Origin of the sequence: Paenibacillus xylanexedens (assembly GCF_017874615.1) — a bacterium.
GTDB lineage: Bacteria > Bacillota > Bacilli > Paenibacillales > Paenibacillaceae > Paenibacillus > Paenibacillus xylanexedens.
Window position 1 is genome coordinate 173,015 of record NZ_JAGIKV010000005.1, and the last position, 57,671, is coordinate 230,685.

Consider the following 57,671-nt stretch of genomic DNA (forward strand, 5'->3'; position numbering starts at 1 on the left):
TCTCTGCCGTAGACGTACCGGATGCATTCGAACTCGCATTATCCCCGTTAGCCGAACCTGTTGTACTACTGCTAGACCCACAAGCACTCAGAAACAGAACCAACATCAACAATGGTAAAAATAAAGCAGACTTCTTCAAACGAACACCCTCCAAAGAGTTTCTATTTTTCAGTACTTATCTACTATAGTTGCCAAATATTAGCGCGATGTGAAACGGAATTTGGAGTTTTGTAAAGTTTCCTGTCAGGCTGTCAGCAGGACTTGTATCTGTTAGAATAGGCTCATTATGGTTGAAGATATAGGAAGAACATCGGAGATAACGGCATATACTTCGGTTCTTCAACCTATTCTGTCTTCTCCGCTTTATGGTAATTCCATATATCTGAACTTATATATTAGAGGAGATTGTAAAATGACATCCACAAACCATACGGCAAGCTTCGACATTCTGTTCACCAGTGATCTGCACGGGGCGATCCGTCCCATTCATTACAATACTAATGCCTACCGCCCGGCTGGGCTTGCCCTGCTGGCTTCCCTGATTCGTAAGGAACGTGAACGTTCACCTGAACTCATGCTGGTGGATAACGGGGATCTGCTGCAAGGATCACCCTTGGCCTCTTATGCAGCTTCACAAGTTTCCAAAAACGAAGTGCATCCATTCATTACAGTACTTAATGAACTCGGTTATGATGCAGCGGTGATGGGCAATCACGAATTCAACTATGGTCAGAATCTCTTGCGCGGAGCAGTTGAAGCTTCGAACTTTCCTTGGCTGTCTGCCAATATTGTAAAAAATGAGCAACCAGACGTACCTGCCTTCGGTCATCCGTATCTAATCAAAACCTTGTCTACGGGTGTTAAAATTGCCCTCTTGGGCGCAACTACGCACTACATACCGAACTGGGAGCACCCGAAAAATATTGAGGGTTTACAGTTCCTTGATGCCTTAGAGACCATTCGTAAATGGGTTAGCTATATCCATGAGCATGAACAACCAGATGTAATGGTTGTCAGTTATCACGGGGGATTTGAGAGTGATCTGGAGACAGGCGAGCCCACCGAACGGTTAACTGGGGAAAATCAAGGCTATGCCATCTGTCGGGACATCGAAGGCATCGATGTGTTGCTTACCGGACATCAGCATCGTCAGCTTACCGCTAATATTCACGGCGTAACTGTCATTCAGCCAGGATTCAGTGGAAATGGTGCCGGGCATGTATCCGTTCAGTTGGAACAATCATCGGTCGGGAAGTGGCAGATTACAGATAAACAGGCTCGGTTGTTACTTCTGGATGAACATAGTGAAGTTGAGCCAGATGCTACGGTCTTGAAACTTACGGATGAGGTAGAAATCGAGGCACAAGCATGGCTTGATCAACCCATTGGCGAGGTGGCCGGGGATTTATCTATCACCAATGCTACGTCCCTGCGGCTCAAGGCACATCCATTCATTGCTTTTGTACATCAAGTGCAGATGGAAGCGACCGGGGCCGAGCTGTCCAATACCGCCATGCTGAGTGAAGAAGCTCTTGGATTTGGGCGCCATATCACCGTTCGGGACGTGTTATCCAACTTCATCTATCCTAATACACTGACAGTACTAGAGCTGAGTGGTCAGGATATCCGGGAGGCACTGGAACAAACGGCACGTTACTTTGAAGTGAATGCTTCTGGTGAGGTGGCAGTCAATCCGGCTTATATGGAGCCCAAACCCCAACATTATAATTACGATATGTGGGCTGGCATGGAATACGAGCTGGATATCTCCCAACCTGTAGGCAGCCGAGTTGTGAAGTTGGAATATGAAGGCAAGCCAATGGACATGAATGGCTTGTACTCTGTGGTGATGAACAGTTACCGCGCTGCTGGCGGTGGAGATTATGCGATGTATCCGGGCAAAAAGGTACTGCACGAAGGTGCCACGGACATGGCCGCACTGGTGGAGGATTATATTCGCAGACACCAACCGTTAATGGTGGAGCAGGCGGACAACTGGAAAGTTATTGGAAGTTAAGTGAGAAAGAGCAGGTCCTGTGATCAGGATCTGCTCTTTTGTTTTCAACCTATTGCTTACTTGTTCTTATTGAAATATCCAGTCCCATCCCGTTATCCGACATATTGAAGAATTAACTGATATAAGGCTATGGAAAACCCTAGAATACTTGCTTTCATTTTAGATGGATGATTTCTTTCGCTGCGAATCAAATAAAAGAAAACCACTATAAATCCTGCAGGGATCCATAGCTCAAAGACACCTTTTGTTGTACTTTGAGAATAAATTGGCGTAATGAACGTACTAATCAAAAAGTAAAAGAAAACCGTAAAACGTCTTGTTTCTAATTGCTTGCTCCACCTTACTAGAATGAAAATAATAATGATTGCAATAATCGTAATGTGTAAAGGGGGAAGAAGAAGAGCAGCATTCCCTAATTTGAATTCCATTCCGCATTGCCCTCCTCTCTTTTAATGCATCACATGACTGACTACAGGCATACGTGTAAAAATTCATTCTCATGCTTCAAAACCGCTGGCAACCTTCCAAAAACGGATCTATTCCAATATATCCTTATTTTAACATACAATCACAGTTCCATTTCCCACGTTTATTCAATAAAATATGCAAAAAGAGCAGAATTGAGGAGCATCGTGCCCTCATCCCTGCTCTTTTTGCATACCTACAAGTTTTCTAATACATGTCACATATTATCCAAAATGACTATTGCGCCTTTTTACGCAGCTGACTGTAATACAGCTCGCTGTAGAAACCGCCTTGTTCCAGCAACTCATCATGCGAGCCTTGCTCCAGTAAATGCCCATCCTTCAGCACCAGAATCCGGTCGGCCTGACGGATCGTGTTCAGCCTGTGGGCAATGACAAAGCTGGTTCGTCCCTGCATCAGACGTTGCAACCCTTCCTGGATTTTAATCTCCGTAACAGTATCAATACTGCTCGTCGCTTCGTCCAGTACGAGTATGGATGGATCTGCCAAGATTGCCCGGGCAATGGCGAGTAATTGCTTCTGCCCCTGACTAATGCCGCTCCCGTCGGCCTGGAGCACTTTGTCGTACCCGTCCTTCATACGCACAATGAAGGAATGGGCATTCGCCAGCCGGGAGGCTGCTTCCACCTCTTCATCCGTCGCGTCCAGACGGCCAAATCTTATATTTTCCCGGATCGTACCCTGAAACAGGAATGAATCTTGCAGTACAAATGCCATATGTGACCGCAGATTCTCACGCCGAATGGTGGTCATATCGCGACCATCTACCGTTAATGTGCCACCTGTCGGATCATAGAAACGGGATAATAGCTGAATCAATGTCGTTTTCCCCGCTCCGGTCGGACCCACAAGAGCAATCATCTCACCCGGTTTGGCTTCAAAGCTGATGTCATGCAAAATGTTACGTCCTTCATCGTATCCAAAGGATACTTTGTCGAAGCGAACGGCTCCCTCTACCTTGTCCAGAGATACCGCTGCCCCTTCATCCTTCGCTTCCTCATCTTCGTCCAGCACCTCGAATACGCGCTCAGCCCCAGCAATCGCGGACAATAACGTATTCCACTGGTTCGCCAGATCATTCAGCGGACGGGTGAATTGACGGGCATATTCCACAAAGATAATAATCACCCCAACCGTAACGGAACCCTGAATCGCCAGAATACCACCGATGCCCGCCACAATCGCAAAGCTCAGGTTGTTCAATCCATTCATCAGTTTCGGGATAAAACCAGAGATCGTCTGTGCCCAGAAACCGGAAATCCGGATGCGGGTATTTCGTTCCTCAAAACCTCGAATCACACGCTCCTCTTGCGAGAATGCCTTAATGATCCGCTGCCCGGATAACGTCTCTTCGATGTAACCGTTAAGTTCACCGAGATTACGCTGCCGCTCCTTGAAGAGCGGTCCCGTTCTGCGCGTTATCCAACGCATGCCGATGGCCATCAGAGGCACAACGATAAAGGTAAGCAGGGTCAGTAGCGGACTGAGCCAGAGCATAACCCCAAACGTTCCGAGCAGTGTTAATACACTCGAAAAGATCTGGATGGCCGAGCTGTTCAACGTACCACTGACATTCTCGATATCATTGGTCACCCGACTCATAATCTCACCCTGCTGGCGTTTACCGAAGAATGGAATCGGCAGCTTGTGCAGATGGGAGAACAGGTCATACCGCATGCGGAACACAGTTTCCTGTGCAATTTCGATCATCCATATATTTTGTAACCAGGATGTAAGAGAGAACAAGACATACACTGCGGTTAATCCAATCAGAAACCGAGTCCAGCTTGAGCCGGCTTCGCCCGCGATGAAATCATCCACGGCCACCCCCACCATGTAGGGGCCAAGCAAAGCGAGTGCGGAACTGGCAAACACCATCAACAGTACCATGGACAGCTTAACCTTGCGACGTGCCAGATAGGTCCAGATACGACCTAGCGTACCTGACCAGTTCTTCGCCCGTGCCTTGGGTTTGCGACCACCACCTGATCGTAACGTCTCCGGATCAATCGGCGGTGGCGGCTGACGGAAAGGCTCAATGAATGCTTTGAACATGCTGTGCACCCTCCCCGTATTGTGATTCATGAATTCGACGATACAGCTCTGACGATTCCATCAAGTCTTCATGTTTTCCCTGTCCAATGAGTTGTCCATCATCAAGTAGCAGAATCAGATCCGCCGAAGTGGTCGAACTAATCTTCTGGGTGATGATAAACGTGGTACACGACAATTCTTCCAATGCATCCAACAATCTGCCTTCTGTGGCCACATCCAGCGCACTTGTGCTATCGTCCAGAATCAGAATTCTTGGTCTACGTACCAGTGCTCGTGCAATGGAAAGTCGCTGCTTCTGTCCACCGGAGAGATTAACTCCCCGTTGACCCAGCAATGTATCATAACCGTTTGGTAAATTCTCAATTGTTTCATGGATCTGCGCGCGCTTTGCAGCTTCCACGATCTCCTCCAAGGTAGCATCTTCCTGGCCCCAGGCAATATTCTCCCGGATGGAACCGGTAAACAGGACAACCTCCTGAGGCACATAACCTATCGCACCACGCAGCATGGACAGATCCAGCTCTGATGCATCAGCACCATCAATCCGTACCTTTCCTTGATCCTCTGTGTATAACCGCGGAATAAGCTGCACCAGTGAAGATTTGCCTGAGCCAGTTGCTCCCATAATGGCAATGCGCTCCCCCGCTTTTGCAGTGAATGTGATGTTATCCAGTACTGTAATTTCACTATTCGGATAACTGAAGCCTACACTGCGGAATTCAACCGCTCCCTGTACAGCGCGCTGTTTCTTCGCTGGGTATACAGATTGCGGAAAATGCGAAGATTTCACAGATCCAGCAGATGGTGCAGACGTTGATAACGACTTCGTCTGTTCAGTCTCCGACGTGTCCTCCGTATTAAATACTTCATTCAACCGTTGCGCCGAAGCGCTTGCTCTGGAGAAGGTTACCAGAATCCATGACAACGCAGACATGGCACCAATTGTGCGAAGCAGGTAGTTAATGACGGCGACCACTTCACCCACGGTTGCATTACCGGAGGCAATATCTACTCGTCCAAACCATAACACGGCGATAATACAAACGTTCATCATCAGCAGCATGAACGGCATCGTGGTCTCCGTCAGGCGCAGCGCGGAGATTGTGCCTTTCATCAGCTTGCCGCTGAATCCGGCAAAGCGTTCGATCTCATGGCCCATCCGTACGAAAACACGGATCAGCCGAATGCCTGTCAGATTCTCCTGGATGACTCCATTGACGGCATCCAGTCTGCGCTGCACATTGCGGAACAGCAGCGCTGCCTTTTTGATCATCCACACCACAACAATGAGCAGTACAGGCACCATAACAACCAGCAGCAGACCCAACCTTGGGTTCACGATTACTGCCATAATCATGCTCCCAATGACCACCAGCGGCACACGCGTCATGAAGCGCAGACTCATGAAGACGGTGTCCTGAACCTGGGTCACATCCCCCGTTAATCGGGTAATCAGGGACGACGTCGCGAACCGGTTAAAGACGGCATAAGAGAACGTTTGCACTTTCTCATACAGCTTCTCCCGCAGATCGTATCCGAACCCCAGACTTGCATGGGATGCAAAGAACGAACTGGCAATTCCGGCAGCAAAAGCCACAACAGCACTACCAACCAGCACGCCACCCCATAGCCAGACGACAGAAAGGTCTCCCTGCTGAATCCCGTTATCGATGATCTTGGAGATCAGATAAGGCTGAGCCAGCTCCACCGCAAGCTCAATTAACATCATGACCAGGGCTGCAATCGCGGCAACTCGGTACTTCTTCAAGTAGTACAACAGCTTGATCATAAGCATTCCTCCGGCTCGGAGCACCCTAAACCGATAACACGTTCCAGCTCAGAGCCTCCATTAGACATGTTGTTTTCTCCACAGCGTCCAATATGTAATCATTTCTATGTACACATATGGTTATTATAGCGTATTTTACAATGCCGCTTCTATTCTTATTACCCTACTTTTCCCAATACAATAAACTTCTCTTCATTTTGGCAGTAAAAAAAGGAAGGTCTCCCTTCCCCACGCTAGTTAAAACTTAAAGTTCGCCCGCTCTACCAGGCATATCTTAGATCGAAAAGAAATGCATGCCTTAAATTCAGTTCATCTGCCTAACTTCACAGAAATATAGTTATCTGTGTACATACTAAGCAAGATTTTCACTACCATCTTCTACGTCCACGCTCACCCCGATAGTCATCATTCAACTCGCCCAGGCGATCGTACGTCTCCTTATATATCCGAATCACGGCCTGAACTTTGATAAAATCAGCATCTTCCGGTCCAAGTCCCTCCATAAACATTCTCTGAATAATCTGTTGGAAGAACTGCACTCTGGCCTCAATCTGTTCTTGCTCAAGCTGTAATATGTCTTCGAAACTGTGGTTCCCTATGTAATCCATCAACTCATCATCAGGACTGGAATAATCTGCGTTTCTTCGATCTGCAACCCATTCATCCGTCTCATTGGACTGGAGGTTAACACTGGTGCGCAATTGGGATAAGATGATTTTCTCTTTAGCCAACATGACATGAAAATCTTTGTTACGGAGCAGCTCAGATACAATCAGACTGCACATTTCACGGTTTTGGATCAGTATGCCGTCAAATGGATGCAGCGTCCACTCCCCGTTTGCATAATACAGGTTAAAGTTAAAGAACTCACTGCCATATTTGTATTGAATATTAATCTTGGTCTCATCAATAATCTCGAATGAAAAGTCCAGCATGTTCAGCAAGCTCCTTTGCACAACCCCAGATTTTAACTTCATTCTATCAAATAAATGAAACAAAGAGACGCACTCAGCGTCCCTCGTAGAAAATAAATACATGTAGTGATGTCCATGCCATATGCAGCGAATCCCTACTCTATTACCTAATCCAGGAAAGACCCTAGTGCGCTGGAATCCGGTTTGTTTTTCTCCGGAATGGCAGCAGCTTTCGGCCCTTCCAGACCCAGTCGATCACTCATTTTGGCGTTAAGTGTTGTCATCTTGTTGGTATAGTCATTACAGCTCTCGATGATCCGGCGATTGGACTGCTCGGACAGATCCAGCGCAGACATCAGATCACCCATCGCCTGATTGACTGCTTCAAGGGACATGGCCGGTTTGGACAACAGTTCATTCGTTTTCTCTGTTGTTGTCTTCAACAATCTGGCGTTCTCCTTGAATTGATCTTCAATCGTCTTATTCGTAGCTTCCACAGCAGAAATGACCTTCTCCTGATCATTAAGTGCCATCGCAATCATGGCCGAAACGGTGATCAGATTCGCTGTTTTATCAATGGCATTATTAACGGAATCAATCAGCTTGTCATTGTTATCATTAATGATGTCGGTAGCTGCGATCGCCTGATTGTACAGCATGATCATCTCTGTCATGGATTGGGTACGTGTAACCACTTTGCGCAACCCACGCTCCAGATGTGCTTTACGATTCTCATTCTCGGGCTTGGCGATCTCGGTTTCAAACAATGCTTTCAATTGATTACCAAAAGAGATTTTGGTCTGCAGATTGTAGATCTCCTGAATGGAAGAACGTTTCAACTGACGCATATTCACGATGCTTTCTTCCAGGTTGTCCTTGCCGTCCCGCAACCCGTTAATGATGGCATCAATGTTCGTTCGAACGGATTGATAACGGTATACATAGTTTTTCAGCGGGCTTTTACGTAACAACTTCCCGACAAAACTCACATTTTTACTCTGCTGCAAACTTTCACATTCATCACGAAGCTTCAGGATCATGTTTGATACCTCTGCCCGATTCCCCGACATCAGTTCATTGACTGGGCGATCAAGCAGCTTGAGGGTCTGACCTGCTCTCTCTTGTGTTTTCACGCCCAACTTACCGATATCATCCATTAAGGTATCCAGGTGAGCCGGGTCACTTTGGGACACTTTCTGAATAAGCTGCGTTGCTTCCTGGTTAATCCGTTGCTCATCTTCCTGCTTCAACTGAGCCCATTCCGTTGCCATGCCAATCCCTCCTATAATTCAGAGCTGTTATACCGTTGATGTATTAGTTCCGCTTTGTTCTGGAGCTCCATTAAGTCTTTATGTTCAATCGTTGATACAATATCCGATATCTTGGAATCTACGTCTCGAAGACCATTCAGCAGCATACGCCGATTATTGCGTTTCGCTTCTCCACTTAAACGTAGAAATGGATTAATAAAACCGTTCAAATCTTTCAAAATCAGTCTGCGCACCGTATGGTTAATATCCCCATTGTTTAGCTCCTGAAGGGAAGGAATCACACGCTGCAGACGGGCAAACAACGCCAGTGATTTCTCCACGATCTCATTATCCAGCTCGTTCTTCTGACCTTCGGAGATAATCATATCCTCCAGAACTTCCAGGTATTCAATCACCGGATCAAATACAGGATCTGGTTCAGTCCGGGAAGGCTTCGCTTGTTCTGTGCCCGCATGTTGTGCGGGAGCGGAACTCGAATGGGGCTGTCCCGTAGAAGTCTCATTAACCCCTGTTGGCACTGCGCTCGGTGCTTGTCCCCCGTTCAAGCGGGATGGTTCATTCCCGATATCTGTGATGGGTACAGGGGCTGATGACGAACCCTCCACCTGTGTGCGTGGCGTGGAACGTGAAGGAATCAATCCCCCGACCACAGTTGCCAGTGCCGGAATTGCCCACGTGATGACATCCGGTAGAAAGGGACTCGAGATTGCCGCGAGACCATAACCAACCAATGCGCCTATACCTATCTTCGTTTTCCGTAACATTACTTGTCCTCCTGCCTTAACAACACATACAGTGCATATTCAAAAAGTCTGATTTTCAGTACCGAGAAGATGGAATGAAGATAGAAATGGAGTAGCGGAACGTAGGAAAACTACGTGAGCAACCACAATGTTTCCAAAGGAAACATACTTCGTAAGCCTCCCGCTTATTTCGGCTGAATTTCATATTCGATGCTGATGATGCCGTAAGGCATTATTCGTAATCAAAAGTGGACTTTTTGAATAACCTCTTATCCGTATTGTAAAAAAACCATCCAGAAGGTGTCAATGTTGAGGAAAATTCTCAGCTAGACGTGGTGTACTCCGCTTACCTTCTGAACGTCGATTATAAATGGCTGTTCGATATGACTTCCCAGTATGCCAAACTTCGGATGAAGTGGTCCAATATCATGGCCAAGTGCAGACTTGACCGCCAGATACGGGAAGTTCACGCCCGACAGACAAGACATGTGCAACCCTCCCGACATACGCGGATTGATCTCAAGCAGCTTCGGTGTATCCTTGCGATATTTCATCTGAATATTAAAATTATAAGGAATCCGATATACCTCTGCCACATTGCGGGCAATCGCCAGCAATTCCTCGTTTTCTTCGAGCAAACGCAAACGTCCTCTTTCTTTTCTACGCGGAATAGCCGTTAATAGTTTCCCATTGCGGTCCGAAAGACAATCAATGCTGTATTCATATCCTTCCAGTACCTCCATCACCATGACGTTGGGAAAGGACGGAGCAGAAGAGAAAGCGCGCAGGGCATCTTCATACGAAATGGAGTTAAGCGCATATCCGAACAACTCCTGCAACGGGTCACTCTCATTGTTGATCACCCGGAATCCCATGCCGCCCTCACCATTACATGGTTTGAAGCATACATCATGTCCACGTGCACGCAGCGCCTCATAGGCTTGCTGGAATTGGGCAGCATTACTGACCGTGAAATAATCCGGAATCTCCATAATGCCTTTCTCACGCACCGATTCATAGAAGCGGTCTTTTTCCATTAATTGTTCCAGCAATTCCGTGTCCGAGCATACGATAACCCGTGTACCGATCTCTTCGAACAGGGAGATATGTCTGCTGATGTCCAGCATGTTCCAGCGTGGAATAAACACATCAATCTGATGACGACGGCAAAAGTCGAGGCAAAAATCTACATATTCCCGACCTGTTACACGCGGTTCAACTTCTGCAACATCACAGCCCTGTAATGCCATGTGTCCCGGATCAGGATGAGTACCGTAGATCTCAAATTCCATACCGTCCTCATTGTCCCGAATCGCATTCATATAATGATACGTTACAGAGAACCAACGGTTGAAGTAAATCTTCATTTTTTTCATTTATACGGTCTCCCTTATCTCGGCATGGTCTATCTGGGTCTGTTGATCGTTATGAATACGGTGAACGTAATCGAGAATCTCATCTGCTGCAAAAGCACCGAATTGTTTCGTAAATTGATACGGTACCTGCTCAGGTACACGCTGTCTCTCCACATGTAACTCTCCGTGGGACGGAGCAATGGCATGCTGCGCAAAGTCCAGCAAACAACGATCCAGCAACGAGTCACCTGAAGCAATCACAGGCACATCACCGATGCGTTGCCTAATATGCTCCACTGCAGCTCGTTTGTTCACGGCCGAAGGCACCAGATAGAGCTTCCGACCCTGAATCGAACTCTCCCATCCCAGCGTCTCTAACACCCGAATCTTGTCCGCAATGCGTTCCATTGGAAGCTTGTCACGTTCAATTAACAGTGCATAGAACAGCTCATCACACAATCGCTGATTAATTACCCACTCCGGGCTCAGCACATCGTCAAATAAATCCAGGATCTCTTCAGGAGCAGCTGCCTGCTGACGAAGCAATGAACGGATGTGCAGATTCCATTCATCATCCACCTGACCGTCAACAATGATGTTACCACCATTACTTGTCACCGCATATTTCGGAATACATTCGGTCTGAAAAATGTGAATGCGCCGATACTGCTCCACGGTACGTGTAGTCACAGGCATAAATACAATGTCTTGTGGCAAAGACTGCAACCGCTCCAGTGCATATGCTGACATAAAAGCGGACAACTTGCCGTTAATCCACTCTGCGGGAACAAGTCCCGGTGTATCTTCGGGAATACGGAGCGCACGACGGGAGTACACCAGCGTCTGGTCCAGATCACTTGCGTAGATCATCATTCTCCTCCACCTCCCAGGGATTGAATAATGCCGCAACAAGAATAGGTTAATCCGGGATATACCTCAACCGGCACATTTCTGTCTCTGGCGAGCATCATGATATGTTGCAAATCCGGATTATCCAGTCGATCCACAAGAATTTTCCAGGGGACCCGGCGCAATAACACTCGGGTTGTTTCTCCGATTCCAGGTTTGATCAGATTGATGTTGGCAATGCCAAAGGATTGCTGGATGGCCTCGATATCCTGCCAGCCTTTCCAGGTGATTTCCGAAGTATCAGTAGCATTGTCGTCCGAGCGAATCTCCACTTGGTCCATCATCTGCGGAAAATGCTGAGCAATAGTATCCACGTATTCGGTCGACACATCCGCAGAGGACCATTCACGATACCATTTGGCCCCGTGAAAATCTGCCGGCCCAATCAGATCATCCCGAAGTACTGTACGGCTCACGAGTCCCGAGACGGTGGAATTCAGACAAGCACTAGGAATAAGATAATCTTCCCTTGTCCCAAAAGTTCCTGAACATTGCCCCGGATCAGCCAACACAGCAAGATCATCATCAAGACTTACGCCATAAGTCCGTTCCATTTGGTCACAGGACTCTTTCAGCACTTTGCGAATAGCCCCTTTGCCTGTCCAACCATCTACAAACTGAATGGCTGTTTCCAGACCATGCTGCTGTAAAATATATAAAATTGCGTTCTCGTCCATACCCTTGCCACGGATAATAGAAATGCTATAATGCGGAATCGTCACTTTGTATTTCAATTCAATATAACGTTTGATCAGGATGCCCACAGGTGTTCCGGCTCGAGCCAGAGATACTAGTACCAGATTCAGTCCCCTGCGCTCTACAATCTTCTCAGCCACAATAGCGGTATGACGCGCGATTCTTGCAGCGGATTGTTCCAGCGTCTGATGAAACAGCTCGATGTATTCTGCTGTGGGCTGATATTCCACGGGCAGCATCTCCGAATAATGAACCCCGGATTGGATCGCCTGCTCCCGCTCACCCGTTCCCTTTTCCAGATCAACATGGCTGATATCCTTCAGTAGGAAAACAACGTCCGATGCAGCATAACTGCCCATCTGTTCGGGAGACGGAATCTCACGTTGTCTGATTAGCTCCAGTGTAGTTATGTTCATTGCTCGTTGTCCCCTGTCTTCTCTGGCAAGCCGCAATATACGATATGAATGTGTCCGCACCCCAACTGCCCCAGTACCTTCAACATCGGTTCCATTCGTTCTTCGGACATCTGTCTCTCCAGCAGAACAAAAATCTCGTCATACTGTCCCGGGGCGATGTTATAGATAAAGTTATGAACGGATGCGTCTTCCGGTGAGGCATATCCGGCACCACTACGAACAGCATATCCTGGAGCCGGATGTGTATGGATTGGACTGCGGGTAGTGGATTGATACAACACGCCTTCTCCCATCTCGGCAGCAATACGCATCGGAATGTACATGAACTCCCCTGTTCCCATCACCAAAGTCCGTTCTCCCGTACGCTGCGTCCGAAGCCGTTCTGCAATCCGGCTAATCTCCTGGCGCAATTCGCCATTATGACGGGATTGCATACCAAACCTGCCCGTATGTTGGACGTAGCTCGCTGTGCTGCGTTTGCCTTCACCATCCTCCGAAGTGGCATGTAGCTGTTCGAAGTCATCGGCAACGGTAGAAGTCTGAAGCGTTACGGCAGGATGAAATAGCTGCTCATCTTGCTGTGTTGGTTCCAACTGTGGAGTACCCACTACTTCAATGCGACCCTTCAACAGGCTTAACGGTGTAATGGTAATCCCCAGTTCAGCTTCCAGTTCGGCAAACCGAAGTTCGTCCGCTTCCGTACGCCAGTCCAACAGCGAAGCAATCACATATTGCTTCCGGGGGTATCTGGCCTGAATATCCCGAATGATATTCAACGTCGTTTTGCCCGTCGTAATCTCGTCGTCCACCAGAACAATCGGGCCCTCTCCTGCAAAAGCTTCATGATCCAACGCATAACAACGATGAGCCATCGCATGGGAATGTTCTTCTTCAAATTGAATATCTGGATGCATCGCTGGAACATACTCGCGAGTGGTGTGAATATAAGAAGCTTGATCAGCAAACATCTCGTACATGCTGTGACCCAACGCTGTAGCGGTCTCGGCAAAACCAACAAAACGAATCGTTTCCGGCAAACTCAAGCTTTCTTGCAACAGCATGTTGTACACTTGCCGGGCTTGTTGGGGATCAATCAGCCCCTCGACCATTTCCCGTTTCCACTCGGTGATCTGAACTTTCGTCTCTTCCGTCTTTTCAGTCAGGTGCTCATATAACAGAACAGCCAATGCCGCGCCACTCAGAAGCGAGGTATACGGGTTAACCGGGATGTGCTTGCCCAGCAGTTTGCTTACAAACAGAAATGAACGTTTCTTATTGATGCGTGCAGCCATGGAAAATAGAGATTCTAGTGGAAGTTGCAGCGGGTTATGTGTAACCTGAACGTTCAGACTGAATTGATCAAGAATTGGGAACGTAGTTATGTTGTTGTTCGTGCTTGGGCAAGAGCCCGACAAAATGCTGCTGTTCATGTAACACCCCATATATTTGTGATCGGATTAGAATTCGATTCGCCCAGCTCAAGTGTGGTTTAATCTCATTCATTTTGTTATAGTAATTACTTTTGAACACACCCAGGCTACCGTCATTACGGGCGATGATGTCTTGGGCATCGGAATATTCCTCATGTGTAACAACGTACATCGCTTGTACGGGCTTAATATGAGAAGGATGAATGATCGTTTTGCCTACAATTCCATTTTCCTTGTCCATCATGACTTCACGCATCAATCCATCCATTGTATTCGTAATATATTTCATTCTCAGATGCAGCCCTGATTTGCCCAGGGTTTCTTCGAATGGAGTCTGTCGTAATTGAGGTTTGAACACGCGCTCCCGCTGACTGAAATATTCCCAGACAGGACCTGAGATCACATAGGGCTTGTCCATTCGTCCAAACAGATTGATAATATCCGAGATGCAGTCACGGATCGTGGCGATATCGTATATGGTCAATTCCGGGCTTCGGCGTAGTCCAAACAGGCTGGAGAAATCGGTCGCACCAATGCGTACATTGAGCACATATTCAACATTTTCATCGAGGATGTTACGAAGGCCCAGTAAGGTCTCCCAACGTGTCTCCCGATATATAATTGAAGCCGTTTCCAATATAGGCATTCCATAGAGAACGGGATAATGATCCGGTTTCCGTTGATTATAACTGCGGATCTGGTCGAAATAGGCTCTTCCATTGCCCACACAAAACTTGGGCAATGCCACGCCTGTCAGCATGGACACCAATTCTCCCAACGTATCAATGAGACGTTCCAACTGTTGTGGTGAACGTACACGAGCAAACAGAAGAGGCATTTGATCCTGACTCAGCATGCCTGTCTCCATATAAGTCATCAGTTGAGTTAGATGCTGTACCAGACACTGCTCGGCAAACTCTACTTGGTCGTCACCCACAGCGTCCTCCAGATCAATAATAATGGTCGTCAGACCTTCATGTTTACCATTCATAATGTCGTCCGCGATATGTGTGCGCGTCGCGGGCATATATAAAGCAGCCCCAACAGCATATGCCAGTAGATCTTTGGAAGTCCGGTGATTGAACGAGACGGGTGAAGAGAAAAATAAAGTATCTTCTTCTTCCAGACTCAAAAAGTTAAAATATTTCAGGGTTGTCTCCTCCTCGCACCTTTGGCAATAGCCAATCTGCAATAGTTGATTCCAGCTGTCGGGGCATAAAAACCAATCCCTCCTTAGTCTGGAGGGATTGATGGTCTATTATCGAGGATAACGTTAATCAACAGTATCCTTGCAATGGCGCTGACCGATACAGCGTTTATATATTGAATAAATACAAATGATTACTTTCTTCCCGCAACCCACTGCATTCCCCAATCATGAGCCTCGTCCAACGCCTGATGCCCATTATAGAACTGCACGATTCGTTCAATACTGAATGTCTCATTGTTCACATTGCGTAACATGGCGATGCCACACATGCCAAGCGGGCTCCCGTATTCATTCATTCGGACAATGATATCCGGGCCGTCCTTCTGCTGGATGGTTACCACACCGTCTACTTGAGACCAGTTGGCCACACCACCATAAATATAGGTGAATACCAAGATGCGCTCAATTTCCGAGATACGGGCACCATTAATCCGCAGATTCTCTCCCGTCTTAACAGATCCCGTCCGGTCATCCCCATCCAGTGCAATATAAGGGAAACGGTTCAGTGAACCAAACGTCTGTCCCAAGGCCTGAATCACATCTCGTGTACCATCCTTCATCTCGAACAGGCAGCCCAAGTCCAGATCCACACTTTTGCTACGACCAAATAACCCTTTGCTACCCTGTTGATTCCAGTTGAGGTTAATCAGGATTTCACCAAGTCCCCCCGCATTTTTCTTGAGGTTAATGGTGTCGCCCTTCTTCTTCAATTCAATTTTGCTGAAATTGATCGAATTCACAGGGGAAGGCGTCGGTTCTGGTGCGGGCACCGGGGGTGGTGGAGTCGGTACAGCTGTCGGAGGAACGGTTGAAGTCGTTGGTGCAGGGTCCGATCCACCATCCACATCCACACCAAAGTTGGCACAGAGTGCATTCAAGCCACCTGCAAAACCCGATCCTATCGCATTGAACTTCCATTCTCCGTTATGGCGATACAATTCACCGATGACAATCGCGGTCTCCACTGTAAAACCGCTTCCCAGATCATATCTCATCACTTCCTGACCTGCAGCTGCATTGGCAAACCGTAGAAAACCATGCTGAACCTGTCCAAAATGATGGCGTCGTGCTTCACCGTCATGAATCGTCAGGCTGAAGGCGATTTTCTCAATTCGGGCAGGGATTTTGCCAAGATCAATGGCGAATTGTTTCTTCTCACCGCTAACCTGCCCACCATCCATATACGTGATAAACGCGGTAGAGGGCTGGTTATAGAAGATAAAATCCTCATCTCCAGCCACTTTATTGTCTGAACCCAGAAGGAATGCTGATGTGTCCAGCTCCACACCCGAGGCTGCCTCCCAACCAATGCCTACCGTTAGACGGGACAAGCCCGGATTGGTTTTGGTCAGATCACTCTTCTGGCCTTTCACGACAGAAATCGCCATAGCAGACTCACCTTTCTATGCCAAGTTATTGTGCATCCAGTCCGTAATTTTTGCATAAAGCAGATAGTCCACCTGTGAAGCCGCTGCCTACCGCCTGAAATTTCCAGTCCGCACCTGCACGGTAAAACTCACAGAACACCACAGCTGTTTCTGTAGAGTAGTCTTCTCCGAGGTCGAAACGAAGCACTTCCCGATCACTTGCAGCATCTACAACACGAACAAAAGCGTTGGAGACTTGTCCAAAATTCTGCCCTCGTCCATCTCCATCGTAGATGGTTACCGTAATACCGATCCGGTGAATGTGCGCAGGGATTTTGCTGAAGTCAACGACAACTTGCTCATCATCCCCGTCACCCTCACCCGTACGATTGTCACCGGTATGTGTCACTGAACCCGCACCGCCGCTTGGATTGTTGTAAAAAACAAAGTCATCCGTACCTTTGGCTTTTCCATCTTCGTACAACAAAAAAGCCGAAGCGTCCAGGTCAAAATCGACTCCACCACTATATTTGTTCGTGTCCCAACCTAAACCAACCACCACACGGGTAAGGCCCGGATTCGTCTTAGTCAGGTCAATACGTTGTCCTTTGGCAAGACTGATCGTCATTTGTTTTTCCACCTTTCCAAGATATGTGATTAAATGAAAAGGAGAACCGTCCAGGAGACGGTTCTTCCCATCCTGTAAGTCGTTCTGTACGTCCTATTGCAAACCGTAATCGCGTGTCAATCCAACCAATCCATCCTGGTAACCACTACCGATGGCACTGAACTTCCACTCGCCGCTATGACGATACAATTCACCAACAACTACACCCGTTTCAATGGAGAAGTCTTCTCCCAGGTCGAAACGAATCAGTTCTTCGTTGTTTGCTTCATTGACGATTCGCACATAAGCACGGGAGACTTGTCCGAAGTTCTGGCTACGTTCTGTAGCTTCGTAGATCGTAATAGAGAATGCAATTTTCTCTACATTTGCGGGTACGTTAGGCAGGTCGATATTGATCTGCTCATCATCACCGTCGCCATCTCCTGTACGGTTGTCACCGGTGTGAACAACAGAACCATTTTCATTTTGTGGATTGTTGAAGAAGATGAAGTTTTTCTCGCCTTCTACTTTACCGTTTGCATTGGCACAGAATACCGATACATCCAGGTCAAAGTCTTTTCCGCCATCATACTTATTGGTATCCCATCCCAAGCCTACTGTGATTTTTGTCAAACCTGGGTTCGTTTTAGTCAGATCGATTTTTTGACCTTTAGAGAGATTAATTGCCATCGTGTGATCATCCTCGCTTATTTAAATGTATTGTAGTTATCGTGACATATGAATATCAGGATTATTGTCGATTTAGGTTAAATCTTGTACTTAGGAGTACCTGCGAGCGAGTTCGTTGATATGTACCGCATGGGAACCCTCTCCAATTGCCGAAAATTTCCATTCACCTCCATGACGATACAATTCACCACAGATCAATGCTGTTGAACCTGTGTAGTTATCGGATAGATTGAACTTCACGAGCTCACTGGAGTTTTTACCATCCAGAATACGAATATAAGCCTTCTCAATCATGCCAAAATCTTGCTTGCGATTGACACAATCGTAGATATTAACAACGATTAATACTTTATGAACATCAGCAGGAATACGGGACAGATCCATTTTGATCTGTTCATCGTCACCGTCTCCCTGTCCTGTTAGATTGTCACCTGAGTGGATAACCGAACCACATGCACTTTGCTTGTTGTGGAAGCAAACCAGGTTGGAGTCCTTAACCAACTTGCCTTCTTCATTCAACATGATCGCCGATGCATCACAATCGATATCCGCTTGTTTTTTTCTTCCAAAGAAACCTTTGGCAGTTACCGGGTCCCAACCAAGACCAGCAATCACCTCAGTAAGTCCTGCATTGCCTTTGGTTAAATCAATCTTCTGTCCTTTGACCAAATTAATGCTTGCCACTGATTTTCACCTCCCTTCATATGTAAAATAGCTACTTAGAGATTGAATTCACCCGGGTTCAGTCCAAGTACAATGCATATCTCGGCAACAACTCTTTTCTCCTGATCATCAAAGTTGCCGTCAGCTGAACCAATCGCACTGCATACGCCCACAATAACGCGTCCTACATCCGGCTTGGCTTTGAATTTCCCAATAGCTTTCAGCGCTTCCTGCTTCCCGATCTCTGGAGAGAACTCAAAGTTCGCGACATAATGATTGAAGCGTGTAATCACTTCAGCCATATCAAATACTTTCAATTCCTGACTCAGGTTGATATAACCGGCCATCTTGTTCTTTTCCGCTTCGTCAATGGAACCATCTGCAAAAGCAACCAGTGCACAGCCTGCAACTACGGCGTCCATAAAATCTTTATTTTTAAACTTTTTGACTTGCTCTTCAAGTCCTTGTTTTGTTGAATTCAACCAGCTTTTAAATGAACTCATACTCAACCTCCAATAGTTTCATACATGGTGTTCTTCACACTTTTTCATGATTTTCAGTAAATTTTCATTCCTACATCATGATTGAATATAAGTTAAATTATTCCTTAACTATACTCTGAAATACGGCAATTTTCTACATTAAAAAACAATTAATACCTTATGATACGCATCGTTCTGGATATAGTTTCAAGCGGATTTCAAAAAATTGCTCGACACCTCTTTTCTTATTTCCACTCTCACACACAATACATAGAACCCTGACCACCGATCGTCCCGGCAGTCAGGGTTCTATGAAATACCTCAGCATATATATTTCGTTCAACTCATTCAAATTCTATTCAATACTACTATTCCTTTCCGTAAATCTCCTCTACACGTTCTTCCTCATTTGTAGACAACAGAACATTAAGCAACCCCATGGCATTATTGGCATCGGTTCTCGTCGTCTTATACATCTCGGCAAACGCCGCTTCATCCTGCTCCGGGTCCATCGCAGCAAGCTTGCCCCACGACGTGCGGGCTTTGTCGTATAGCGTACTCAACGTAATGTCACGCGGATGTTGTGCTACGGGTGCCATAGATTCAAATTTCGCTGTGACGCTGAAGAAATCCTTGGAATCCTGGAACGATGTACTGCTATAATCCTTATTTTTCATCGCATCTTCGGTAATCAGCAGGCCTTCACGGGCGATAAACAGTGTTTTCACCATGGCACGCTCCAGATTGGTTGCTTCTTCCCAAGTTATATAAGATTCGTCAGGTGCTTGTACGGTTGTAAAAAAAGGAAAGGCATCATCAATCAACCGCTGCGAATCGGAGTGAATTGGCACCCCTGCATTCATGTCCACAACGGCATCGCTGTAATTGGCGACATTAATGTTTTTGGAACCCGCCTCACTGACCCGACGTACTGGATGATCCGTAAGCGGGATACGGATATAACCGAGTTTATCGGCATACTGCTGCTTCAACTCTTCCAGTGTGGAGTCCTTTCCAATCTTGCCGTCTTCAGCTGAAGAAGATTCTTCTGTAGCTGAACCTGTCTGCTCACTCCCATTCGAACCGGTTGCTGCGGTTTCTGTTACAGCAGCATTCGAGCTGCTTGTTTCTGATGAAGCAACTTCTGTACTGGAAGCAGACTCCGGCGATGACGTCTCTTTCGCTCCGCCACCACAAGCTGTCAGAATCGCTGCCAAACCAAACATAACTGCGAACTTCTTTATCGTATAATTCCATTTCATCGTATAATCTTCCCCTATCGTATGTATATTCCTGAGAACCATTAACCTCTGCTCCAAGACTTGAACACCCACTTACAAAAATATCCTTTCATATAACATGCTTGATTCACACAATTGGACATGGTCTACATTCTAACATAAGTTAAATATCGGTTGTATACGACGATATACCTGTATCTAAAGCCTTTTACTACTCGTACATTAACTACCACCGCAACACAAAAACACTGCCGCCCGTATAGACAACAGTGTTCGTAAAGCGTAATTATTTGATACCTTTAGCCTTCTCCATATGCTCTGACCGAATCTGAGGATCCGTGGAATTGACCGATGATAACAGAGCGTAGATCGCCTGGATATCCTTCTCTTGAAATACGGTTTCGGGAACCTCTGTCTCAAGTCGTTCCGTCTTACGCTGAATGGTCTCTACCAATTCGTGATCGTAGATGATCAGTTCATCTGAATTCACATACCTCACAGCAGGATCAACACTAATTCGGCAACGGTTGGTGAAGGTCACCATGGAGACGAGACGTACTCTTTTGTAGTCTCCGAGGTGTGCATGGATGGCTTCCACATGGGCACGATGCTGCATAAGTGGATTGTACATTTTGACCCGGCTGCTGCTGACCGACCAATTGGCCTCTCTTCTTCCGCCGCGAATCTCACCTGTCGTCAAATTTCGGGTTTCGATCACAAAGATTGCCCGAGGGCCGATCACGACATGATCAATCTGCGAGTAACCGGAGCGTGACTTCGGATTGGTAACGAGCAGGTCGTTCAGCACTTTATATTGACTTGGAAGACCTATCAGCTGATCTGCTGTACTAGGCTCCTCCGGCTGGCGTGTCCAATCCCCTTCCGCTTTTTTCTTGCGCTTACTACGGACCATACGCGGGGGAATGGTTGTCGTCGATGGTAACGCTGAAGCGGAGGCTGTAATCTGGTTCGCAAGCTCTGGTTGTGTCTTGAACAGAGACAGGATTTTCTTGAACATGGGCAAGCTCCGTTCTATTATAGTGTGGGTTACGGGTGACCATTACAGGAGGAATAACATCCTTTGACACATTCATTATGTAAACTTCTATTACTTATGTCGGATAAAGCGGGGTAAAAATAAAGGGAAAATGATCAAAATCTCTCCATTATGCAAAGTACATATGAACATTTAACCAATTTCGTGACTTTAGACGCATAAACAAGCCGCAAAATTGAAAAAAACAGCGCAACCCTTTCCTCAATAGAAAAAGAATACGCTGCTGTTCTCTTGGATGTTAAGCCTGAAGATAATAGGTGTAGAGCACCTGAGTACCCTTCTCTTCGAGAGCATTATTCGCTATTTCCTGATACAGAGATTCGGCCAGAGCCAACCCAGGCGTTTTCATGCCCATCGCTTTTGCAGACTCCAGTGCAATTCCCATGTCTTTGATAAAATGTTTCACATAGAATCCAGGCTCATAATCGCCTGCGATCATGCGCGGACCGAGATTGCTGAGCGACCAGCTTCCGGCTGCACCGGTAGCAATGCTCTTCAGCACGGTCTCCGCGTCCAGACCAGACGTCTTGGCATAGGCAAGTGCTTCGCATACACCCATCATGCCAGAGGCAATGGCAATCTGGTTGCACATTTTGGTATGCTGTCCGGCTCCCGCCTTGCCTTGCAACACAATGTTGGTGCCCATCTGCTCAAACAGCGGACGCACGGCTTCAAAGGCCTCCGAGCTACCACCAACCATAATGGACAATTTCCCATCGCGCGCTCCGATATCACCGCCCGACACAGGCGCGTCCAGTGCCTGCAATCCTTTGCCTTCCGCAGCTTCAAAGATTCGTGCAGCCAGTAGCGGACTGGATGTTGTCATATCAATCAGATATGAACCCGGTTTGGCATTGGCTACGAGACCATCCTCACCGAGATAGATCTCCTCTACATCTTTCGGATACCCCACCATTGTGATGATGACATCACACGCGGCAGCCAGTTTGCCTGGTGTGTCATGCCATACGGCACCTTCCTTCACCAATGCTTCTGCTTTGGCAGCAGTTCGCGTGTACACATGCAGCGGATATCCCGCTTGCTGGATGTGCGCAGCCATGCTTTTACCCATCACGCCTGTACCAATAAAGCCAACTTTTGTCTCTCCAAGTGCCTTCGTTGTATTTGTCATCGCAGGTTTCCTCCCTATTTCTCTATGCTTCGCTCAGTGCTTGTCTTCGACATTGCTATATCTGTATGTTAAAGCTTTCTGCGTAGTCCGTCCATATCGCTTGTAGCTTTCTGTGAAAAAATCTGAAAAAGGAATCAACTTCCTGTATGCTGTACAACCTAACGGAAACTTCCTTCATTGGAAAGGAGGATTCGCATGAGTCGTGAAAAAGGTCAAATTACCATCTGGTTATCCTTTTCCATCATTTTATTAAGTGCCGGACTGGTCTGCCATGTCTTGTCCATCCCAGCAATTCTCGAAGCTGGCGGCAGAGACGGATGGTTGTCTGTCGTGGCGGCTGGTCCTTTTTTCATGTTGTTTCTATGTATGATGTACATCATCATACGGCGAGTACGTGGACAGCGATTAACAGATTGGATTACTCGAGAATTCGGGGCGGTCCCTTCCTGGATCTTCCGGATCTCCGCTTCCATTCTGTTATTCACGCTTGGCACGCATACGCTGTATGAGACAACCAACTGGACCGTATCCACGTATCTTCAATTCACACCTCCCTATGTTCTGGCCGGTGGCGGAGCATTGGTTGCCGCGTGGGCAGCGGCTAAAGGCATACGCTCCATCGCGATGACTTCCAGTCTGCTGCTGCCCTTTGTCATTTTGCTTGGTTATTTTGTAATGTCCGCCAATATGAAATATAAAGACTACAGTCTATTGTTCCCGATTATGGAGAACGGCATGGGTCCCGTGTGGCGGGGCATGATCTACTCTCTTGCCGGACTTATGGAGATCTGGATTCTTATGTTGTTTCAACATGAAGTCAAAGGCAAAATTCGTTGGTGGCATGTTCTGATCCTCGGCGTGTTCATGCTCAGTATGGCAATAGGGCCAACGATCGGAGCCATTGTGGAATTCGGACCTGAAGAAGCAGCGAAACAACGAAACAGTCCCTATGAGCAATGGAAACTTGTGAATATCGGAAAGTTGCTGCAACACGTTGATTTTCTGTCCATCTATCAGTGGCTTAGCGGTTCCTTCGCAAGAGTGGCTATATCCATGTATCTCATCGTGGATCTGCTGAATTTCCGCAGACCGAAGAAACGATATATCGCCATCCTTACCATCACCGTCATCATGAGCTTCATGGCGATGCAATGGTGGCGCATTGATTACGTGGATTATTATGTGGACCATATTCAGTTCCCGGTCATGCTCGCTTATGTATCCATCGTTACCGTAATATTGACCATTGCCGCATTAATCCACAAAAAGGACAAGGAGGCTCCCAAACGTGCCGATCTCAACCCAACCCAAGAATAATCCTGACGTTGAACCGTTCCGAATGAACGAGCATAACCTGAATACCTTTTTTGCCGGATCTGATGATGTCATCATCAATAGTCATATGATCGGAGAACCTCCGATGCAACTCCTTATGACCTATTGCAGCGGTATGGTAGATAGTGAAGCGATCTACGATATTATTCTCCCAGAACTCAAACGAACATATGAAAATACACACTTTATCCGTACATCCGACATTGAAAAGTGCATCAGCCTGGATTGGACCCGAATGGATCTGCAAGATCCGGCATTTGGAACTGAACTGATGTCTCTCCGTGTTTTTGAAGGTCATATGTTAGTCTGTATACCATCCCTTCAAGCCATGTGGAGTATTGATATATCTAACATCCCTACTCGGACACCGGAGGAATCGACCACCGAAGTTTCGATCCGTGGGGCAAGAGATGGGTTCATTGAACCACTTGCCGTCAATATTGCCTTGATACGCACCCGTCTGCGTACGAACCAACTGGCCTGTAATATCGAACTGATCGGTACACGTTCTGCAACCAAGGTGGCATTGATGTATATCAAGAATATCGCCAATCCGGAGCTGATCGAAGACGTCCAGGATCGGTTGCGTAAGATTGAGATCGAACGAATCTTGACCGCCAATGAACTGGAAGAATTGCTGTCGCCTTCGAAGATTACTTTGTTTCCCGTTACCCACTATACGGGCAGGCCTGACTTTGCTGCAGAATGTCTCCTGAACGGACGTTTTATCCTCATTGTAGACGGCAATCCCAGCGCCATTATTGGGCCAGTCAACCTGTTTCTTTTGCTCAAATCACCGGAAGATGCCAGCTTTCCCTTCTTAGCTGTCAACGTTGGGCGGATGCTACGCTTTCTTGGCCTGATGATCACCGTGTTCCTGCCTGGCTTTTATATTGCGCTGACATCCTTTCATATGGATCAGATCCCCTTTCCTCTAGTCGCTACGATCTCCGTTGGACGCATGGGGCTTCCGATGGAATCGGGAATGGAGATGTTTCTCATTATGCTGCTGATGGAGCTGTTCCGTGAGGCAGGGGTACGTTTACCAAGTGCCATCGGCCAGACATTAACTGTCGTTGGAGGTCTGATTATCGGAGATTCCGCCATTCGAGCCGGCATGGTCTCTCCCCTTATGATTGTCATCATCGCAGTTACCGTCGTAGCTGGAGCAACCATTGTGAATCAGGTCATGACCAGTTCTGTGCTGATCCTGCGGTTCCTTTGTTTTGTCCTGGGGGCATCCCTCGGCATCTATGGGTTCATCCTGTCGTTGATTCTGTTCCTCATCTACCTGACCGATCTCAAATCATTTGGCATTCCGTATCTCACGCCGTTAACACCGCTTCATTTCAAACAAGCGATAGCTTCATTATTCAAACTGCCAAAGGGGTTAGGTAAACGAAGACCCGTCTATCTCGAGACCCAGGAGCCCCGCAAGAATGGGAACGAACGATGAAGCGTTTGTTGCGGCGATATATGCTGGGTCTGTTAAGCCTATCGATGTGCGTGATGACGAGTGGGTGCTGGAGTGCCTTTGAAATCCAACAGGTAGACTACGCCAAAGCATTTGGGATTGATTATAAGGACGGCATGTATCACCTGTATGTGCAAACACTGGATTTTGCCAGTGTCGCCAAAAGTGAAAGTTCAACCAAAAGTGCAAATACACCGCCTGTATGGGTCGGACATGCCGAAGGGAAAACCATGAGTCTGGCGCTGAACGAATTGTTCCGTACGGCTCAATTACACATGGCTTGGGGGCATGTGACCGCCATCGTTATGGCCGAAGGTGTGCTCACCAACAAACACATCAAAGAAGTGTTCGACATGCTGGGACGGTTTCCAGAATCCCGTTATACAACCTGGGTGTATGGAACACGAGAGCCTCTGGAGAAAATCCTGAGTGCAACGTCCATCTATAATATGTCGCCACTGGACAGCATTCTTCACAATCCGCTCCCCACGTACATGGAAGAATCGTTGTACCCGCCTGTGCTCAGCTTTAAGCTCATTGCAACACATAATGATCCGGCTACAACAACGTATCTGCCGAGTATTGCATTGAATGATACCCAGTGGGCTGAGAATGAGAAGAAACATGATTTGTTTCTGGTGGAAGGGGCCTTTTTCGAGAAGACTGGCTATGACTTTGAATACTTTCCACGCAGTCAGCTTCCCGGTTATCACTGGCTAATCAAAGACATGCGACGGGCCCCTCTACTTGTCCAAAAGGATGGAACGATCTATGGGGCGCTTAGTGTAGGATTGCCAAAGATCAAAATTAAACCTGTTATTCAGGGTGAAGACGTTACGTTCAACATTGATGCCCACTACCTCACCGCCCTGTACGAATACCTGGTGCCCACCTCGTATGAAGAGATGATCCAGATTAGTGAAGTGAAGTTGCGGGAGCAGATCATGCAGACCTATCGTCACGGCCTTGAGCGTGGTGTGGATATTTACGGTCTTCAGGAGAAGCTGTATCGTAAAAATCCGAAACTCTGGCGTAAGTTATCAAACAACGGGAGCAAGATGATGCTTACGGAAGACTCGATTAAGGATCTGAAAATCCATCTCACCATCCCGTATACAGGGAAATATAAACGGAAAGTGTAGCAAGAACACGAAACACCCCTTGTCCGTATGAAGCCGGATAAGGGGTGTTTATGTAGATGGATGTATTTCGTTTGTAGTTCGAATCATGCAGGTCTAAGACTGCGAAGTTTCCATTCCATTGGTTATCGTAGAAATGGTATGTCAGATAGTGCTGCCCCGAAGTAATCTACCAGCATCCATGCAACGATCCATAACAATGGCAACTGCATGATCCAGTAAGGAAAGATGTATCTTTTCTCATGATAAGAAACCCATCCCGAAACCAAAGCCGCAAGAACGCAGAGTGGGTATGACATCAGTATATCGCCCTCCAAACGACTTGCCACCTGATACTCAGAAGGAGTGGGTGCAGCGAGCGACATTCCCATGGCAAATGCGATCAACGGCCAGATCAGTAATGTCAGACCATATATTAAGGTGAAAATCATGATGTACAAAAAACTTCTTTCTTTACTTCTTGTTATATCTTTGCTTAACAATCGAACTCTCTCCCATGCGTTCATTTTATTTAAAAAGACGGCCAACGGCCGCATACTCTCAACTAACTTTCACTTCTTATAATAGTTCATTACCCGCAACCGAGTAGTCAGGATTAAGGTCTGAGGAATGAGCACAAAGACAATATACATAAGTACAATTAACCATAGATGTGCGGCAAAATGTTCTGCACCGAACGATGGTTTCGGACGTTCAATCCAATACCACCAACACGGGATGGCAATAATCCATGTCAATCCTGTCGAGAGGAACAAGTCTTTCACATCGCTCCACAGAAAGCAGAACACCGCGACGAACAAAATAGGACCTGTCCAAGAATCCATTATCGGTCCCCAGCTCTGGAAGACAAAGATAATGGCAGGATATAGAAGGTTGATGGTCCAGCGCCATATGTTATTAGTATACAGATTCATTATTTTTCACCTCGCTACGTACCGTTGCAATTTCACGTGAAAATACAGGCTACAAAAATTTGCGAAGATATGTACTCTCGATTTTAAAAGGTTATTCAACTACATACTGGGACAGAAATGAAGAAAAGAAGCATGATTTTGGATATTATTGCTCATACTACCTTCAGGAAACTATCGAAGGAGTGACAGTATGAGGTTAAAAAGGTTCATCGCCGTTGGAGCTGTGTTAACTTGCTCAACTCTGTTATGGGGCTGTGGTAATGGCACTGCGAATAATGCATCCCAGCAACAGAATGACACCGTTCGGTCGGAGAGTTGGAGCGATCCCAAACGACTGGAAGCTTCCCATCTTGAGGCGCTTGAGCGTATGGAGAAAGATCACATCCACCGAATGGTTTCGCTTAGCGCAAGTACAGATGGAGACAAAGTGATAACCACACTTGAACGGTCGAGCCAAAAGTTGGAGGAAATGAGACCGCTCGCTGAAATGCTCCAACATGAAGGACATCCGGCATTATTACAGCGAATCCAGGACATGTCCGGTGATATCCAAAGTTCCAAATCCGTCATTGCCGAGATGAAAAATTTGCCTCAGGACGGCAAAATTAAGATTCAGTCCGAGAATTCCGATTCCTTGCATCACATCAGCAGCTTCCGCGATTACCATCAGTATATCCAGGGACAAGTGCAATCTTTAGACGGTAAATCTACGCAAATGTCCCACTAACCCTAAAGATAGTTCAGAGAATCGTTACAGTCGGAATAAGATAATCCGATGGTTAACGGTTCTTTTTTTAATAACTTCATAATGTACATCTCTTCTCTACAGGTTCATTCCACCCACAACGATACCCAGATGAACATGCTAAACAACAGGACTGGCGCAAGTGCTCCTGTGGCTAATATGATCCAAAGTGTCGCGGGCTTGATCCTTTGACAGTATGCATCGACCTTGCGCATCCGATCTTTGCGCCACTTGGCGAACCTGAGCTGTCTGATCATTCGATTGAGAACTATTTGTCGCTGCTCGCCCTCTTCGAATTCATCGATCGCACGCCGCAACTCCTCGTATAATTGAGCCTCTTCCTGCCCAGCCACTGTAGGTGTAATCATCTGATCCTTCCTCCCATGAGCAATTATTGAGATATAGCCTCTCTCCTAATCGAACCATCATCAATACGCCTGTATTCTAGGTAACTACCAACCTAACTAAACCACTACTTAAATAACACATTACAGACCTTCAAAGTTTGAAGTTTTTTCAAAAAATGAACAACCCAAAAAGCCCGGGCATGGCCCGAACTTCATTGAATCATGCTAGAACTATTTATCTGATTGCTTTTTAGCCTGCGTTAGCGATTAATGAATTCAGACATACTGCACCCTGTGCACGCACATTAACAACAATAATCGGTGTGTCCAACATGTCGTGCATCCAAGACATATACTCTTCTACTTTTTCGTTTGGAAGGATCGTCAGAATAACCCCTGCGAATCCACCACCATGAATACGACAAGCGCCATCACCCAGGTTTTGCAGATAATTCTCGGTCAGTGCCAGCGCGATGCCAATCTCCTGTTCCTTCACAGCACCACTCTGATATACATTCTGCAACCACTTCCATGACGAATTACCAGACGCCGTAATCAGTTTCAAGAAATCAGCAAAACGTCCATCACGCAACGCCTGAACCTGACCATCGACACGATTGTTTTCCTCCAGGAAATGAAGCGCACGCAGCACGGCACGATCCCCAGCAGCTTCACGAACCTTCTCGAGGTTGGCATAGATTGCGTCTGCTGTAATTTCCCGAACATACTCACTGCCCAGGGCCTGAGCAACCGCTCTCATCTCATATGGCACAGCAGCGTAATCTTCTGTCAGATCAGCGTGGTTACCACCCGTATTCACAATAACCAATGAGTAGCCGTTTTGTTGGAAATCCCACTGAACAGGTTCAATGACAGGCTGTGCAGGATTTTCAAAATCAATGGCAATCAGTCCGCCGTACGCACAAGCCATCTGATCCAGCAGACCGGAAGGTTTGTTCCAATAGTGATTCTCCGCATACTGGCCGATTTTGGCCAAGGTTACGACATCCAGTGCTCCATCATTATAGAAGTGATTCAAAATCGTACAGATCAGCATCTCAAATGACGCCGAGGAACTCACTCCTGATGCCGAGAACACATTACTTGAGAGGTACGCCTGGAAGCCGCCTACCTTATATCCAAATTCTCCAAATCCTGCAGCCATACCGCGAATCAATGCTGTTGTGCCATCGTCTTCCGTATTTGGCGTAAGATTCGTGAGATCGATTACATATTTCTTGTCATAACCTTCTGAGTAAAACGTAATAACAGACTCCGCAGTTGGTGCTGCCACTGCAATCGTATCCAGCGTAATGCTGCCCGCCAGCACTTTACCATGGTTATGATCCGTATGATTACCGCCAATCTCGCTGCGTCCTGCTGCGCTGAACAACTTGCTGCCTTCTTGCGCGCCAAAGTACTCTTCAAACGTTGCGTTCAGCTTTGTGTAACGTGCAGTCTGTTCTTCTACTTGTGATTGTCCATACATTTGGGCAAGCAACGCTTGGCCCTCCGTGGATTGGATCAGATTCAATGGTTGTGTCGTCATTAATAATCCTCCTATGGATATGCAGCTGTTATTTTTAGACTGTTGGTGAACATGGTTGTTGTGTCTGTTTCATACCTTATTCCTCTCCCATTATCTCAGCTTCGTAGCGGAAAAGGTAGGGTAGAATTGAAAGTTTGTAAGCGTTTTGTGAAGTTATATGTTGTAAAAATAGGATTGAAAACCATTTTACAATAACTTAAATTTGGTTTAAGTGAAAACACATTATTTTCCAAACTTAATGTTACTATGCTATACATCTTATTGGTGGAGGGAACGATGAAAATCAAGTCGAACTATACCAAGTTATTTGGTGCATTTTCGCTTACATTTTTAGGTGATGGACTTACGCTTGCCGCGGTTCCTTGGCTCATATCAACACTAACAAGCGATACGCTGTATGCCTCCGTCACCATGACGGCACTTCGTTTACCCTGGCTTCTCTTCAGTCTACCTGTAGGTGTCCTCATCGACCGTTACTCACGCAAACATATGCTGATTGGCGCAGGCTTCACTCGAATGATCCTTCTACTTGCTCTGACGTTATGCATCTGGGGAGGATGGGTGAGCATTCCGATTCTGGCTCTGTTCATGTTTGGTATTGGCCTGAGCCGAGTTGTATTCGACAGTACGGTGCAGACGGTCATCCCTCAACTGGTAGATGAAAGTAAATTGGAGAAAGCCAATGGGCAATTCACCGCGGGACAGTTAATCACAAGTGATATTCTGGGCGTTGCTCTGGGAGGGTTCATCATCACCCTGCATATTGTATTTCCTTTTGCCATAGACGCCGTAACGGCTGTTATTGCTCTGCTTTTTTTAATCAGTTTGAGGGGAAACTTCTACCCTGGGGATACGGAAACAACCAAGAAAGAAGTTCGACCGATGAAGAATTGGAAACGCGAGATGTGGTCCGGTATTCAATATGTCTATCATGATCGTTTTCTCCGCGGACTAGCCATTCTGTCTGTCACCATTACGCTGATGTATTCGATCATTCTGTCTACTCAGATCTTTTTTGTACGCGATGTGCTTCAGTTGGATGCTTTTGCATTTGGTATCCTCATCTCCATTGCAACAATCGGCAGCATCGTGGGGAGCCAGGCTGTTGCTTATATGCGCAAGAAATGGAGTACAAAACAATTGATTATTTCCTCCATTTTGTGCATGGGAATCATCTACGGTGTGGTGGGTCTAACTACAAATGCGTATATGGTAGGTAGTCTGTACTTTTGTGCTGCATTTTTCATTATTGTTTACAATGTTACCCGTTCCTCCATCCTGCAACGTTCCGTTCCTAATGAGATGCTTGGCCGGGTCGGAAGTGTGTTTCGCTTTTTGTCCTTTGGGATCAGTGCCATTGGTACGCTTCTCGGCGGATTATTGGTGCGGGTTAGTGAAACGACTTTCGATCGCGTATTCTCGCTGCAACTCCCTTATCTCTTGTTAAGCCTGATCTATATCCTGTCTGCTCTGATATTCGCACTGAAGATGCAGAATCATTCTGAGAGCCAGCAGCGTAACATCAACGCTTGACTGTTACGTTAGGTCATACTTGATAATGATCTCAAGCTAATAAGAAGGAGAGATTAAGGATGAAGATTACCGCCTTACGTTCAGATCAAATCTATGAGGAGATCATCCAGGCTGCACCCGATGAGAAATTGGAGATATACCGCGAGCTTATGATGAGGCCTTTTATGAACAAATGGAACATTCAACAGATCCCGTTTCGCTCTCATGAGCCTCACGGCTTCGATGTGATCATGATGAATAACTTTATGAATATCGCTCCCGCAGATATCACACCTGAGATTAACCAATCGTTAGCAGCGATCTCGTCTGAAGCATTTTGGCAACAGTGTCATGAAGCTGTTCATACGAGTCTATCCACCTTTACAGAGCACGGGATTGAGCTTTCGGTCTACGAATATCTATATACGATTTTATTAGGCGACAAGAATAGCCCTTCACTCAACATGAACGAAGGCATCAGCGGAGATGGTGGAATCCCGGGTTATATTATTGCGAACCTGATCCCCAATAGGTATACTCTACCTCGTATCCAATCCGTGTTAGCCCATGAATGCAATCATAACGTAAGGTATCAATATATCCAGTGGAATCCACAGATTACGCTTGGGGAAATGGTTGTTAGTGAGGGGTTGGCCGAGAGCTTTGCGACATCCCTGTATGGAGAAGAGTTGCTAGGCCCCTGGGTAGCTAAAACGGATATGGAGACTTTGAATAAAGTAATTAAACCAAAGATAAAAGACCAGCTGCATGTCACCGGTTTTGACCAAATTAATACGTATCTATACGGCGATGAACTTACCATCATGCAAAATTTCACGCCCGTAGGTATGCCCTATGCGGCTGGCTATGCCTGTGGTTATCACTTAATCCAGTATTATCTGAACAAAACAGGTACACCTATCACCGAAGCAACCATTACTCCGGCAAGTGTCATTCTTGCTGAAACAAAGGAATTTTGGAATGAAGACACCCTATTTCACCGTTAAAGATATTATTCAGATCACAGGCATCACCAAACGCGCATTACATTATTACGATAAAACGGATCTCCTAAAACCGAGCAAAGTCGAGGACAACGGCTATCGGTATTACGATCAAGAGGCTCTCGGGAATCTGCAAATGATTCTGTTGTTCAAAGAAATGAATTTCTCATTAAAAGACATTGCCGCCATGATGCAACTTTCGAAAGAAGAACAGAAAGATATCCTAAGAGAGCATCGCAGTACACTCGTTCAACGAAGACAAAAGCTTGAAACCATCATCGACCAGTTGGATGAGTATGTAGATGGGACGGATATCTCTCATCTTCATCTGTTTGACGACTCTTCCATCCTTTCCATTCAAGAGCAATATGAATCTGAGGCGAAGTTCATCTACGGAGATACCGAGAAATATCAGGAATTCGAAGCTAATGTGAGCGAGCTGTCTGTGAAAGAGCAAGAAAAAGCCTACCAGCAGTTCTCGGTTAACATGGAGCAGGTATTTCGGGAATTGGCGAAGTATCAGGATCTGTCTCCTACTTCTGATGAGGTACAAGCGTTAGTGCGTAAATGGAAGAGTTGCCTGGAACAGTTTATGGTCTGTGATGATGAGATTCTGAGATGTATTGCTGAAGCCTATACGATAGATCGCCGCTATGCGGGTTATTTTGATCAGTTTGGCGATGAGGATTTTTTGAGCTTTTTGTATCGAGCGATTATGGTTTATGTGGAGGGTGAGGAAAAGTGATTTTGTGTGAATTGGATACCCTCCTACAAGGTAACATAGTAAAAAAACGTATCTCCATTACATATGTATGGAAGATACGTTTTTTTAAACCACATACAATTACCCTTTGCTTACCGCCGTCTCCATCTGCCCTTCCCGGCTTGCGTGGCATCGTTTAAATGGTAATGATGAGTAGAGCCTTGAAATACAACCCCTATGCACTATCAAACGTCAATTTCCTGAACCTATGTGAGATGCCAATATCCTTAAGAGATAACGATTTCTCTCGCCGCAAAGAGTTCATCCGACTTGGCTACCCTACCTCTTAATGTGGTACCTGTGCGCTAAAATCATCACGACTGGAACGATCCGCATGGTAGAACACCACGTCTCCATCTCGCAAAGCAAAGCTATTCCCGTAACTGTCTTCCACCTGACGCTGGAAGCCCTCTAGCAGCCATTGGTTCATCAGCGGCGCGTGAATGTATTGCAAATGCGGTGCCGCCAGATTCCCCTCCCGGATCGATTCGAGGTCGAAGTTCACAACAATATAACCATCCTTCAAAAAGATCGGTGACTTTGCATCCAAACCACCATGGGTCCGCCCGTACTCGGCCAGATTAGTCCCTGCCTGCACGACATACGGTTCCGCAGGCAAACTATACTCGCCGTACCATTGCTGAATGGCCGCATTGGCACGCAGTACATCAGCACTAGCGGTAGTGGGAATATTGGTTTTGGGACCGATAAACGTCCGCAGCTGCTCTGGCATCAGCAGCAGGCTATACCCACCTACTGGAGTTTTCATCTTCGTATATTTCTCCCGATAATAGTCCTGATACGACCGCTCACTCATCATCCCCGGATGAATTTCGCCATATCGGTTGTATTTGTATGTTGCGGTATCCCGCAGCTGTTCTGACGGTACCTGACGCAACCGATCATTCAGAATTACGAACCGCTTCACTTGGTCCTCGGCCGAGCCGATGCGGATAAAGTTGCGCTGATTCGTGGAGTAATACAAATCCACCGGCACGCGCGTTTTCCCGTCCTTGCTCACAAAATCAAAGGTCGGGGTCAGGCGAATGCCGTCCCTCGGACCAAACATATTGCCTTTCGTTTTAAAATCGAATTTGAAGTGATATCCTGTCTTTACCGCTACATTCTGGTATCCTTGCAGCGGATGACTACCCGGTCGAATCGGTACGGTAAACTGTGGTTTGTTGCCTCGCTTGTCCCCATCGATATCCTGCGTACCTGTCCAGTAACTGATCCAAGTCGGCGCAATGCTTCCCTTAAAACGGCGGAAGACCAGTTCCCAGCTATAGTCTGCAATGTCCGTAATCTGAAAATCATACAATCGGCCGATGACTTCCACAGATACTTCGTCACTTGCTAGGTGGTAGGTCAGGTCTGTGTTCGCGTCCGGCTGAGCATTACTTCTGGACATCGATTCAAAGTCGGCAGGTGCATTTTCGGCAATATTGCGAAACTCCACCTGATAATCTCCTTCATCGACCCACACGGGAAGATAGAAGGTCGTGTCCAGTACATACACGGGAATATCAATCCACGTATCCCGAGGATAAAACTGCGTCCGGTCGGTACTGTACACGTCAAACGGAAACCGCACCTGTTTGGTACGATAATACTTGGCATAATCCCGGTTTCCATAACCTGGATACGAGTTGACATCCAAATGCTGTCCACTGGTGGGAATGCGCACAGTGAATGGACGCTCCAAAATAAGGGCAGAGCGATTCATATTGGGTGTCGTTTTCTGATTATGCGGCTGGTCATCCGAAACCAGCGAGTAGTTCACTACTGGCGTGTGCACAGTGACAGTGTTGATGCCATAGATATCATATTCCAGTTCTTCCTCTTCGGCATCGATACTGCCATCGGCTAAGATATAATTAATAAGTCCTTTGCTGGTAGTGTCCTTCTTGTTGGTCTTTCCGATCGGGATATAATGATACGGGCTGTACAGCACATCTTTCCCAATCTGTACTGGCGCCGGAATCTGTTCAGGCTGCGGTCCTTCTTTCGCGGTCCGTAGCTTGTTCATGATCGTTTGACCCTTGAACACGAGAGAGTCGTTTTCGACCTCGACATCCGGAACTGCGGCCTCCGCTACATCCTGCAAATTCTCCTGATCTGGAGAGGGTCGGCTGTTTCCACCCGACTTGGTACGTGATGGTCCTTGCTGCGTGCCCGGCTGGGGTGGCGGATATAGATTGCCAGTCTCTTCAGCCTGGAACTCTGGAGGCGTGTACCCTTCTGGTGTAATCGTAATCTGTTCACCATTGAAAGCGTAGTTGATCAACGTGGCTTCCTGAATGTTGTATACGCTCAGCTCATCAATTGTCCAGTACGCGTATGGCCGAACGACCTGGTATTGGCTGGGTACGACTTCAGTATCACTCTTTGGCGTTCGAACCGTTTGGCTGTTTCCTTCCGCATCAGTGGTCGTACTTTCCTCCGTCCAAGTCAATGTCCATGTTTGTTCTACATTGACCGTATATGTACATGTACCTGTCATCTGTACAAATTGGTTCTGAAACAAATAATCTCGGCTGAAGACATTGCCGTACAAGCTTTCTGATGTAGGAATGCCCTTCAGCACATCAAATGGTTCACTGCCACGCTGATCCGCTTTGATTATGCCAGTGACAACCGGGTCCATGTACTTGCCTTCCAGCGTGCGTCCCGGCTGCGGCGGCGTACACACGTTGTTCGGAATTTCTGGCGTTTCATCGTTCTTCAGCTTATAGTAGAAATACACGTAGTACACAGGGTACTTCCCGTTGTACGTAAATTTCCCAGGATCTCCAGAACTCCTTGATCCACCGCTCGGCGCGGCCAAGGTGCTTTTTTTGTAGCCCTCGTAGGTGTACTTCTCTCCAGGAGCGGTATGGGCAAAGTTGTATTCCTTGTCCTTCTCCAGCTTCACTTCCTTATCTGTAAACCCATCTATACCATCCAAGCTTTGGCCTGTCGTGGTCCAGTGTTTGATTACGGCCTGTCCTTCAGTCGGTTCGAGTTCGATCGTGAAAAGCGTTGGGAAGTAATAACGGTATCCTTCCACATTTGGATGAAATACTTGATTATTCTTATCTATTTCCTCCTGCTTCCTGTCAATTGGGTTAAGTACTGCTTCAAGTTTTCCGGGATCTACATAAAGAGGTATGAAAGCTTCATTTGTCCCTTTTCCTGTCCAAGACCCTTTATTTAATGAATACTGTGTAGATGCAGAATTCTTGTAGTAGTCCAATGGATTTTGAGACAATTCGCCAGTTCTTGAAGCATTAAATGTGTTTACTGCATTATCCCATTTGAAATTAAAAACCTCTGCTTTTACATCTTTAATTTTCCTATTGGAATTAAAAGTGAAAGTATAATCAAAGCCGTCAACTCTATATGATTGACCTGGTTTTTTGTTGTCAGTCCAAGTCCCATCGGCCTTTTTCCAAACTTCGAAATATACCATACCAACAAAATAGTATATATTAGGTGCTTTAACAGGATCGTTGTACATTCTTGAGACACCAATGGCGTTAGCTTCTCCAGGGCGGAACATAAAGATAGTAAGGAAGGAAGATAAAATAAGCACCATACTTAGTAAGGGCGTAATTATTTTTCTGATCACGGTAATCCTCTCCTTACTTGAACGGGTTAACTATAGCCACACCATAATCCTCTAGCTCTGCAGCAGAAAATAAGATATAGTCGGCTTGCCTAAACTTGAATTTTGTATAGTCATATCCATCAATGTACTTTCGGTTTTGAAATTTATCTGTGCTACTATTTTCCGGATAATAGTTCAATCCAGTTTGATCATTATTATTTACAAAGGCATTTTCTACATGGCTACGTACCTTTGCAAATTCATTTTTCACTAACAATTGAATCGTTGTTCCTCTCTGAGAACTTCTAATTTCAATGTAGTTTCCCGCCGACCGTTTGACCAGTTCTAAACTGTATATCACTTGACCGTTAGCCAATCTGAGAGGAAGGTCACTCTCTTTAATGACTTTAATTCCATTAAACTTTTCATCTTTGATGTTGTTGAAAACGTAGTTCGACTTTTCGTATGCTTTGAAATCACTCAGGGATTTCAGCTTAAAATCCTTATCATCCGTACTCCGAAAGTCTTTGTTCCCGATCCAGACCCAGCGACCAATCTTGTCCCATTCCACTTTTTGGCCCAGTCCTTCACTCACCAGACGCAGAGGAACGAATGTCCGATTCTGTTTCAGAATAATCTGTGTGCCATAGTCTTTCTTCTGGCCGTCTACCAGGGCAGTTGTTTGGCCAATCGTCATATCTACCTTATGGTCTTTACCAACAATACCTACATGGGACACTTTCCCGGTTTTCGCATACGTCACCTTTGCGCCAAGGGCTTCAGACACAAATCGAATTGGCACCATCACACTACCTTGACTATCCTGGAACGGCTTCGCATCTGGAAATTTCATTTTCACAGTGTTTAATAGTACCTCGACTTGTTTTGGTGTGCTTGCAGATGCAATCGATTCCGTTCCTGAGCCCATTAAGCTTACCGTCAATATACCTGCTAATACCGTAAATATCAGTTTCTTCATTTTCTAAATCCCTCTACTTTCCGTATGTACTTCTTTTTACTATCACTTAAACTCTTTTCTACGTATAGGTCTTACAGATCCTAAATATCAATCAAACTTGCCAATAATAAGAATATTTTACCACTAAAATCACAATTGATATAGGTATAAAGATCCGTTTCATAACTAATTTTAAGAAAAATGATTAATACTTAGATTATTCAAGTCCAGCAAAATGAAGCGAGAGCAAAAAGGAGCAGCAATTCCAGACAATCGGACGATCACGAGGAGGAGTGACCGTTGAACATCATTTATACCTTGCACGGGGAGTAAAGAAAGCAAGGAGCCGAATTACGAATATATTTCTTTGTACAGCAGGAACGTTTAAAAAAAAAACATCTACCTACCCCTAGTTGGATTCCGGGAAAAAGTCGCCGCTTAATGATAATTTCTCTTTTTGTTTTGTCTACTTGATAGGCCGATCAATCAATAATTGCATTTACAGTCCTCAAATAAAGCCCTTCGTTGTTTGGTTTCGTTTTGAACTCAAATCCACGTTAGTTTCCAGCGCGATCCGCTTCTTCCATACGATAATTATATCTTGCTAAATCCACCTGTTGATGCTCAAATTCGGCGATCCTTCTTGCCATTACAGTCAGGAATTGATCCATTTTACTTCTCATTTCTTCTGCCGCTTGACCTTTCCAATCTCCTATACTTTCCCCTATAGACTGGACGTGGGCCTTATTCGCTTTTAATAGATTCATCAAATGAGTCAGATCTTTCTCTGCTTGCATCAAATCGTGCAACTCAACCAAAATTCTTCCAGACACCTCTAATCCTCCTTGTTATCCCTCGTCAGCGATTCTGAAATCTTCCGCCTTTTTATTGATATACTCTGCGATAAGATGCGCTTCCTCTTCATACCAGCGGCTAAATTGATGCAAGTCATGTGTTAGTCTGTCCACGATCGGTTCCAAAGATCGACTTCGACTCGTTTCAACCAATCGTAAGATGGAATTAATCGCTGTAGGTAGACTTGACTGAAATTCTTGTACATATTGCTTCATCTTCTGCCCCGCAGCCTTCAAATCCTCAACAGAGAGCTGTATGGTAACACCACTCGCTGCTGCTGCATATTGCCCATACACACCCAACTTCGACCCATATTTTTGTAGAAGTTGATCAAATGCTTTTTTCATGTTGTCTTGAGCTACCAAAGATTTTAAGTAAGCATCAAAACGCAGATTACCGTTTACAGGTTGTCCATCGGTAGTTGTGAATAACTTATTTGTGATAAATCCATGTTCATCAAACTGGAAATAGTTCAAATCATGAGTTTTCTGGTTACCAAATGAATTCAAAAATTTGCTTATAGGATCTTGATTCAGAAATGGGACATTGATGGGCACATAAACCACTTTATTTTCAGTCAAACCCAAAAAGCTCTTAAAAAAATTATATTCGCTGTCCTTGTCAGGTATAGATACTCTTACATAAAATCTGCTGTTGGCTTCTTCATATGTATTGTTAATAAAAAGTCCTGTTCCTACTGTTTTGCGCGCACTCATGATACCAGAGCTAACAATGTCACCAGGATGTGATATGGAATAGATCTTATCTTTATAATCACCGTTATCAATACGCTTAATGATGTCGTCCGACAATACAGGCAATATATCAGCTGGGTCATAGGTTACTGCTGATAAGTCATTTCTTGCTGCTACATACTCAGCTAATCCACCGCCTAGTGAATGCCCTGTTGTCGTAATATCTGCAGTTGGATATTCCTTCTTAACGGTTCTATACAGTTCCTCTGCCTGATAAAATTGAGTATCCTTGTACCCCTCGTTAATCACGTTTTGGTCGTACTTGCTGGGAGTACGTACTACTCCGCTCTGATGTTGATTGTATGTATTCTCAAGTTGCTTCGCTCTTCCCATAACTACGTCCAGTACATCCGTTTCCAGGTCGGGAAGTTTCTCCTTAATAGGACGACCTCCGGGCTCTGTACCTCTATAACCTATGATGATTTGATTCGTATTTTCATTACGGAATACTTCAGCGTCAAATCCGGTCTTGCTGTCATGTAAAGTGGTTTGGGGTTTTACGATTTTCCAGTCGGGGATTTCGTCATATTTCTGTCCTGCTTCTATGTCCGAGTTATATACTGTTTTAGATATGTAATGGTATGTTTCTTCAGTTATATAGCCATTCATTACTATTCTCCTTTCTTTAGGTTTATAGTATACTATGTTGCATACTTTTTTCCAAGAAAGGAGGTTTATTGATTTTGTCAAAAATTATTCGTACAGTCACACTATTCATAATATTGATAGCTATTCTCACAGGCTGTGGTGGCCTTTCTAAAGCTGATGAACAAGATTATTATGAGAAAGCGATCCCTATTGGACAAGAATACTTTAAGAAATATTACGATGTAGATGTAGAATTCAATCGTTTCGAAGTTCATTTACCTATGTCATCTACAATCGTATTGTATGGTCATGTTAAAGATGACCCATATACTTCTCTCTCTTTATCATTCTCCCTGCCCTCTCTAAGAGTTGATTCAGCTGGAGGACCTGCAGAATTTATAGACAGCCGCAAGAGTGAGGAAGAGGTTAACTCCCAATGAAGCTTCCAACTTAAACCCTTGTACTTATTTCAACTGACTGTGGAGGACTATCTTATAAAGAGGAACAAATATATTTTGAAAAGGCAATTCCGATGGGACAAGAATACTTCAAAAAATATTACGATGTGGAAGTGGGATTTACGGAGTTTTACATCAATATTCCCATGTCTTCAACCATGGTGCTAAAAGGTATCTTAAAGATGATCGCTATACTCAAGTTTCACTTTCTTTCTATTTCCCTTCCCTAGAGGTTTAAATCTGAAAGCGGACCAGAAGATTTTATTAAGAAACGAAAGATCCTAGTAAAATTGCACCCACCATACATATGAAAGACAAACAAAGCTGCCTGAATTCAGACCAACCTGAATGCAAAAGCAGCTTTTCTTGCATTATTTTACTGTCCCCGCTCAAAATACGCATGTAACCGATACAGACAAATCTCCTTCGTCCAGCGATATAACACCGCCTGTTCCTCCGCATCCTTCACCTGCACATTCAGCGAGAACACGCCATCTTCGAATCGCGTCATGCTGCCCTTCGCCCCACTCCACTTGGACATGGGCATTTCAATTATCAACTTCTCAATCTCCGTTGCCGTCTTCTCATTCCATTCCCATAGCGCAAGTTTACCTTTGTCCGAAAAGTCCTTCCGTTTCCGGTACTCCTTCTCCGTCAGGTACGTATGGAAGAACCTTGCTATCTCCCCCGGCGTGATTGGGTCCATCCAGTGGACTTCACCTCGCTCCAGCATGTACAGCAGCACGATCATTTTATAGCTTTTGTTCATGAGTGTCTTCTCCACATCACGCAGCCACGCCTCATGCCGAACGTACACCTCTCCCTCAGTCGGGGACAGCAGCTCCGCCCAATAGAGAAATCCAACATAGGAGCCAAATTCGTTCCGGTACCCGATACTCTTCGAACGTCCCATCAGATGCAGCTCCAGATACGTCGGAATACGCCCCAACTCTCGCTTCACATCCAGAAAATCCTGATGAAGCTTCTCGCGGCGCGGCAGCCGTTTGCGGCTTAGTTCCTGAAGCAGGTTCACCACCCTCGTCTCCAGATGAATTCCACAGTTAGCCGGAACTTCCGGCACAGCTGAATCTCGGACTTTCGCCGTTCCCTCCAGTTCCCCGCGCACATCAAGCAAACTCAGCTTCACATCCGCATTCCGGTAATTCCCGATCAGGTCGATGATGACACAATGAGATTTGCCCTCAGCCAGCCGCAGACCGCGCCCTACCTGCTGGGTAAACACGGTGAGTGACTCCGTTGGACGCACAAAGAGAAGCGTGTCCACACGCGGTATATCCGTTCCTTCATTGAATAGATCCACCGTCAACACAACCTCCAGCTCACCCGCATCAAGCTGGCGAATGGCTTCCTCCCGCGACATCTCCGATGTGCGCGAATGCAGACTGAGCACCTTCACGCCCTGACTGCGAAAATACGCAGCCAAATAGTCCGCCTGCCGGATCGTCGAGCAAAAGCCAATCGTTCTCGTCTGCTTGTGCCGCCGCCAAGCTTCATAAATGGTCTCCACATGCTCCTCTTGCAACTGAACAGCCATGAGCTGTTCTTCATCATACTTCGTGCCGATCCAGCGAATCTGCGAATAATCCGTATCGTCGAATACTCCGTAATATTGAAATGGCGCTAGCCAACCTCGCCGGATCGCTTCGATAAAATGCATCTGGTAAGCCACATTCCCATCACAGAGCGCATACACATCCTTGCCATCCAGTCGATCCGGGGTCGCCGTAATGCCCAGCAGGAATCTTGGTTGAAAATGCTCAATCACTAACATGTACGTCTTCGCCGCCGCATGATGGAACTCATCCACCACGATCAGATCAAAGGCATCCACCGCAAATCCATCCCGGTGCTTCTGCATACTCAGCGTAAAGATTGAAGCATACACACAATCCGCGGTTCCATCCTTGTACTGTCCGTTATATATCCCATGACTGCGCTCGGGCATGATCCGTTGAAAAGACTTCTTCGCCTGGAACAGAATCTCTTCCCGATGCGCCACAAACAACACCCGCTGGAACCGCTGCGCAAAGAAACCCGCCAGATACGTTTTGCCAAGCCCGGTCGCCATGACGACCATCGCTTTGTCGTACTGCCCCTCCATCGTGCCATGGAGTGCTTCAAGCGCATCCAACTGCGCCAAACGCGGCTGGATAGGCACAAGCGACAGCTCAGCGGCTTCTTCCTCTTTGTCCTCAGGTAGCCCCGTCCCGAACTCTGCTTCTTCCATCTCCATGATCCGCTGGATCATCTCCGGGTTCTTCTGGTGATATTTGCGGTACTCTTCCTCATACAGCGCAATCGAATCCGGGTTCACCGGCAAGGTTGTCTCGTGGTAGAAGCTCTGCATGAATTTGTCCAAAGCCATCTGGAACGTATACGGCTCCGCTTCCGCATTCATCGCCAGATTCCATTCATACCCCGTCTTGAGCGCCGTGAACGAAAAGTTTGACGAGCCGACAATCAGCAGTCCTTCCCCGTTGTCATGATCGAACAGATACGCTTTCGGGTGAAAAGAAGTGCCCATACTTCGCCACAGCCGTGTCTCAATTCGAGGATCAACCTCACACAGCGCCCGCAATCCTTCTGGCTGTGTTATGTACAGATAATCTCCTGCGAGCATCCGTACTTCTGCCCCACGCTCCGCCGCCCGCTTTAAGTGCGGGGCCAGCAGTCTCACCCCGGACTGCATAATAAAGGACGTCATAATATAAATCCCGGATGCATGCTGCATCCGGGCAATCAGTTCGTCTGCCAAGTTATCTGTAATGAGTTTAACGTTAAGCTTCGTCGACATCGATCAGATACACCCGTTCTTGGAATCCACCACGCTCCTCGGCTTTGTCCGCCCGAAGCTTGTCCAGCTGGGCCGCATTCGCACCATGCACCTCCGCCAGCGCCCGGATCACCTCCAGCATGTCAGCCAGTTCTTCTATGGCTTCCTGATCACTCGCTGCATTTACGTACTCATCCGATTCTTCTTGCAACTTCGTTCTTAACTCTTGCTTATACTCCTCCGGGTCCAGAATACGTGTGCGGCATTCCTTGCCACTGGATGTGATAATATGCGGAATCTTGTCCCGCACCAATTTGTTGTATGTAGGCATGTGGTATAACATCCTTTCTGCTTTGGAGGTTTTCCAGCTTTGCGCCAGAATCTCCCTTTTTGCCATTATACCATTTGCCATGGAGAGCGATGGGTTGATTTTGTAAAGTGGTTGGATTGGAATGAGGAGTTAAAAATAGCCCATGACTACTCGTATTCGAGTTGAAATGGGCGTTCGGTAATTCGTAATGTCTAATTTTTCTGCATCAAACTCTGGTTCAGAAGGATTCTAAGCCAACAGTTTTGAGACAATCACATTCGTATCCATCATTTCTATATCAATCTCGAACAAGCAAGTGTCATCATCCATAGCTGGTTCATGACCGATTCTAACCTTCTCAATTGCATACTTGTTCTTAATATCAAGAATATACTCTATTAACTTCTGAGCTTTTAACGTTGTCTCTGAATTTTCTCCACTGAACAATTCCTCTTCAGGAAAATTAATTACAATATCTCCAGATTTCTCATCGAATGAAAATACAATCATCACGTCGTTAAAGGTATGACCCAGGTTAAGCTGAGACAATAGTATATTCCCCGTTCCCTTAGGAGAAAGAATCTCTTCAAGGCTCTCTATTTGCTGAAATTCAATATCGTTTTCACTACGGTTATCATAAAAGTGAGAACTTTTGATCCGATCCACCTGAATGTTCAAATCATTTTTTATGAATTGATCCAGATTATTTTTGTTAAAATCAAGTAAAATGATTTCTAAACTTTCCAAATTCACAACCTCCATCATTGATCGATAAATCCTTTGAATGAACCATCTTGGTTAAGCCTTGCTCCGCGGCCATCAGGTAAATTCTTTTCGAGGAAAGTAATACCTCTATTATTTATAATTTTCTTAAATTCACCTGGAGCATCAAGTATATCCTGTAAATGCTTTTGAGCTACTTGATTAATTTGTTCAGGCCCACCTCTAACTCTTCCCCATATATCTGGGTTTCGCCCTGCATGTTTCTGCAAAGCATGTCCTACAACGGTTTCTCCACCTTTTTTGGGAGCAGTAGCAGAACTAATAACGGTATCTCTGTTAAATATCACAGGGTTTACACCATTCAAGTTATCTAGCTTAGACTTTGGAAACTTCAATCCTCCAGTCGGAACCTTATAACCCCTATTATACGTTCCAGTAAAAGCCAACACGAGCTTAGCAGTCTGTAAACCTCCTATAGAAACTGCTGCTTGCCAAGCCGGTATGGATTCTCCAGTTACGGGATGATGACCTTCCTTAAATGCGCTGATCTGTGCATCATATATATCTCCACCACTAGACTCCGGTTGCTTCGGTCCAGCTCTCATTTCTTCATAGGTGCCACCCTGTTCCCAGTACTTAACAAACTCCTTTTGCCCTGGCATACCATCCTCTGCTTCACTAGCAGGCATGTTAATTCCAAACAAAGGGTTATATACCATTCGCCGTTGCTCTTCTGGATTACCTGTATTATGGTTCATCATTGTATGGGCAGCAATCTGTCCAGCAACGGCTCCCAAGCTCACCTGTTCCTGATCCGCTTGTTCGAATCTCTCGGCAATCGCGAACAGATCTTGGGATGACTTAACCATACTTTCCAGTGCTCGATCAAGTACTGAACGTGACTGCTGAAAATCATAGAAAAACCGTTCCTGCGTTGCTCCCGCCCACTGAGACTGGATGAATCCGATCCGTGCGGTCAGGTCATTACGTATACCCTCCAACTGCTGCCTACCCTGCTCGATCTGTCTGGATACATGCAGCAGCTGCTCTGGTGTTACTTTAATTGTACTCATATCATTCTCCGCCGTTAAAATTAGGATTTTACAATGTTAGCAGAAGTTCATTGCAAATACATCCACCTATTATCCTGATTTTCCCTTTCCCCAAATAATACTTTGCAGTACTTATAATCCTGCAGTCCCAGTCCTCGTGAAAAGAACTTCCAGATCATCATGGCATGCCTTATATCAGAAAATCTTTGATGAATTATTATTCAATCGAGTGGCTAATTCCTCCAATATGTCTTCCGTTCGTTGAAGAAGCTTTTCGATGTTATCAAGGTCTAAATATTGATCCTGTTGGCGTTCCTCTAAAGATGAGATATGTTGCATCGTGCCGATGAACAGGGCAATATCCAGCCCGGGTTCAGTGTCCGTATGCACTAAAGGCAAGATTTCATTCATGGTGAGTCCTTTGGGTGGATGAACTGAGTGATACTTATGGATATAGAGCGCCTTAATCATGGAGGCAAGAGCCCAATCACATAGAATCAGGCAGGCTTTGAACTGATTATGATTACGCATGATGGCGGCAAGTTTGAGATGATATTGGGCTAGCTGATGATATTGAAATACATCTTTGTTCTCATAAGATAATTTATCATTTAGAAAAGTTACAAAATCAAAATTCTGCCGATTCTTGAAGGAGTAAGTATGATTCAAATTAATCATCTCCTCAATAATAAGATTAGGTTCAATACAATAATGAAATCCCTCGTATGTTTTTTTAAATTTCGGGCAAGATACAAGCTATATATTACTACATAGTAGTTTTTTTCACAAATTACTTATTATTTATCGGTTAATTAGCAATGAGTCTTTCTCTACACTTCTAATTAAAGAGGGGTGTTCATATGTCGGAACTTTTAGAAATAGTCGGTGCGAGAATAAGGGATCTAAGAAAATCTAGAGATCTCTCCCAAGAAGCTTTAGCTGAAAAGGCAGGTTTTAATCCAAGTTATATTGGTTTTATTGAACGGGCAGAGCGCAACATTTCTTTGAAAAACTTGGATAAAATTGCACGAGCTTTAGGTGTTGGAGTTGATCAGTTATTTACATATGTTAAAGAAGAGGAGGAGCTCTCTATAGAAGATGTGAATATCAAAAAAACGATTGCGATTTTAAGAACCCGTGAATCTAGTGAAATATCCATGGCTCTAAATGTAATTACTGAAATTTTCAATACTTATGATAAAAAATAAATATAGAGGCTCTTTTACTCTCTATGATTCTTATAGTTGATCTTTAGAATCACTATATTATACGTAAATACCAACACAATCTGATAATTATTTTATTTATTATGTTGTGAATACACTCACAAATCTTTTACAAAGTAAATATTACAAATGGTTTGACAATACATCATTTATAAATAGAAAAAATAGGAGATTAATTAAAACCCTTCCTTTCGCCACATTAAATTTAATCGAAAGAAGAAGTTTGATGTATGAAAGTACAAGACTACATATCGGAATCTCGCAACTAAATTAAGAAACATATTCTTAATTCCTTGTCTGGGAGATAATTATTTTTCAGATATATGAATAAATAAACAGCTGAAGGAGCACATTGTGAAAAATTATTTTATAGTTTTAGGAAATGGATTTACTATTGATTTTATAAATACTATTAAGAAAACTGAAGAAATTAATGTAATGAATTTATTTTCTATGGGTGATTCGGTACCCTGGCCCGCTGATAATGAACCAGGGTTCCTTTCTTATAAAAGGTGTCCAAATCTCTGGTATTTGGGAGCTCGTCCAAATATGGATAACACGAGTGCTATGTCACTATTAGAAGACCTTATTACCTGCGCTAATACAGCAAGTGGTGCAGGTAATAGACATTTAGACACCAAATATATACAGGCTTATCAAGAGTTACAGACATATCTTAAATATTTATTTATATACTACGACAATCAAATAACTCAAGAAGAAATTTCAGAAAACGTTGACAACTGGGGATGGTTTAAGTTTTTCAAGAAGCTTAATGAATCAAATGACTGCAACAATGTTACTATAGTTACCTACAATTATGATATTTGGCTTGAACGTATTTTGATCTCTGGAAACATAAACTTCAATATACAAGGTATTAATAATGGAGTTTATGATCCTGATAATCCTTATAAATTTAATATTATTAAGCCCCATGGTTCAATTAGCTTTTCATATCAACAACCCATTGATCCTAATAGATTTGTAATAACATCAACTCAACGGGAACTAACAAATGGAGACCTAAGTAACTACTCAGTCAATTATAATAATTTAGAAAATATTTACATGTTGAATGCCATGATTCCTCCAGCTGGTGATTCAAGCAGATTAGAGTCTACTTGGGCATATGATCTAAGAAAGATTGCTTTAGAAGAAGCAAGTAAATTAACTTATGCTGATGAGCTATTAATATGTGGTATTTCTTATTGGCATGTAGATAGAGGGGAAATGGATCAACTCTTAATTAACATCAATCCAGAGATTAATGTTAAATCTGTAAACCCAAGACCAACAAGTACTCTAAATGCCGTACTCACCAGCCTATTTAAAAGTCACATTGGTTATCAAAATTCGAAAATATTGGGGGATATCAAAATATGAGCGACAAAGAATTAATCTTAAATAGAAATACAAATACAATAACTATTTCTGAATTTTTTGAAAACCATTCTCTCAAAAAATATAACTTCGCACCATCCTATCAAAGAAGAGGTGATGCTTGGAGCCTTGAAAAACAATCATTTTTGATTGACAGCATAATGAAAAATTATCCAATACCACCCATATTTTTACACGCAAAAGTTAATTCAGAAAATGGAAAAACAGTTTATGACATAATAGATGGTAAACAAAGGCTAACTTCAATTGTTAAATTTATTTCAAATGAAATTGATTTACCCGAAAACTTTGGTGACGATAGCTATGGCAGTGAGGAATATAATGGTTTGAAGTTTAACGAGATAGATGCTAAGTCTGAATTAAAATCCAACTTTTGGAAATATAAATTACCTATTGAATATGTTGACACTGAGGATGTAATAGTTGTAAATAACATTTTTGACCGTTTAAACAGAAACGGGGAGCCATTAAATAATCAAGAACTCCGGCACGCTAAATATAATAAAACAAAATTACTAGAGACAATTCAAGAATTATCGAACATACCATTTTGGAAAACTAGAGCTCAACAATATCTCGATATAACAAGAATGGAAGATGATGAATTTGTCTCAGAATTAGTGTTCGCAATATTAGAAAATGAACTATTTGACTCCAAACCAGAAACTTTAGATAAATTGTATGCTAAATGGGATGCTAAATTAGCAAGCAATCCTAACCTAATAGAAGATTTACGCGATAAATTTAACGTATATACTAACTACATGCAATCATTAGATTTAGCTTATGAATCGCTCAAAATTGAAGGAGTTAGTCATTTGTATGGCTTATGGTCCTTCTCCATGGCCTGTGCAAATTCTGAGGTGCCCTTGTCTGAGATCAAGTCTAAAGTTAACGAATTTTTCATCGAATTGAGAGAGAAAAATTTCAATGAGGATTCTATAAAAGAATATAAAAATAGTATGTCTTATAACACTAAGTCTAAGGGACAACGTACAAGAAGATTAAAAGCGCTGCTTCAATTCTGTAATATCAACAATTAATAATACTTTAATACTTATAATTTATATTTATTGTAATATTAAAAAAGACAAAGTCCTATCTAATAAGATAAGACTTTGTCTTTTTTGTTGCTCTTGCTCTATATTTGATATACTCATCACTTTTAATACAAATTTGATTTTATTTATATGAGATTCAAGATACTATACACTCCATATAGCTATCTAAAAATTCTTCTGTAATTCCTTTTATCTTACGCTTTTTAAATAATACATACATTTCCTCAACAGCACTATAAGGAAAAAATCTCGCATCTAACTCTCTGAACTGTGGGCGGGACGCTTCTCTATAAACCTTTTCCCTCTCTTCATCAGCTGCGACAATGACATATCTGGTAGGAAAAGGTGGGAGAACTTCACGTAATGCATCTTGAAACCCTTTCATCCTAGTCAGTCCACTTGTTACACCAGTACTATGCTCAACCTCCATCACAGCTGGCATTAACCTTCCGTTTTTAAACCAGATACAGTCAATTAAATGTGCCGCTCTTTGAGCACTATAGTACGGTGCTATAAAATTTTGTTCTTTACTTAAGGAAGCTATTACGCCCTCCATCTCACCAATTTTTTTATCCTTATAAACTATCCCCTTATCATTTTGTGCAACCCATGTTTTAAATCCTAAATGTTTGCCTATTTCAATAAGAGCTATTTGTATTTGGCTATGTCTCCGTTTCATCTCAATATCTAGTGCAGGGTTGTTCATCTCCTCAGGTAAAATTAGTGAATCATACACTATATCAGTAAAAGGTACTTCCGAAACCACCATGTCTACCTGTGCTTCAACCAAGGTACTAGGAGCGTGGGGGTTATTGGGACACCAAATAATATGTTTGTGACCTTTTTTTATTTTATTGTTTGAACTTGTGCTCTCAATCCTCCCCGGGTAGCAATAATAAAATTGTGGCGTATGCGCCAGCAACGCTTCTAAGGCAGAACGAGTGTTATAACTTCCTCCGAATATTCTATCTACATTAATTGGCTGATCCGGAATAAATGCGTTAGCTAGTCTCCATATCATTTGTGATGATATAGATTCGACCCTTGCATCCGTCCATGTTTTACCTTTATCCGAACGTTTTCTTTGAATAGAGATAGGCCCTTCCGGTCTTACAATATTAACAATTCTTATTTCCGTAGGGGTGTTAGAATGAATGTAGTTAAAGCTAGTATTCTTGGGTAACAATCCAAGTTGATGAACAAGATTAGCAGCTGTTAGTTTTTCCATTTTTATCCACCTTCAAAAAATCTAGTATAGTCTCAGCAATTCCTTTTGATGCTAAATAAGGCACTCCATTCCCCACTGTTTTGAATGCATTAGATAAAGTGATACCTTGAGGCAATTCATATTCTTTTGGTAAACTTTGTAGTGCCAGCGCTTCAGCAACTGATAAACGCCGCGCTTTATATGGATGTAGATGTACTTCATTATTTCCATAAGCTACTGTTGGGGAAGGTCTCCAACGATGCAAACGTTTATATGATTTCTTAGAGTCATCCCCTTCTGGAATTACCAGAAACTTAGCCAGGCCTGCTCTAGGCGTGAAATATTGATCTGCATTAGGATGAGACTCAACCTCATTTTTCTCAAACCAATAATTAACAGTTAATTCCTCGATAATTTTTTCTGGTTTAATTCTCTCATTATTTTCTTCAAATGTCTCCATCCCAGACCAAGTTATTTCATTAATGTCTTCCATCCGATATTTTAAGTGTTTTTCCCAAGGGAAAATATCACTAAGGGAATTGATTGAATCAATTTGAATTCCTAAATTTTCTAACACGATCTTTTTAAATCCAATTAGAATTATTCTCTCTCTTTGTTGAGGCGCACCATACTCTATCGAATTAATCAAACGTTCTGTCATTACATAGTCATTACTCTGGAGTCTTTCTTTCATCAAGTCGTAGAATGCTCTGTGCTTTTTAGTTCTCCACAATCCCTTTACATTTTCAAATAAGAAGAAGTCCGGTGATTGTTTACAAATCAGATCAATGTATGTTGCTGATAATTTACCATTCTCTCCTTCGTGTCCTTTGTTTTTACCCCCAACAGAGAAATCCGGACATGGAGGGCCCCCGATAAATCCCACTAAGTTATGTTCGTTTTTTGTCTCTTCTATTAATACTGAAAGGTTTTTGCTTTTATCCTCATTCTCAAATTCAGTTATATCACACAAATGATAACCATACCTTGGCTCTGGAATACCCATTACCTGACGAGAGTACATATATGTTTCAAGAAAAGGACGATGATATTCGTTCACAAACGCAATATTATAACCACTCTTTTCAAAACCAAGATCTAAAAAACCCGCTCCTGAAAAAAATGAAAAAATCACTGGTGTTTTACTCATTATAATTACCCTACCTTGGATCAATTTTTAATAAATTACAAACTAATGTTCGCTCTTTAGTTTACACTTTTAAGCTTGTGTACTACAAGCTTTTTGTATCCAAGGTAATCGTAAATTCATTTAAAGCTGCCCCAACGAAATTCTTCTTATTTTGGAAAAGATATAAATTAACCAAACTTAACTATTCAAATGTAACATTACATTTTTCAATTCTTCTATTGTGTAGGCAGGTTTCTTACGATGTAACATTGCATGACAATTAGGACAAACGGGTCTTAAATCTTTTATAGGATCTACTGCATATTTCTTTCCTATTTGATTTAGTTCAACTAAATGATGTACCTGAGTATATTTTTCACCAATAATTCCATATTTTTCTTCGAAACTAAAGTTACAGACGGTACAACTTAATCCATAATGATCAATACACTTTTGCCGAGCCTCGGGATTACGCTCATAAATATTTACAGTTCTTCTCTTGCTAGTTCCTTCATAATACTCTTCTAAGAATTCATTTTCTTCTGTTGGGTGAGTAGTTCGATTTTCATGATCTTTAAACGACCATAATATTCTAACAGGATGAGAATTCTCAATCAGTTTAACTTTCCCAAGCCCATGATAAGTAAACATTAACTCTTTACTATTATCTCTAGTAAAAATATATATTTCCCCTTTAGGATTTAATATAGATTTTAAAGTTGGTGAGTTTATGCCATGAGAATTTTTACTGAACCACTGAAAATAGTCTCCAATAAATTTATTATTATAATCATGCCCCGTTCGTCCAGCAGAGTTAATGTTTGCAAATATAAAAAAATCAGCTTCAAATTTTGTGTAGCCTGTATTCCAATTTCCACCTTGCTTTATCACTGGAACATCTAAAATTTTATAGACATCCTTTCTAGAATATTTATTACCAACTACAAATAGATTACTCATTTAATATCACTCCAATAATTTTAAGTCCTCAAGGTAATAATCTTTTAGCTTCATCAGATATTTTTTTAAGATCAGCTTCATCAAGCTGGTTGGGCAATTTGAGTTTAGAAGGATATATCCTCTGATTAAAAAAGGTATCTATCCTAGTGAATTTAATTTGAATTACGCTATCTCTGGGTACAGCTATTTTATTCTTATTATCTTTATCGGCAACAAATATATATCCACTTAAGTTATGATTTATAATTCTTCTGTCATTTAATTCAGTGTTGTCTTTTAAAAGAATGGTTACTAAAACGTCCATACGTTGGATTAACAAAAAGTATTTTTTAAATAAAATCGTGTTTAAGAACATTATGAAAACAACAATTAATAATGTTAGCTTGTAATAATCATTAATATTATTTAGTGATAGGAGTACCCAATTAGTGTTAGGTGAGTTGAGTTGCATTTTGTTATTTATCTCTAATAAAATTATGTTGATTAATAAACTAAAATAAAGATTCATTAATACATATGTAAAAGAAGGAAATACAAACAATATGATAATAACAGGCCATATCCCTAAACGATTTGAATTCGGTTTACTCCTCAGACGAATGATATATCTATGAATTTGTGGGATAAAAATAACTGCAAGAATAAAGGTTATGAATATGAGCAAGATAAAGAACATGTACTTATTCCATAAAATATTGATTATCCACAAATTTAATCTTTCTATTTTCCCACCCAGTTTTGTTATAGGAAGAAAGTAAATTAGTGAAAATATTATCACTACAAAATTTGTGAAAATACTCCTCCCTAGTTTAGCTGGAGCACTTATAAAAAGTTGTTCTTCTTTAGTTAATGTTGGTCTTATAACTCCAATAATTAAAGTCATGCCTAATAAAATACTTCCTATTTTGTAAAGTACATCGATGACATCTTTCAGCATAGTATTAACCTCATTTTTCCGATTTTTAGTTTTAATTACTTTGTCCCCAACGGAGTGCATATAAAGCATAGCAAATCCCGCACTAAGAAACGCCAGCCTTGAGGTAGGTTACTTCCATATACGGGGTTGTGATGATCCGCAGCTTCCCACCGCTCGCCGTGAATTGTTCAAGCTGTTCCAGCAGCAGGCGAAGCCCGCTGAATTTGATAAATGACACCAGCCAATCGATCCGGTCGGCGGTCACGATTTCCTTTTGCAACTCCAATAACATACTCGGCTCGGACTTTGCACCTGTGAACAAAGAGCTTTGGGCGATCGGTGTATCTGGACGTACGATTTTGGTATCTCTGACCGCACGAATGCTGTTCAACTTGGAGTACACATGAGTCAACACTTCCCCCCTGCTCATCCAGTTGCAATTCGTTGTATTCTTTTTCCCCCAGTGTGCCTTTCAGGGTAGCAATAATCTCATTGCACGTTCGGATTTTCGCCAACACAGCTGTCTTATCCTCCGTTTGTTCCCGTACAATCTTGAGCGCTCGCCGGGTCACTGCCGCCAAATAAGTGGACAGCAGTTTACGTGCTTCCTCTGCATCTAGCTTCTCGGTTCCAACATTATACACATCCGGGTCCAGGCGCCGAAATCTCCTGTCTGGTGATGGTGTTGATAAGCTGTTCATATATGCCTTGTTTCATGAATGTACCTCGTGTGGGTGTAGGATGGTTGTGGATCGTTCTCTATGTATATGGTGAGCTAAAAATTGTTTCTTCTATATTATCGACCAACCTGTGGAAGATTTCATTAGTTGTTTTGTTTTCATAGGAAAAAGCACCTCTACTTTTGGTTTGGTAGAAGTGCCTGAATCTTAATTATTGTGCTTCAGTTAAATGTTTTTGGATCTATATAGCACCAATCATTATTGTAGGATGCCTTTATCTTTTTCATATCATCCAAATTGTAAAACCAATCTTCTTCAATCCATACTCTTGCATCGGGAAACTCGCTCAGAAAAGCAAAAAGGAATTTAAATAACAGATCCTCATTATCATCAAAGTCATCAGAAACTACTGCTTTAAAATATTCATTTTGCGTATCATCCCAATCATAAGTAACGGTTTGAAATTCATAAGGTTCATCATATACACTAAAGCTAAGCGTCCTTGAGTAATTCTCCTTAAATGGCGTGTCGCTTATATATAGCCGAGTATATTTTAATGCACCTTCGCTATCGTAAGTTTCTTCATCATTATCAAAGAAAAGTTTCTCTTTCATGCATATATTTTTAATAGTACTCAATAAATTACTTACTGACGTGCTTCCTCCACGTTTAAATAATACAAAAGATGACATTCCCATTATTTCAATACTCCTCCTAGCTCTTCGAGTGAACTCACAACAGTTACACCTTTACTATTGAATTCTTTAATCATTTTATCTGTTTGCTTATTTGCGGTATCAAAACTTTCATCGATATACAGCACGATCCTTCTTCCCTCATAGTTAAAAAATTGAGAGTTGTTTGGATTAACGTACTTATCGATTTGATCAATTTTAACAGAAGATATTGACTTCTTAACCTCTATAATTTGATTGTGTGTCATAACATCAATATCTCCCGCAGGTTTGCCGGTGGATATATTATCTAACTTTAGCCCAAATCCTGTAACTTCAACTATTCCCTGAACAAAATCTCCTACTTTACCTTCAATTGCTTTGCCGGTATTCCTACTATTCATCGCACTTTCAATTGCATTTGGAATATTTTTAGGGTTTTGTTCAACCCATTTTATTATACTACCGTACGGGTTTTCAAATTCGATTTCTAAACCTTTATTCGTCTTTGTTACAACTGCAGCATTAAATTGTTTACTCCCTTTATCTACCTCCTTCTTACCTCCACCCGATCCACCCAGATCGGTATGCTTGTCATCCATTGAACGAAAAGCTTTGCCAAACAAAACATACGCTAGGGCCTGTCCCGTCATCGCCCCACCGTAATACCCTGCACCATTCTCATCGACCTGCTTCTTCTGCTCTTCTACAAATTGCTCTATATCAGACCTCGCCGTTCCCGTACCCCAGGCCGTATCCCATGCAAATTGAATACCACGCCCAACGTCTACAACTTTGCCCACTGTCATGGCATATGCCACACTGCCTATTGTACTGAACGGGTTATCGAAGAAAGCTTCTGCCGTCTGCCCCATTCCCGTTATTGTTTCTCCTACTGATTTATCAAGCAGCCCTACAGCGAAATTGCGCTTCAGCTCTTCTGGGATGTACAACGCAACCTCGCCTGAGCCGTCCGTTGTTCTGAAGTTCATTGCGATAAACGTAAACTCTTTCTGGATTTCGTCCAACAGCCCTAGTGTAGTCGGGAACACTTCTTTCACCTGCATAAAATCCCAGAAGAATCTCTCTCCTGTCACACCCGACCAATCGGATTGCAACATATAAATGGATTTCTCCAGTTCCCAGACCATTCGCTCCAGTTCCTGTTTCTTCTGTTGGACCAACCGGGCCTTTTCCTCCAATAGATCGGGATGTACCTCGATTCGCTGCATTTCCTTATCACCCGCCAACCTGACCGTAGTTTATGTACCTAAATTTTAACAAGTATGAAGGAAGATTGGAATCAAACGGAAGGATCATTTCCTCAGAGGTTATCCGGTAGTTGGGCAACATCCTTGGGTAACTATTTTTGCACATTAATGCATGGATGAATGCCGTTGAGTCGACTGGGTATCTTGTACAAAAAGAACGACTTCTATCACAGATAGAAGTCGCACCAGATAACGATACAGCATGATTAAATCTTCTTTAAGACACTACAAATTGTACAACAATTGGAGTCCCATCATTTAAAGCATCTCCACCGGGAATTGTAATTGTAGTCGTCGTAGTCGAGGACGTATCTGCTGTTTGCATAAGGCCGTTAATATAAAGATTGTAGTAGTTGTAGGTGCCTGGAAATGCGGTTGCAGCTACACCAGCGTCGTTTGTAAAAGCAGTCGCAGCAATGGCAAACGTTGCCCCAGTGCCGGTCCCATCACCAATGGTTGCAACAAATCTTAAACTGTTCTGAAAGGGTGTCACAAGTGGCATGTTTCTCACCTCCTACCTAACATAGTATATGTGGTAGGTTTGGGAGTAGTGAAGGCAAAGGAACCAGCAACTAAAACCAATTTTAACCATTTATGATATTGGCTGTTATTATAATTATCTCTATAGTGATAGGTGTCCCTGCAAAGATCACACCGTTTTGTGACGAAAAAAACAAACTCTCAGCACTTACACTGTATGAGTTTCCTGGTTGTACAATCCCGTTTATATAAAGATTGTTGAAACTAGTAAGTCCAACCCCGGCAAATTCGGTTATGCTGTCGCCATCGTCATTTGTGAATTCTGTGGCAGGAATTACAACCGATGCCGACAAATCCAGATCGGTATCCGGAAAATAGAAGTAACGGTTTGCCGTAGGAATGATTTCAATTCCGGGTACGGTGCCCGGCGGACCTTGCTCACCTGGGGGACCCGTTGGTCCTTGGACTCCGGGAGTTCCCGGTTGACCTGGCTCACCTTGAGGCCCTGCGGGACCTTGCGCCCCGGGAACTCCGGGTTGACCCGGTTCACCCTGAGGACCAACAGGACCTTGCGCTCCCGGAACTCCCGGTTGACCCGATTCACCTTGAGGGCCTGCGGGGCCTTGCGCTCCGGGAACTCCGGGTTGACCCGATTCACCTTGAGGCCCTGCGGGACCTTGCACTCCGGGAAGCCCCGGTTGACCCGGCTCACCGTGAGATCCGGCGGGACCCTGCGCTCCGGGAACCCCTTGTTGACCCGGCCCGCCGTGAGGGCCTGCGGTGCCTTGGGCACCTGCCACACCTTGCGTTCCAGGGAAGCTCACCGTCTCCAATTCATGTTGTCTCAACGGAGCGAGCAGGGGAGTAGGCTCACAACATACCGGGTTGCTGCCTCCCCCTCTCGGTAATGCAATGACTTTTTTGTCACGGGCCATTTTCTGTGATCTTAATGGACGCTTCAGTGAGCAGCGCTTTTTCCGATAAGATCTACGGATAATATGGCATTTCTTTCGTTTTCCCAAGTGTTTTTTTCTGCATTTCGACGTAGAACGACTGGGCCTTAATTTGTTGAGGGTGGCTGTCCTCTTGTTCAGATACTTCAAAGTGGTCATCTCCTTAGGCCAAGGCACACAGTATATATGCCCTATACTATGTCCTTAGCACATTCGGAGAGTGTGCGAATAACTATGAGGGAAGCCCAATAAAAAAGACAAGAGTCCTGTTATAGTTGTCCTTTCTCTTGCCAGCATGGCTTTATTGTCTCCCCGG

At 44.1% G+C, this 57,671-nt stretch carries 53 protein-coding genes and 1 pseudogene (1 of these 54 cut by a window edge); 12 read left to right on the forward strand and 42 right to left on the reverse strand.

Features of this window, described 5'->3' with window-relative positions; genetic code table 11:
- Positions 1 to 106 carry the 5' portion of a phosphate/phosphite/phosphonate ABC transporter substrate-binding protein gene (locus J2Z28_RS08470; RefSeq protein WP_211082037.1) on the reverse strand. The gene continues 845 nt to the left of window position 1, outside the view, so only the first 106 of its 951 coding nucleotides appear in the window; its start codon is at positions 104 to 106; the stop codon falls past the left edge of the window.
- Positions 107 to 412: 306 nt separating this feature from the next.
- Here J2Z28_RS08470 and J2Z28_RS08475 point away from each other — a divergent pair, with 306 nt between their 5' ends.
- Positions 413 to 2,017 carry a bifunctional metallophosphatase/5'-nucleotidase gene (locus J2Z28_RS08475; protein WP_211081920.1) on the forward strand — a complete coding sequence of 535 codons (1,605 nt, stop codon included), beginning with the start codon at positions 413 to 415 and terminating at the stop codon, positions 2,015 to 2,017.
- Between the two features lie 92 nt (positions 2,018 to 2,109).
- On the opposite strand, the gene J2Z28_RS08480 is transcribed toward J2Z28_RS08475, so the two are convergent.
- The 19 genes from J2Z28_RS08480 to J2Z28_RS08570 form a co-directional block, all read right to left on the reverse strand.
- Positions 2,110 to 2,445, reverse strand: a complete 336-nt coding sequence (locus J2Z28_RS08480) for a hypothetical protein (protein ID WP_211081921.1) — start codon at positions 2,443 to 2,445, stop codon at positions 2,110 to 2,112.
- Between the two features lie 274 nt (positions 2,446 to 2,719).
- On the reverse strand, positions 2,720 to 4,558 hold the full coding sequence (locus tag J2Z28_RS08485) for an ABC transporter ATP-binding protein (protein ID WP_211081922.1): 1,839 nt from the start codon (positions 4,556 to 4,558) through the stop codon (positions 2,720 to 2,722).
- Positions 4,539 to 6,347: an ABC transporter ATP-binding protein gene (locus J2Z28_RS08490; protein ID WP_211081923.1), complete on the reverse strand. Its 1,809-nt coding sequence runs from the start codon at positions 6,345 to 6,347 to the stop codon at positions 4,539 to 4,541. Before J2Z28_RS08490 ends, J2Z28_RS08485 begins: the two co-directional genes overlap by 20 nt.
- A gap of 368 nt (positions 6,348 to 6,715) precedes the next feature.
- Positions 6,716 to 7,282: a hypothetical protein gene (locus tag J2Z28_RS08495; protein ID WP_211081924.1), complete on the reverse strand. Its 567-nt coding sequence runs from the start codon at positions 7,280 to 7,282 to the stop codon at positions 6,716 to 6,718.
- 146 nt (positions 7,283 to 7,428) lie between these two features.
- Positions 7,429 to 8,532 (reverse strand): toxic anion resistance protein, encoded by a 1,104-nt coding sequence (locus J2Z28_RS08500; protein ID WP_036606281.1) that lies wholly within the window; start codon positions 8,530 to 8,532, stop codon positions 7,429 to 7,431.
- 11 nt (positions 8,533 to 8,543) lie between these two features.
- Positions 8,544 to 9,296 (reverse strand): hypothetical protein, encoded by a 753-nt coding sequence (locus tag J2Z28_RS08505; RefSeq protein WP_211081925.1) that lies wholly within the window; start codon positions 9,294 to 9,296, stop codon positions 8,544 to 8,546.
- Positions 9,297 to 9,601: 305 nt separating this feature from the next.
- Positions 9,602 to 10,651, reverse strand: coding sequence for an ATP-grasp domain-containing protein (locus tag J2Z28_RS08510; protein ID WP_211081926.1), 1,050 nt, complete (start codon positions 10,649 to 10,651; stop codon positions 9,602 to 9,604).
- Positions 10,652 to 11,500: an HAD family hydrolase gene (locus tag J2Z28_RS08515; RefSeq protein WP_211082038.1), complete on the reverse strand. Its 849-nt coding sequence runs from the start codon at positions 11,498 to 11,500 to the stop codon at positions 10,652 to 10,654. It abuts the gene before it with no gap.
- Positions 11,500 to 12,651: a cysteine protease StiP family protein gene (locus tag J2Z28_RS08520; RefSeq protein WP_211081927.1), complete on the reverse strand. Its 1,152-nt coding sequence runs from the start codon at positions 12,649 to 12,651 to the stop codon at positions 11,500 to 11,502. Before J2Z28_RS08520 ends, J2Z28_RS08515 begins: the two co-directional genes overlap by 1 nt.
- Positions 12,648 to 14,081 (reverse strand): phosphoribosyltransferase family protein, encoded by a 1,434-nt coding sequence (locus J2Z28_RS08525; protein WP_211081928.1) that lies wholly within the window; start codon positions 14,079 to 14,081, stop codon positions 12,648 to 12,650. Before J2Z28_RS08525 ends, J2Z28_RS08520 begins: the two co-directional genes overlap by 4 nt.
- The gene (locus J2Z28_RS08530) at positions 14,011 to 15,231 is read right to left on the reverse strand and encodes an HpcH/HpaI aldolase/citrate lyase family protein (RefSeq protein ID WP_081745837.1); all 1,221 of its coding nucleotides are present in this window, start codon (positions 15,229 to 15,231) and stop codon (positions 14,011 to 14,013) included. Before J2Z28_RS08530 ends, J2Z28_RS08525 begins: the two co-directional genes overlap by 71 nt.
- Before the next feature lie 191 nt (positions 15,232 to 15,422).
- Positions 15,423 to 16,679: a TerD family protein gene (locus tag J2Z28_RS08535; protein WP_211081929.1), complete on the reverse strand. Its 1,257-nt coding sequence runs from the start codon at positions 16,677 to 16,679 to the stop codon at positions 15,423 to 15,425.
- Positions 16,680 to 16,704: 25 nt separating this feature from the next.
- Entirely contained in the window at positions 16,705 to 17,286 is a 582-nt protein-coding gene (locus tag J2Z28_RS08540; protein ID WP_036606267.1) for a TerD family protein, read from the reverse strand.
- 93 nt (positions 17,287 to 17,379) lie between these two features.
- Complete coding sequence (locus J2Z28_RS08545; protein WP_076213449.1) at positions 17,380 to 17,955, reverse strand: TerD family protein; 576 nt, start codon at positions 17,953 to 17,955, stop codon at positions 17,380 to 17,382.
- Positions 17,956 to 18,045: 90 nt separating this feature from the next.
- A complete protein-coding gene (locus J2Z28_RS08550) occupies positions 18,046 to 18,639 on the reverse strand; it encodes a TerD family protein (RefSeq protein ID WP_036606262.1) in 594 nt (197 codons plus the stop codon).
- 35 nt (positions 18,640 to 18,674) lie between these two features.
- Entirely contained in the window at positions 18,675 to 19,121 is a 447-nt protein-coding gene (locus tag J2Z28_RS08555; protein ID WP_076253393.1) for a tellurite resistance TerB family protein, read from the reverse strand.
- A gap of 347 nt (positions 19,122 to 19,468) precedes the next feature.
- Complete coding sequence (locus tag J2Z28_RS08560) at positions 19,469 to 20,362, reverse strand: hypothetical protein (protein ID WP_211081930.1); 894 nt, start codon at positions 20,360 to 20,362, stop codon at positions 19,469 to 19,471.
- A gap of 265 nt (positions 20,363 to 20,627) precedes the next feature.
- Positions 20,628 to 21,359 (reverse strand): nuclease-related domain-containing protein, encoded by a 732-nt coding sequence (locus J2Z28_RS08565; RefSeq protein ID WP_017690394.1) that lies wholly within the window; start codon positions 21,357 to 21,359, stop codon positions 20,628 to 20,630.
- Between the two features lie 277 nt (positions 21,360 to 21,636).
- Positions 21,637 to 22,530, reverse strand: coding sequence for an NAD(P)-dependent oxidoreductase (locus J2Z28_RS08570; protein WP_211081931.1), 894 nt, complete (start codon positions 22,528 to 22,530; stop codon positions 21,637 to 21,639).
- A gap of 195 nt (positions 22,531 to 22,725) precedes the next feature.
- On the opposite strand from J2Z28_RS08570, the gene J2Z28_RS08575 reads away from it, so the two are divergent.
- From J2Z28_RS08575 to J2Z28_RS08585, 3 genes are read left to right on the forward strand one after another with little or no spacing between them, the layout of a single operon-like run.
- Positions 22,726 to 23,847, forward strand: coding sequence for a GerAB/ArcD/ProY family transporter (locus J2Z28_RS08575; RefSeq protein WP_047841796.1), 1,122 nt, complete (start codon positions 22,726 to 22,728; stop codon positions 23,845 to 23,847).
- Positions 23,819 to 25,321 carry a spore germination protein gene (locus tag J2Z28_RS08580; protein ID WP_342357484.1) on the forward strand — a complete coding sequence of 501 codons (1,503 nt, stop codon included), beginning with the start codon at positions 23,819 to 23,821 and terminating at the stop codon, positions 25,319 to 25,321. The genes J2Z28_RS08575 and J2Z28_RS08580 overlap by 29 nt, the downstream gene beginning before the upstream one ends.
- Positions 25,318 to 26,481: a Ger(x)C family spore germination protein gene (locus tag J2Z28_RS08585; protein WP_211081932.1), complete on the forward strand. Its 1,164-nt coding sequence runs from the start codon at positions 25,318 to 25,320 to the stop codon at positions 26,479 to 26,481. The genes J2Z28_RS08580 and J2Z28_RS08585 overlap by 4 nt, the downstream gene beginning before the upstream one ends.
- 122 nt (positions 26,482 to 26,603) lie before the next feature.
- Here J2Z28_RS08585 and J2Z28_RS08590 read toward each other — a convergent pair whose 3' ends face one another.
- On the reverse strand, positions 26,604 to 26,960 hold the full coding sequence (locus J2Z28_RS08590; protein ID WP_211081933.1) for a hypothetical protein: 357 nt from the start codon (positions 26,958 to 26,960) through the stop codon (positions 26,604 to 26,606).
- A gap of 69 nt (positions 26,961 to 27,029) precedes the next feature.
- Positions 27,030 to 27,392, reverse strand: coding sequence for a hypothetical protein (locus J2Z28_RS08595; RefSeq protein WP_211081934.1), 363 nt, complete (start codon positions 27,390 to 27,392; stop codon positions 27,030 to 27,032).
- Positions 27,393 to 27,582: 190 nt separating this feature from the next.
- On the opposite strand from J2Z28_RS08595, the gene J2Z28_RS08600 reads away from it, so the two are divergent.
- The gene (locus J2Z28_RS08600; RefSeq protein WP_211081935.1) at positions 27,583 to 28,119 is read left to right on the forward strand and encodes a hypothetical protein; all 537 of its coding nucleotides are present in this window, start codon (positions 27,583 to 27,585) and stop codon (positions 28,117 to 28,119) included.
- A gap of 104 nt (positions 28,120 to 28,223) precedes the next feature.
- On the opposite strand, the gene J2Z28_RS08605 is transcribed toward J2Z28_RS08600, so the two are convergent.
- Both J2Z28_RS08605 and J2Z28_RS08610 read right to left on the reverse strand, forming a co-directional pair.
- Positions 28,224 to 28,505, reverse strand: coding sequence for a hypothetical protein (locus tag J2Z28_RS08605; protein ID WP_211081936.1), 282 nt, complete (start codon positions 28,503 to 28,505; stop codon positions 28,224 to 28,226).
- A 229-nt stretch (positions 28,506 to 28,734) separates the two neighbouring features.
- A complete protein-coding gene (locus J2Z28_RS08610; protein WP_211081937.1) occupies positions 28,735 to 30,033 on the reverse strand; it encodes a galactokinase in 1,299 nt (432 codons plus the stop codon).
- Between the two features lie 276 nt (positions 30,034 to 30,309).
- Between J2Z28_RS08610 and J2Z28_RS08615 the strand changes: the two genes are divergently transcribed.
- The 3 genes from J2Z28_RS08615 to J2Z28_RS08625 are packed head-to-tail and all read left to right on the forward strand — an operon-like array spanning position 30,310 to position 33,294.
- The gene (locus J2Z28_RS08615; protein WP_211081938.1) at positions 30,310 to 31,566 is read left to right on the forward strand and encodes an MFS transporter; all 1,257 of its coding nucleotides are present in this window, start codon (positions 30,310 to 30,312) and stop codon (positions 31,564 to 31,566) included.
- Between the two features lie 59 nt (positions 31,567 to 31,625).
- The gene (locus J2Z28_RS08620) at positions 31,626 to 32,552 is read left to right on the forward strand and encodes a DUF2268 domain-containing putative Zn-dependent protease (RefSeq protein ID WP_211081939.1); all 927 of its coding nucleotides are present in this window, start codon (positions 31,626 to 31,628) and stop codon (positions 32,550 to 32,552) included.
- Positions 32,527 to 33,294: a MerR family transcriptional regulator gene (locus tag J2Z28_RS08625; protein WP_211081940.1), complete on the forward strand. Its 768-nt coding sequence runs from the start codon at positions 32,527 to 32,529 to the stop codon at positions 33,292 to 33,294. Before J2Z28_RS08620 ends, J2Z28_RS08625 begins: the two co-directional genes overlap by 26 nt.
- A gap of 304 nt (positions 33,295 to 33,598) precedes the next feature.
- On the opposite strand, the gene J2Z28_RS08630 is transcribed toward J2Z28_RS08625, so the two are convergent.
- From J2Z28_RS08630 to J2Z28_RS08645, 4 genes are all read right to left on the reverse strand, one after another.
- Positions 33,599 to 36,922, reverse strand: coding sequence for a DUF5704 domain-containing protein (locus J2Z28_RS08630; protein WP_342357485.1), 3,324 nt, complete (start codon positions 36,920 to 36,922; stop codon positions 33,599 to 33,601).
- A gap of 13 nt (positions 36,923 to 36,935) precedes the next feature.
- Entirely contained in the window at positions 36,936 to 37,880 is a 945-nt protein-coding gene (locus J2Z28_RS08635) for a copper amine oxidase N-terminal domain-containing protein (RefSeq protein ID WP_211081941.1), read from the reverse strand.
- 536 nt (positions 37,881 to 38,416) lie between these two features.
- Complete coding sequence (locus J2Z28_RS08640) at positions 38,417 to 38,692, reverse strand: hypothetical protein (protein ID WP_211081942.1); 276 nt, start codon at positions 38,690 to 38,692, stop codon at positions 38,417 to 38,419.
- A gap of 15 nt (positions 38,693 to 38,707) precedes the next feature.
- Complete coding sequence (locus J2Z28_RS08645) at positions 38,708 to 40,078, reverse strand: lipase family protein (protein WP_211081943.1); 1,371 nt, start codon at positions 40,076 to 40,078, stop codon at positions 38,708 to 38,710.
- A gap of 74 nt (positions 40,079 to 40,152) precedes the next feature.
- Between J2Z28_RS08645 and J2Z28_RS08650 the strand changes: the two genes are divergently transcribed.
- The gene (locus J2Z28_RS08650; protein WP_211081944.1) at positions 40,153 to 40,497 is read left to right on the forward strand and encodes a hypothetical protein; all 345 of its coding nucleotides are present in this window, start codon (positions 40,153 to 40,155) and stop codon (positions 40,495 to 40,497) included.
- A gap of 394 nt (positions 40,498 to 40,891) precedes the next feature.
- On the opposite strand, the gene J2Z28_RS08655 is transcribed toward J2Z28_RS08650, so the two are convergent.
- The 5 genes from J2Z28_RS08655 to J2Z28_RS08675 form a co-directional block, all read right to left on the reverse strand.
- Positions 40,892 to 43,330, reverse strand: coding sequence for a DEAD/DEAH box helicase family protein (locus J2Z28_RS08655; RefSeq protein WP_211081945.1), 2,439 nt, complete (start codon positions 43,328 to 43,330; stop codon positions 40,892 to 40,894).
- Positions 43,314 to 43,640, reverse strand: a complete 327-nt coding sequence (locus J2Z28_RS08660; protein WP_211081946.1) for a nucleoside triphosphate pyrophosphohydrolase — start codon at positions 43,638 to 43,640, stop codon at positions 43,314 to 43,316. Before J2Z28_RS08660 ends, J2Z28_RS08655 begins: the two co-directional genes overlap by 17 nt.
- A 228-nt stretch (positions 43,641 to 43,868) precedes the next feature.
- On the reverse strand, positions 43,869 to 44,372 hold the full coding sequence (locus J2Z28_RS08665) for a hypothetical protein (protein WP_342357487.1): 504 nt from the start codon (positions 44,370 to 44,372) through the stop codon (positions 43,869 to 43,871).
- 8 nt (positions 44,373 to 44,380) lie between these two features.
- Entirely contained in the window at positions 44,381 to 45,415 is a 1,035-nt protein-coding gene (locus J2Z28_RS08670) for a WXG100 family type VII secretion target (protein WP_211081948.1), read from the reverse strand.
- 174 nt (positions 45,416 to 45,589) lie between these two features.
- Complete coding sequence (locus tag J2Z28_RS08675; protein ID WP_211081949.1) at positions 45,590 to 46,063, reverse strand: hypothetical protein; 474 nt, start codon at positions 46,061 to 46,063, stop codon at positions 45,590 to 45,592.
- Between the two features lie 191 nt (positions 46,064 to 46,254).
- Here J2Z28_RS08675 and J2Z28_RS08680 point away from each other — a divergent pair, with 191 nt between their 5' ends.
- From J2Z28_RS08680 to J2Z28_RS08690, 3 genes are all read left to right on the forward strand, one after another.
- A complete protein-coding gene (locus tag J2Z28_RS08680; RefSeq protein WP_211081950.1) occupies positions 46,255 to 46,602 on the forward strand; it encodes a helix-turn-helix domain-containing protein in 348 nt (115 codons plus the stop codon).
- A 372-nt stretch (positions 46,603 to 46,974) separates the two neighbouring features.
- The gene (locus J2Z28_RS08685) at positions 46,975 to 48,006 is read left to right on the forward strand and encodes an SIR2 family protein (protein WP_211081951.1); all 1,032 of its coding nucleotides are present in this window, start codon (positions 46,975 to 46,977) and stop codon (positions 48,004 to 48,006) included.
- Positions 48,003 to 49,067, forward strand: coding sequence for a DUF262 domain-containing protein (locus tag J2Z28_RS08690; protein ID WP_211081952.1), 1,065 nt, complete (start codon positions 48,003 to 48,005; stop codon positions 49,065 to 49,067). Before J2Z28_RS08685 ends, J2Z28_RS08690 begins: the two co-directional genes overlap by 4 nt.
- A 154-nt stretch (positions 49,068 to 49,221) precedes the next feature.
- On the opposite strand, the gene J2Z28_RS08695 is transcribed toward J2Z28_RS08690, so the two are convergent.
- The 9 genes and pseudogenes from J2Z28_RS08695 to J2Z28_RS31470 all read right to left on the reverse strand — a co-directional run bounded on the left by J2Z28_RS08695 (position 49,222) and on the right by J2Z28_RS31470 (position 57,337).
- Positions 49,222 to 50,313: a restriction endonuclease gene (locus J2Z28_RS08695; protein WP_211081953.1), complete on the reverse strand. Its 1,092-nt coding sequence runs from the start codon at positions 50,311 to 50,313 to the stop codon at positions 49,222 to 49,224.
- The gene (locus tag J2Z28_RS08700) at positions 50,291 to 51,442 is read right to left on the reverse strand and encodes a DNA cytosine methyltransferase (RefSeq protein WP_211081954.1); all 1,152 of its coding nucleotides are present in this window, start codon (positions 51,440 to 51,442) and stop codon (positions 50,291 to 50,293) included. Before J2Z28_RS08700 ends, J2Z28_RS08695 begins: the two co-directional genes overlap by 23 nt.
- A 177-nt stretch (positions 51,443 to 51,619) precedes the next feature.
- The gene (locus J2Z28_RS08705; protein WP_211081955.1) at positions 51,620 to 52,381 is read right to left on the reverse strand and encodes a DUF3427 domain-containing protein; all 762 of its coding nucleotides are present in this window, start codon (positions 52,379 to 52,381) and stop codon (positions 51,620 to 51,622) included.
- A gap of 28 nt (positions 52,382 to 52,409) precedes the next feature.
- On the reverse strand, positions 52,410 to 53,318 hold the full coding sequence (locus J2Z28_RS08710; protein ID WP_211081956.1) for a hypothetical protein: 909 nt from the start codon (positions 53,316 to 53,318) through the stop codon (positions 52,410 to 52,412).
- A 94-nt stretch (positions 53,319 to 53,412) separates the two neighbouring features.
- Positions 53,413 to 54,014: pseudogene (locus J2Z28_RS31465) on the reverse strand (phospholipase D-like domain-containing protein); the annotation flags it as partial.
- Between the two features lie 184 nt (positions 54,015 to 54,198).
- On the reverse strand, positions 54,199 to 54,675 hold the full coding sequence (locus J2Z28_RS08720) for a hypothetical protein (RefSeq protein WP_211081958.1): 477 nt from the start codon (positions 54,673 to 54,675) through the stop codon (positions 54,199 to 54,201).
- The gene (locus J2Z28_RS08725; RefSeq protein ID WP_211081959.1) at positions 54,675 to 55,883 is read right to left on the reverse strand and encodes a WXG100 family type VII secretion target; all 1,209 of its coding nucleotides are present in this window, start codon (positions 55,881 to 55,883) and stop codon (positions 54,675 to 54,677) included. Before J2Z28_RS08725 ends, J2Z28_RS08720 begins: the two co-directional genes overlap by 1 nt.
- Positions 55,884 to 56,139: 256 nt before the next feature.
- The gene (locus J2Z28_RS08730; RefSeq protein WP_127547395.1) at positions 56,140 to 56,424 is read right to left on the reverse strand and encodes a DUF4183 domain-containing protein; all 285 of its coding nucleotides are present in this window, start codon (positions 56,422 to 56,424) and stop codon (positions 56,140 to 56,142) included.
- 82 nt (positions 56,425 to 56,506) lie between these two features.
- The gene (locus tag J2Z28_RS31470; RefSeq protein ID WP_280530812.1) at positions 56,507 to 57,337 is read right to left on the reverse strand and encodes a DUF4183 domain-containing protein; all 831 of its coding nucleotides are present in this window, start codon (positions 57,335 to 57,337) and stop codon (positions 56,507 to 56,509) included.
- Positions 57,338 to 57,671: the final 334 nt, after the last annotated feature.

Coding starts and splice junctions, on each gene's coding strand:
- J2Z28_RS08475 (WP_211081920.1), top strand. CDS start 413: ATGACATCCACAAACCATACGGCAAGCTTCGACATTCTGTTCACCAGT.
- J2Z28_RS08480 (WP_211081921.1), bottom strand. CDS start 2,445: ATGGAATTCAAATTAGGGAATGCTGCTCTTCTTCTTCCCCCTTTACAC.
- J2Z28_RS08485 (WP_211081922.1), bottom strand. CDS start 4,558: ATGTTCAAAGCATTCATTGAGCCTTTCCGTCAGCCGCCACCGCCGATT.
- J2Z28_RS08490 (WP_211081923.1), bottom strand. CDS start 6,347: ATGATCAAGCTGTTGTACTACTTGAAGAAGTACCGAGTTGCCGCGATT.
- J2Z28_RS08495 (WP_211081924.1), bottom strand. CDS start 7,282: ATGCTGGACTTTTCATTCGAGATTATTGATGAGACCAAGATTAATATT.
- J2Z28_RS08500 (WP_036606281.1), bottom strand. CDS start 8,532: ATGGCAACGGAATGGGCTCAGTTGAAGCAGGAAGATGAGCAACGGATT.
- J2Z28_RS08505 (WP_211081925.1), bottom strand. CDS start 9,296: ATGTTACGGAAAACGAAGATAGGTATAGGCGCATTGGTTGGTTATGGT.
- J2Z28_RS08510 (WP_211081926.1), bottom strand. CDS start 10,651: ATGAAAAAAATGAAGATTTACTTCAACCGTTGGTTCTCTGTAACGTAT.
- J2Z28_RS08515 (WP_211082038.1), bottom strand. CDS start 11,500: ATGATCTACGCAAGTGATCTGGACCAGACGCTGGTGTACTCCCGTCGT.
- J2Z28_RS08520 (WP_211081927.1), bottom strand. CDS start 12,651: ATGAACATAACTACACTGGAGCTAATCAGACAACGTGAGATTCCGTCT.
- J2Z28_RS08525 (WP_211081928.1), bottom strand. CDS start 14,081: ATGAACAGCAGCATTTTGTCGGGCTCTTGCCCAAGCACGAACAACAAC.
- J2Z28_RS08535 (WP_211081929.1), bottom strand. CDS start 16,679: ATGGCGATTTCTGTCGTGAAAGGCCAGAAGAGTGATCTGACCAAAACC.
- J2Z28_RS08540 (WP_036606267.1), bottom strand. CDS start 17,286: ATGACGATCAGTCTTGCCAAAGGACAACGTATTGACCTGACTAAGACG.
- J2Z28_RS08545 (WP_076213449.1), bottom strand. CDS start 17,955: ATGGCAATTAATCTCTCTAAAGGTCAAAAAATCGATCTGACTAAAACG.
- J2Z28_RS08555 (WP_076253393.1), bottom strand. CDS start 19,121: ATGAGTTCATTTAAAAGCTGGTTGAATTCAACAAAACAAGGACTTGAA.
- J2Z28_RS08560 (WP_211081930.1), bottom strand. CDS start 20,362: ATGAAATGGAATTATACGATAAAGAAGTTCGCAGTTATGTTTGGTTTG.
- J2Z28_RS08565 (WP_017690394.1), bottom strand. CDS start 21,359: ATGTTCAAGAAAATCCTGTCTCTGTTCAAGACACAACCAGAGCTTGCG.
- J2Z28_RS08570 (WP_211081931.1), bottom strand. CDS start 22,530: ATGACAAATACAACGAAGGCACTTGGAGAGACAAAAGTTGGCTTTATT.
- J2Z28_RS08575 (WP_047841796.1), top strand. CDS start 22,726: ATGAGTCGTGAAAAAGGTCAAATTACCATCTGGTTATCCTTTTCCATC.
- J2Z28_RS08585 (WP_211081932.1), top strand. CDS start 25,318: ATGAAGCGTTTGTTGCGGCGATATATGCTGGGTCTGTTAAGCCTATCG.
- J2Z28_RS08595 (WP_211081934.1), bottom strand. CDS start 27,392: ATGAATCTGTATACTAATAACATATGGCGCTGGACCATCAACCTTCTA.
- J2Z28_RS08600 (WP_211081935.1), top strand. CDS start 27,583: ATGAGGTTAAAAAGGTTCATCGCCGTTGGAGCTGTGTTAACTTGCTCA.
- J2Z28_RS08605 (WP_211081936.1), bottom strand. CDS start 28,505: ATGATTACACCTACAGTGGCTGGGCAGGAAGAGGCTCAATTATACGAG.
- J2Z28_RS08610 (WP_211081937.1), bottom strand. CDS start 30,033: ATGACGACACAACCATTGAATCTGATCCAATCCACGGAGGGCCAAGCG.
- J2Z28_RS08615 (WP_211081938.1), top strand. CDS start 30,310: ATGAAAATCAAGTCGAACTATACCAAGTTATTTGGTGCATTTTCGCTT.
- J2Z28_RS08620 (WP_211081939.1), top strand. CDS start 31,626: ATGAAGATTACCGCCTTACGTTCAGATCAAATCTATGAGGAGATCATC.
- J2Z28_RS08625 (WP_211081940.1), top strand. CDS start 32,527: ATGAAGACACCCTATTTCACCGTTAAAGATATTATTCAGATCACAGGC.
- J2Z28_RS08635 (WP_211081941.1), bottom strand. CDS start 37,880: ATGAAGAAACTGATATTTACGGTATTAGCAGGTATATTGACGGTAAGC.
- J2Z28_RS08645 (WP_211081943.1), bottom strand. CDS start 40,078: ATGAATGGCTATATAACTGAAGAAACATACCATTACATATCTAAAACA.
- J2Z28_RS08655 (WP_211081945.1), bottom strand. CDS start 43,330: ATGTCGACGAAGCTTAACGTTAAACTCATTACAGATAACTTGGCAGAC.
- J2Z28_RS08660 (WP_211081946.1), bottom strand. CDS start 43,640: ATGCCTACATACAACAAATTGGTGCGGGACAAGATTCCGCATATTATC.
- J2Z28_RS08670 (WP_211081948.1), bottom strand. CDS start 45,415: ATGAGTACAATTAAAGTAACACCAGAGCAGCTGCTGCATGTATCCAGA.
- J2Z28_RS08680 (WP_211081950.1), top strand. CDS start 46,255: ATGTCGGAACTTTTAGAAATAGTCGGTGCGAGAATAAGGGATCTAAGA.
- J2Z28_RS08690 (WP_211081952.1), top strand. CDS start 48,003: ATGAGCGACAAAGAATTAATCTTAAATAGAAATACAAATACAATAACT.
- J2Z28_RS08695 (WP_211081953.1), bottom strand. CDS start 50,313: ATGGAAAAACTAACAGCTGCTAATCTTGTTCATCAACTTGGATTGTTA.
- J2Z28_RS08700 (WP_211081954.1), bottom strand. CDS start 51,442: ATGAGTAAAACACCAGTGATTTTTTCATTTTTTTCAGGAGCGGGTTTT.
- J2Z28_RS08705 (WP_211081955.1), bottom strand. CDS start 52,381: ATGAGTAATCTATTTGTAGTTGGTAATAAATATTCTAGAAAGGATGTC.
- J2Z28_RS08710 (WP_211081956.1), bottom strand. CDS start 53,318: ATGCTGAAAGATGTCATCGATGTACTTTACAAAATAGGAAGTATTTTA.
- J2Z28_RS08720 (WP_211081958.1), bottom strand. CDS start 54,675: ATGGGAATGTCATCTTTTGTATTATTTAAACGTGGAGGAAGCACGTCA.
- J2Z28_RS08725 (WP_211081959.1), bottom strand. CDS start 55,883: ATGCAGCGAATCGAGGTACATCCCGATCTATTGGAGGAAAAGGCCCGG.
- J2Z28_RS08730 (WP_127547395.1), bottom strand. CDS start 56,424: ATGCCACTTGTGACACCCTTTCAGAACAGTTTAAGATTTGTTGCAACC.
- J2Z28_RS31470 (WP_280530812.1), bottom strand. CDS start 57,337: ATGGCCCGTGACAAAAAAGTCATTGCATTACCGAGAGGGGGAGGCAGC.